We start from the raw sequence: 57,671 nt of genomic DNA, 5'->3' as shown, positions 1-57,671 counted from the left end.
CTGTTCGGTGCTTATAGGTATCCCTAAGGAATCGCGTGATATTCCGTGAAATCGAGTATAAATGTTACTTGCTATTTCATCTATTCCATATAATTGAAGTAATATCCCATTGGACGAACAAAAATCGCGCAACTCTTTGTTTCTCCCTGCAGACAAATTAGCCGAGGTATGACAATAGATAATTTCAGCAATTTCTGATACCTCTACTCCTGTTTTCTTGGGATTCAAACAGTCGCAAATATCTGCATATATTTTTTCATATACGTTTTTTTGCTGAGCAGTGTACATAACAAAAATATACTTTCCTCTTGGATCAAGAAAATATGTGTCCGGGATACCTTTTGTAGTTTTCATGGTTCCGGATTTCATCCCCAATGATAGTACATTTTCGTATCCTAATTTATATAAATATGCATCACACAAATCCTGAAATGGCCCGCCATCGAGCTGTAATATTTTTTGTTTTATATCTGTCAACTTTGACATTGTGATACCTCCCAATGTTTAAGTAAGCATTTCTCATTTCTACCAATATAATTTTTCTAAAGAACGTGTTTATCGTATAAGATAGCTGTACTACTGTCTAACTATGAAAATTGAATAGTAAAATTATACCATGAACCACAAATATTAATAATAAAAAGGGACAAGTTGTTTATAAATACCCCATAAGTTAAATGAATTCCCATAAAGGGAAGTCTTACTCTTTGTATTTTTGAGGCATTCTTATTACATGAAAAATAGCCCTCTTGCGTTTAAGAGGGCTGCGTTTATTTATCTTACTTCTCCCGATATATCCTTACCACGCACTCCACATGCCTTGTGCGTAAAAGGGATATATGTTACCGCACTCAACTCCACTCGCATTTTTTGAATGCAGGAACATAATCTCAAAAACTCTTCATCCCTTGTACATCAATGCTCCCCGTCCCGATATATCCTTACCACGCACTCCACGTGCCTTGTGCATGAAAGGAATATATATTCCCGCACTCGACCCCTGCTTAATTTATTGTATGCGGGAACATACTGTCATTGATCTCCATCCGATCTATGTCAATGCTCCCCGTCCCGATATATCCTTACCACGCACTCCACATGCGCTGTCTGCGGGAACATGTCCACCGGCTGGATCCAGTCCAGCCGATAGCCTTGCCCAAGCAGTACCTGGCAGTCCTTTGCCAGGGTGGACGGATTGCACGACACGTAGACGAGTCGTGCCGGCTTCGCCTCGGCGAGTGCGAGCAGCAGCGGGCGCTCGCAGCCGGTGCGCGGCGGGTCGACCACGACGACGTCGGGGCGGATGCCGCGCTGCACCCATTCGGGCAGCAGCTGCTCGGCGCGCCCGACGAAGAAGCGGGCGTTCGCGGCGCCGCTCGCCCGGGCATTGTCCCGGGCGTCGTCGACCGCCTCGGGGATAAGCTCGATGCCGCGCACCTCGCGGGCGTGCGGGGCGAGCCAGAGCCCAATCGTGCCGGTGCCGCAGTAGGCGTCGACGACAAGCTCTTCGCCGGTCAGCGCGGACGCTTCACGGACCGCGTCGTACAGCTTCACCGTTTGCTCCGGGTTCAACTGGAAGAAGGCGCGCGGGGAGAGGGAGAAGCGGACGTCGCCGAGTGTCTCGTCCAGCCGCTCCTTGCCCCACAGCACCGTCGTTTTCGCGCCGAAAATGAGCGGAGAAGCTTCTCGATTCAAATTTTGCGCGATAGTCGTCACCTGCGGCAGCTCGTCGCGGATGCGGCGGACGAGCCGTTCGCGGTCCGGAATGCGGTCCGCCGCGGTGATGAGCGTGAGCTGGATCTCCCCGGTTTGCCGGCCTACCCGGGCTACGATGGTTCGGACGACGCCTTGGCGGGTCCGCTCGTTGTAGACGGGGATGTCCAGCTCGCCAAGCAGCTTGGCGACCGTCTCCGTGACCCGGTTGATCGCCGGATCGTGTATCGCGCAGCCGGTAATGTCCACGAGCTTATGCGTGCCGGGGGAGTACAAGCCCGCAACGACCTGCTCGCCTGCGCGGCCGAGCTGCAGCTGCGCCTTGTTCCGGTAGCTCCAAGGGTTGTCCATGCCGAGAATCGGCCGGATCGGGGCCGTTTCCATGCCTGCATAGCGTCGGAACGCTTCCCGTACTAACTCCTCCTTGGCACGCAGCTGAGCCTCGTACGTCATATGCTGAAGCTGGCAGCCCCCGCAGCTGTCGTAGACGGGACAGGGCGGCTTTTGACGGTGCGGCGAAGCCTTTTCCACTTCCACTAGCTTGGCCGTGATATAGCTCGGTTCGACCTTCGTCACCGTCGCTTTGACGACTTCCTCCGGCAGCGTTCCGTCGATGAAAACCGCTTTGCGCTTGTAATAGCCGACGCCTTCGCCGTTAATGCCAATCCGCTTGATCGTGACCACGATCCGGTCGCCGGCTCTCAGATCCTCTGCCGTCGCGGGCCGGCTTGCCGCAGGCTTCTTCCCGCCAGGCTTACGCGCGGCTTCCGGTCTTTTTCCCTGCGGACGCGAAGAATCGCGGTTCTTTTCCCATTCAGAGCTCATTGCCGTTCTCTCCGTTTCTTGTCAAATCGATGTTCTTACTATACCATGACCGGGCCGGATTGGCGAAACGGGCTCCGTGCATAAGATTAGGCATCTCCGTCGGCCGAATGGTATACTCTAGCTGTAGCTTTTTCCAACAACGCCCCCAAAGGAGCTGAAGATGTTGCCGATGGCGGAAACGATGATTAAGGCGGACGGTTTAGTTAAACGGTACGGGGATTTTACGGCCGTAAAAGGTGTCCATTTCGAAGTATATCAAGGCGAGGTATTCGGGCTGCTCGGACCGAACGGCGCAGGCAAGACGACCACAATGGAAATGATCGAGGGGCTCCGTCGGCCGGATGGAGGGCATGCGATTGTGGCAGGCTTCGATACCCGGACGCAGCTGAATCGAGTCAAGCAGGTGATCGGCGTCCAACTGCAATCCACCTCGCTGTTCGATCTGTTGAAAGTACACGAGATCGTCCGCATGTACGCCAGCTTTTACCCGAGCTCCGTCCCGATCGAGCCGCTGCTGGAAGATATGATTTTGCAGGAAAAACGCAACGACCGCGTCAAAAACCTCTCCGGCGGGCAAAAGCAGCGTCTGGCGATTGCGCTGGCGCTTGTGAACGATCCGCAGGTGGTCTTTTTGGACGAGCCGACGACAGGTCTGGACCCGCAGGCCAGGCGGATGCTGTGGGACATCGTGCTAAGGCTCAAGGAACGCGGCAAAACGATCGTGCTCAGCACGCATTACATGGAAGAGGCGCATACTTTGTGCGACCGTATCTGCTTAATGGACAGCGGGCAGGTGATCGCGCTCGATACGCCCCGGAATCTGGTCCGCAACCTGCAGTCCGACAGCGCCATTGAATTCCGGCTGGAAGGCGCTGACGCTTGGAGCGAGGAGCGACAGACGGCTGTAACGGAAGCGCTAGGGGAAGTAAGCGAGGTGAAGCAGGTGGATCAGCGTAAAGACATTTTCGTGCTGTATACCGACCATCTGCAAACCTCGCTCGTCGATCTGATCGGCCGGGCGGAAGCGCAGGGATGGCGAGTGCAGGAGCTGCAGACCCGGACGGCCACGCTGGAGGACGTCTTCATCCACATGACGGGAAGGAGCTTGAGGGAAGCATGAACGCTTACATTCATCTGACACTTGCCCAGCTGCGGCTGTTCGCCCGCAACCGGCAGGTGCTGTTCTGGACGCTGCTTTTTCCGATCTTCTTCATGGTCATGCTGGGCTCGTTTCTCGGCAAGGGCAATCCGGTCTCCGTCTCCGGGGCCATCGTCGATGAGGACCGGACGGCCGCTTCCGAAGCGCTGGTGAAGGCGCTGCAGGACAACCCGATCCTGCGGCTGAACGCGGCCTCCGAATTAAATCCCGAGCTGGAGACGCTGAAACGCGGTGATTACCAGCTTGTGCTCGTCATTCCGAAGGGCTATGAGGAACAAACGAAGCCGGGGAGCACGGGGGCAGCCGCTGCGATCAAAGTGTATTACGACGAAACGAATGCCGCCACCTCGCAAATCGGGCTGCAGGTACTGGCTCCGGTCGTCGACGGAATCGACAAAAAGCTGTCGGGCTACACGCCGAAAATTACGATCCGGCCGGAAGGCGTGCAGTCGCTGAAGCTCAGCTATATCGACTTCCTGGTGCCGGGCATCGTCGCCATGATGATTATGTCCAACAACCTGAACGGGGTGGCGGGGCAGATCGCTTCGTGGCGGGAGCGGGGCATCCTGCGGCGGATGCAGAGCACGACGCTGAAAGCTTCGACGTTTATCGCGTCGCAGATTACGGCGCGGCTGCTGCTCAACGGCTTGCAGGCCGTCATTGTGCTGGTCGTCGGTTCGGTCTTTTTCGGCACGCAGGTGAACGGCTCCTGGCTGCTGCTGCTCGGCTTCATCGTGCTCGGGACACTGGCATTCATGTCGATCGGTTTTATCATAGCCGGTCTGGCCAAAACGCCGGAGAGCGCCGGGCCGATCGCCGGTTTCATCTCGTTTCCGATGCTGTTCCTGGGCGGTGTCTTCTTCCCGATCAAGAATATGCCGGAGTTCCTTCAGCCGATCGTCAAGCTGCTGCCGATTTCCCATTTGACGACAGCGCTGCGTCAGGTGATGAACGTAGGAGCGGGACTTTCCGTCGTCTGGACGGAAGCGGCGCTTCTAGGCGGCTGGCTCCTCGTCGCGTTTATCGTGGCAAGCTTTACGTTCCGGTGGGAATAAGCCGGCTGGGACTCCTGTCCAGGCCGCTGCTTTACAGACGACACCGGCCCTTCCGCTCGAAAATTCCACATTTTTTTCTTAAAAATGGGAAATACTATGCTCATCATGCTGCATATATAGAGAAAAGGAGAATTTTAACCTTTTGTTTATATTCTCCTAATGTTGTCTTAATGTTTACCGGGTAACATGAAGACAATAATATTCGATGCGAAGGGACGATTTTTAGATCATGATTTTGTACCAATTGGCCAAGAGACTGGCGGAGCGCAATCGATTGCAGGACAATATCGAGCGTTCCGAGGGCAATATCGAAGCATTGGTAACGCAAAAGGAGCAGGTGGAGGAGCAGTTGTTGACCCAGGCCAACATGTGGAAGGAAGAGGGGCAGGACGAATTTATGCTTGCTGCGCTGGCCCCTGAGCCGGACAGCCTGCCTGTACAAGAGTCTTTGTATTAGTTTTGGGAAAATGGGACGTCACGTTCCATTTTCTTTTTTTTGTGTTCGGTTTCGTTTCGCGGTAGAATAGGGATACTGTTCAATACGAAAATGGATAAGTAAAGAGGTACGGAATTCCCATGAAAACTATTGTCTTATCGACGTTAAACGCCAAATATATTCACACTTCGCTCGCACTCCGGTATTTGAAGGCGTTCAGCCAGCACGATTTTCCCGGCATCCAGATTGCCGAATACACGATCAAGGACCCGGCGATGAACATCGTATCCGACATTTATCAGCGCAAACCAGACGTTGTTGGATTTTCCTGTTATATCTGGAACATCGAAGAAACGATCGTCGTAGTCAGCATGCTCAAGAAGATCATGCCCGAGCTGATCGTCGTTTTGGGCGGTCCGGAGGTTTCCTACGATACGGAGTATTGGATGAACCGGCTGCCGCAAGTCAATTTCATCGTCGTCGGGGAAGGGGAGGAGACACTCCATCACCTGCTGACGGAGCTTGAAGGAGACCGCGCTCTATACAGCGTCTTCGGCCTCGCCTACCGCAACAAAGAGGGACGGGTCGTCATCAACCCGCCGCGGCCGAAGTTGGCCTTGGACGATATTCCGACGCCGCATCGCTTTGCGGAAGATGTCCCGAGCCTGGCGAACCGGGTTGTGTATTTCGAGACAAGCCGCGGCTGTCCGTTCAGCTGTCAATTTTGTCTGTCTTCCATCGAGGTAGGCGTGCGTTATTTTGATTTGGAGCGGACCAAGAGCGACCTGCTTTATCTGATCCGATCCGGAGCGAAGCTGATCAAGTTCGTGGACCGGACATTTAACATTAAGCGCGATTACGCCATGGAAATGTTCGAATTTCTAATCCAAAACCACAGCGGCTGCGTGTTCCAGTTCGAGATTACGGCGGACATTATGCGGCCGGAAGTGCTCGATTATTTGGCGGAGAACGCGCCGCCCGGCATATTCCGTTTCGAAATCGGGGTGCAGTCGACGAACGATCTGACCAACAGCCTCGTCAAGCGCCGCCAAAACTTCGCCAAGCTGACCCGTACGGTGACGAAGGTGAAGGAAAGCGGCAAAATCGACCAGCATCTCGATCTGATTGCCGGACTGCCTGAGGAAGACTACAACTCGTTCCGGAAGACGTTCAACGACGTCTTCGCCCTAGGTCCTGAGGAATTGCAGCTCGGGTTTCTGAAAATGCTTCGCGGCACCGGGATGCGCCACGATGCGGAAAAATACGGTTACCTCTACATGGACCATGCGCCGTATGAAATTCTCGGCAACAAGATTTTGCCGTTCTCGGATTTGGTACGGATCAAGAGGGTGGAGGACGTGCTGGAAAAATACTGGAACGCCCATCGGATGGACCATACGGTCCGGTATTTGATCGAGCGCGAATTTACATCGGCCTTCGACTTCTTCCAAGAGTTCGGCGATTATTGGGAGGAGCGGGGCTGGCAAAAAATCGGACACCAGCTTGAGGATTTGTTCACCCGGCTTCATGCGTTCCTGAAGCATCGCGGCACGGCCAAGCTTGACGTCATCGAAGGCTTGATGAAGCTGGATTATTTCCTGAACCACAAGTATAAGCCGCGCAAAATTTGGTGGGACTTCACCTTGGACAAGCCCCGGCAGTCCGATTATTTGCGGCTGCTTGCCGAGCAGCCTGAGTCGGTATCCGTCTCGTTCGCCGCACTGGGCATCGGGGAGAAGGAGCTGCATAAGCATGTCATGATCGAAAAGCTGCCGTTCCGGCTGGACCGTTACTTGCAGAGCGGAGAGCTGGACCGGACAAGCGAGCAACTGCTCATCGTATACTTCCCGCCGGACGCTTCGGCCAAGCCGCAGCCGTTTACGCTGGCGCTGGAGCCGACGAGCGCCTGAAGGTATAGGCTATAATGAAAGAACACCCCGTCTTTGAAAGAAAAAAAGACGAGGTGTTCTTTGTTTTTATGTCCGCTAAGGTCTACGGCAGGTAGCTGCGCAGGACCGTCATGCTGCCCTCAAGCGAATAGCTGCCAAGGCTGGCCGGCAACAGGTAACATTCGCCCGGTTTCACGTTCAGCTCGCCGTCGGCCCAACGAATCGAGCCCGTGCCTTCGCAGATGATGTGGATCACGAAGCTTTCCGCCGACGTTTGCAGCGGCCAATTACCTTCGACGCGGCCTTTTTCCGTCACGAAGAACGGGGAGCGGGCCAGAGTCAACCATTCGCCGGAGGCGTTCAAGTTCGTTTTCATATACGTAGCGCCCGAATTTTCGTAGGCGATGACGTTCAAGGAATCTTCAATGTGCAGCTCGCGCGGCTTGCCGTCCAGACCGAGACGGTCGTAATCGTACAGCCGGTAAGTGCTGTCCGAATTTTGTTGAATTTCGGCGACCAGCACGCCGGCTCCGAGCGCATGCACGGTGCCTGCGGGAATGTAGAACGAATCGCCTGCTTCGGCGGTAACTTCGTTCAAGCAGTCCAAGATGCGGTTCTGCTCGATAGCTTCAGCCAACTGCTCGCGGGTAACGCCGTCTTTCAACCCGTAGATGATTTTGGCGCCCGGCTTGGCGTCCAGAATGTACCACATTTCGGTTTTGCCTAACTCGCCTTGCGGCAGACGCTCGTAATGATCGTTCGGGTGCACTTGCACGGACAGGTCGTCCTGGCAGTCCAGCAGCTTGATGAGCAGCGGGAACCGGCCGTTTTTCTCCGAAAAGCCCTTACTGCCGAAAAACTCGCTCCCGTATTGCTCGCGGATTTGATCGAGTCCCATGCCGGCCAACTCGCCGTTCGCGACGGTAGTTGTTCCATTCGGGTGATCGCCGATCATCCATCCTTCGCCGATCTTACCTTCCGGCAGTTCGAGTCCGAACTGTTCGAGCGCACGTCCGCCCCATACTCTTTCTTTAAATTCGGGCTTGCATTGCAACGGATACGGCTTCATTACTCTCCACTTCCTTATCCTTTGTCGGTCGGGTTTACCGGAGCAAACCCGGCCTTTCATTTTTTCTATTTTGCATTATATCAATCCGCCCCGCGTTTTGCTATAGCTAAAAGCACTGAAAGCGGGGGCGCGGCACTATCTCTTCTCAATGGCGATAAGATAGGGCGGGTGGTTGATCTGATTCATAAAACGATACTGCAGCGTCTGAAAATGCTTTTGCGGCAAAGCGGCAGCCCAACGCTCGACCTCGGCCGCTTCCTCCAAGCCTCCCCGATGGCCGGTGTACAGTACGATCGTAATAATGCCGCCGCGTCGAATAAGCCGGGCGGAAGCTTCCAAGGCAGCCAGCGTCGACGCCGGCTCGGTCACGGTTTCGTGATCGGCTCCGGGCAAATAGCCAAGGTTGAACATGACGGCCCCGATGCGGCCGTGGTTTTCTTCGGAGATGGTGTCCAGCAGCGATGCATGGCTGCGCAGGTGAAGCCGGACGTCGCGGCCGGGACATTCCTGTTCAAGACGCAAGGCCGTGCGGTCCAGCGCCTGCTGCTGGATGTCAAAGGAGTGCACGGTCCCGGAAGGCCCGACAAGCCGGGCCAGAAACGCCGTATCGACTCCGCCGCCGGCCGTACCGTCGACAACGGTTTCTCCCGGCTGCACCCGTTCTTCTATTAATTTATGTGCAAAGCTGAGTATAGAAATAAAGCCCAAAGGAGCGATTCCTCCTGTTATGGATAATGAAAAATGCTAAGCTGCTTGTCGTTGTTCTACCGGATATGAAAAGCATAGATGAGAGATACCTAACTTTGGATGTTCAGGTCCAATAAAGGAACAGCAATGCGCTATAAGTCTCGTTTCAAGCCAAATTTGATGAATAAAGGAACTATGGTGCCTTAATACGACAAAAACAAGATACGCAACCCACATTCGACACGAATAACTCACTAGAGTTCCTCTATTGAATTAGGCCGCTTCAACCATGGTGCTATAACGCACTGGAAATGTCTTATTCGTCAGGTACAAAGGTTTGAAGCTATGAGCTATGTAAGTAAGCTCTCTTGAAGCATGTCCGAACCCGGCTTCGCCGTGCTCCTAATTGCTTGCCCGTCCCGGCGGCGCCAGATCTCCAGCGCCTGCCGGGCTCGTCGGCGTCTGAAACCCTGGCTTCGCCACGGCCGAGCCTGACGCCTCCGGCTCCGAGCTCGCCTTCGGCGGCTCGATCGGCCCCACCGGCGGCGTCACCGCCTTGCCGCCTTCCGGCTCCGCTCCCCCCTGCTTCGCGGGGGGTGGCAGCTTCGCCGGCGGCAGCGCTGGCGCGCTCGGCGCCTTCGGCGCCACCGGCTGCTTCGCAGCCGTATCCGGCTTCGCCGGGAGGCGCTCCGCGCCCGCCTGCGGCGCCGTGCCGCCCGCTGGCGGCGTCGGCGCTTCGCTGCCTGCGGCTTCGCTGCCGCCCCCGGCTTCGCCGCTGCCTGCGCCGCCCGGGACGGCGGAGCCGACCGCCCCGCCGGGTGCGTTCGCCTCCGCCTTCGGCGGCGGTACCTTCGCCCCGTCCTCCGTCGGGGCGGGGGCCACATTGACCGGCGGCGTCGGCGTCGCCGGATCGTCCGTGCAGCCGGCCGCGAGATATGCCGCGGCCCCGAGCATGAAGCAAACGACTCTCCGTTTGCCGTTCATCGTTCCTCACTCCTCCCGCGGGCCGCCGGGTGCCGTGCGGTCTTACCGGTCCCCGAGCCTGGCGCCTCCCCGGTTCAGGCTAATCCCGAACCGGAACCTTGTGCGCCGTGCGGCCACTTTTTTCCTTGCCACGTATCGCGTCTGCGCAGCTCTTCGTCGAAGGCGTTGAGTACCTCCCACTTTTTCAAGCTCCACATCGGTCCGATCAACAAATCCCGGGGCGCGTCCCCGGTCAGCCGGTGAACGATCATTTCCGGCGGCAGAAATTCCAACGTATCGACAACGAGCGACACGTACTCATCTTTTTCCAGAAACCGCAGCAGACCGGCCTCATACTGCTTCACCATCGGCGTTTTGCGCATCAAGTGGAGCAGATGGATCTTAATCCCCTGCACGTCCATCCGTGCGACGGCTCGGCCGGTTTCCAGCATCATCTCGTGCGTTTCCTGGGGCAGGCCGTAAATGATATGCGCGCAGACCCGGATGCCTCTGGCCCGAAGCTTCGCGACCGCATCCAGGTAACACTGCGTATCGTGCGCCCGGTTGATGAGCTCTGACGTCCGTTCGTGAATCGTCTGCAGGCCCATTTCGACCCACAAGTATGTGCGTTCGTTCAGCTCGGCCAAATAGTCGACGACATCGTCCGGCAAACAATCCGGCCTCGTGGCAATCGACAAGCCGACCACGCCGGGCTGCTGCAAAATCGCTTCATAATATTCGCGCAACTCCTCCACCGGAGCGTACGTATTGGTATAAGCTTGGAAATAGCCGATATACTGCGCTTCCGGCCATTTTTGATGCTGCAAATCGCGGATTTTGTTGAACTGTGTTACCAGATCGTCCCGGCGGCTTCCGGCAAAATCACCGGAGCCCCGTGCGCTGCAAAACGTGCAGCCTCCGGCAGCTATTGTCCCGTCGCGGTTCGGACAAGTGAATCCGGCGTCGAGCATGACTTTGAATACTTTGCCTCCGAACTGCTGCCGCATTTCGTAGTTCCATGTATGAAAACGTTTATCGCCCCATAGTGGCGGTCGGATGATTTCAGCTTGCTTCATCAGGCGAAACTCCTTTTATAAAAAATCGATAAAGCTCGAATAGACTCGAATCGGCTCTTTCGCAGAGCATTACAATATATATTGTACCGAAAAATGGCCTCAAAAGCGAACTTAGTCCTTGACAAAACCCTCCTGCCGGAGAACGGGATAAGAAAACAACGCGTGGCCTATGCTAAGGTTGCAAGGCGTTAAAAACCAATCCAGCTTGAGAAGGGAGAATTATCATACCATGAACAAGTTCGGGAAAACGGTGCTTGCGCTCGCTCTAACGGCTGCTATTGGTACGGGGGGGCAAGCCTATGCGGAAACGGTGGCCACGGGAACCGGGACTTCGTCTACGTATGGGACCACTTCGACCTATGGAACCACAGGCACGGGTACAACAACGGGCACAGGTACGACGACAGGCACAACAGGTACAACAACAGGCACGACAACAGGGACTACAGGCACTACGACGGGTACGACGACAGGAGCGACTACTGGTGCAGCAACGGGTACGACAACAGGAACTAATTATAACTACAACATGCTGGACCGGATGAATACGTACACCGGTACGACCGATCGTACGGGGTACGGATACGGCGGCAATTATAACACCTACTCGTACCGTAATGCTGCGGCGAACACGAACACTGGCTCAAACTGGGGCTGGCTTGGTCTGCTAGGCTTGCTCGGGTTGGCTGGTCTGCGCAGCCGAAATCGTGACGAAGGCGAGTTCCGCAAGTAACGTTTTTAACCAGTCTCCTGACCGGTCCCTCCGCCCTTACGGCACGGGCCGGTCTTTTCATTCCCGGTCTTCTGGAGTATAATCGATCAAGACGAAAACGCGCGGTACGATGCGCAAGCGGTTGGAGGAAGGTTGATCTATGCGGTTAAGAGGACGTAAAGGAATCAGGGAAGCGCTGGAGGCGCAGCCGGAGCTGGTCGTGCTGGAGCCGGAGCCGTACAAGGGCCGGTGGGCCGAGCTGTTCGGTAACGACCGTCCTATCCATGTGGAGCTAGGGATGGGCAAGGGGCGGTTTATTAGCGAGCTGAGCGCCCTCAATCCGCACATCAATTACATAGGCGTCGACATGTACGACGAGCTTGTCCGCCGGGCCGGAGAGAAGGCGCATGCTTCCCGCGAGGAGCATGGCGGCGACTTGTCCAATCTGCGGCTCGCGCGCTTTAACATCGAGCTGATCGAAAATATTTTCGCCGCAGGCGAGCTGGAACGCATTTATTTGAACTTCAGCGATCCTTGGCCGAAAAAAAGACATGCGCGCCGCAGGCTGACCCATGCGAACTTTGTTCATAAATATCAGTCGATTTTGAATCAGCGGGGAGAAATTCATTTCAAAACGGATTCCCGTTCGCTGTTTGAGTTTTCACTTAACTCGTTTGCCGATTTGGGGCTTCGTATGCGCAACATTTCGCTCGATCTTCATGCGGAAGAAGCGCGGACCGATTTGATCATGACGGAATACGAAACGAAGTTCTACAAGCAGGGGATGCCGATTTTCCGATTGGAGGCCGTGATTGGGCAAGAAGCGCTGGCCGCGCATCAGAAACAGCTGTCCGAACGGCAGGAGCCCGAGACAGACGCGGAAGACGCGGCGGAAGAATAGAAATCGTCAAAAAAGCCTTGTGCGCTCATTGAAGAGCCACAAGGCTTTTGCCTTTTTTAGCGTGCCAGTACTTCCATAATCGCTTGGGGGCACTGGGCGGGATTGTATGCGCCCTCTTTTCGCACCAGTCCGGCACGGGCTTGGCGCATCTCGAACACCTTGTCGGTTAGAAGCCGGAACCAATGATCTATGGTCTCTGCCGATTTGATCGGCTCTCCCAAGCCGTGCTGTGTGAAGTACTGCAGGTTTTCCTCTTCCTGTCCCGGGATCGGCTTGTAGAACAGCATCGGAATTCCTTTGGCAAGCCCTTCCGTGCAGGTCATGCCTCCCGGTTTCGTGATGAGGAGGTCGGAGACGTCCATCCATTTGTCGATTTCTTTGGTGAACCCGAGCAGACGGATGTTCGGATGCCGGAAACGCTCGTCCTCGGCCAGCTCCGCCAGCGCTTTCTCGTTGTTTCCGAGACAGACGACAAGCTGGATCCGGTCGCGCCAAGTGGTCAGATGCTGCAGGAATCCTTCGTCCTTCACCAGTCCCCAGCCGCCGCCCATAACGAGCACCGTAGGCAGGGACGACAGGCCGAAGCGGCTGCGAAGCTCTTCCCGGTTGTGCTGCTCCCAGAAGTTCGGATGAATCGGAATGCCCGTCACCTTTACCGTTTCGGACGGAATGCCGCGGCTGAGCAGCTTTTCTTTGACGTCCGGGGTCGACACCAGATACGTGTTCACTTCAGGGCTAACCCAGGTGCCATGGGCGTCGTAATCGGTGATTACGGTGCACAGCGGCACGTTCAAGCCGGAACGCTTCAAACGGGAGATCACCGCACTCGGAAACGGATGCGTGCATACGATCGTATCCGGACGCAGCTGATGGATGACCTCGGCGGCCTGCGCATAAAAGATGCGATGGAGTGCAAGCTGGGTAAAACGGTTTAACGATTTTTTGTATTGGGAACGATACATCAGCCCATAAAGCTTGGGTTGAGTCGACACGGTCTTGCGGTAAGCGGTAAGAATCCATGGAGCCAGCGTCGGATGCAGAAACGTGCCGAGCTCAAGTACGCGAGTCTGGACTTCGGGCGAGAGCATGCGAAGACTGTCGGACAGAGCGTGAGCCGCTTGCGTGTGACCGGCGCCGAAGCCTTCGGATAATAACAAGACCCTCTTTTTACGCATAGGCGCTTCACCCAACCTTGTACCAAATGGAATTTACACAAAATTAACATTAATGCTTTTAGCCCAAAATTGCAACGGCCGACAGGGCCGTTACGGTTCCGATCAGCAGCCCGGCCAAACAGTCGGACGGGTAGTGGAGTCCTAGATATATACGCGACAGACCGACGAGAGATGCAATAGGAAGCAAAATAATAGCGATCCACGAATGAACAAGCATGAGCGGCACGGTTACGGAGAATACGGCCGTCGTATGACCGGACGGGAACGAATGGTCCGTTAACGGTTTTTTGCATGTGTGCGTGCCCTTCAGCACGAGATAAGGCCGGAGCCGCGGATATTTCTTCTTAATGATCGCGACGGGCACATGGCTAACCGCCAGAGCGATACAGCTCTCGATGCCGGCTATTCTCCATACTCCCTCCGTAAACAGAGCGACGCAGAGCGCAATGATAATCATAGCCGTAGCGCCCCCCAAATGGGTGATCGCATTAAAAAAGTAATCCAGCGCAGAGTGCTGAATACGTTGGTTCACGAAGAAAAACATCCGGTGCTCATGCTTTTGCAGCCACGAAACGACACGGCTCAAGGGAACAACGCCTCCTTGCAGTGTGGGATAAGCTGTCTGGCCAGCTCATATATAAGTGTAGGGGGCAAATGTTATAGGAATATAAAAACAATATAAAAGGTAAATTTAATCTTCCATTGATGCTGCGCTAACATTGCCTCGTTACAATCACTTTTGACGACGGCCGTTCGGCTTCCCCTTCAACGATGAAATAATTTTTGAAAAATGTGCTAAAGCGAAGGTTGCATTCCATGCTCTGAAAAAGCTTCGTTTTCATACAACTAAACGCTTCCGGTACCGGTTTGGTTTCAAAAGAGACCTGTTTTGTGCGCTCGTACAGGCCGATGCTTCCGATGTCAGTTTTGTCTCCATCAACTTTTTTTTCATAGTTGCTGTTTCAACAAAGCTCTGAGGAGGTTAAACATGAGAGTAGCCCTATTTACGGATACGTTCGTACCGGACGTGAACGGGGTAGCGAAGACGCTCGGCAGGTGGGTTAAGTTTCTTGAAGCGCGCGGAGTGGCTTGCAAAGTGTTTGCGCCGCATAGTCAATCGGCAGCCGAATCCGATCAGTGGATGATAGAAAGATTTGGCAGCATCCCCTTCTTATTGTATCCGGAGTGCCGTATGGCTATCCCTAATCCGGTCAACCTGGCCAAGTCGCTGAAGGCGTTTGCTCCCGACCTGATTCATGTCGCCACGCCGTTTAATTTGGGTTGGATCGGGCTTCAGTATGCCAAGCGCCATCAGGTGCCGGTCGTAGCCTCGTACCATACCCACTTCGATCAATATCTTGCTTATTACAAGCTGCAATGGATGGAGCCGCTGCTGTGGAAATACATGCTGTGGTTTCATCAGGATTGCCGCAAAATTTATGTTCCGTCCCGTTCGACGCTTCGGCATTTGCAGGAAAAAGGACTGAAATCGCTGGAAATTTGGTCCCGCGGCGTGGAAGTAAACCGGTTTCACCCGTTTGTCAACCGGGAAGAAGTGCTGCGGACTTGCAACCTTTCCCCGTCCACATTCGTTATATTATATGTCGGGAGGTTGGCTCCCGAGAAAAGCGTCGATGTTCTTCTTCGCGCATTCGATTCGCTTCCGGGCGAGGTGCGCAGCAGGTCGCACTTGATCGTGACCGGGGACGGGCCTCTGCTGCGGCCCATGCAGGAGCTGCTTGCGGGCAGGGAAGACGTGACTTTTACGGGCTTCCGGCAAGGAAAGGAACTGAGCGACTTGTACGCCGCTGCGGATGCCTTTGTGTTTCCGTCGGCGACGGAAACGTTCGGCAATGTCGTGCTGGAAGCGATGGCTTGCGGGACGCCGGTTGTCGGGGCGGATGCCGGAGGCGTCGGGGAATCGATCGTGCACGAAGAAACCGGACTGCTCTGCAGAACGGGGAACGTGCCGGATTTCGCCGAAGCGATGCTCCGGTTGTATGAGGATCGCGGGCTGGGCGCAAGGCTCGGTCAAGCCGGACGGGCTTACAGCTTGCGGCAGTCGTGGGATGCGATTTTCCACGGGCTGTACCAGAGCTATTTCCAAGTCGTGCGCGAAGCCGGGACAATGCGGCCGAAGGAAGCCGTCTTTTCCAAATGACCGCTTTTCCGTGTGTGTTTTCAGAAAGTTTTTTCCAGCTGGCGCTTATAAAAAGTTTGAAAATCGATGAAAATAAGACGTAAAAAGATGGATAGCAAAGAGTCTTGCCGGAATTCCTGCCGTATTTCCCGGAAAAACAAAGATCCGGCCGCAGGCAGCGTCTTGTCGGTTTTGACAAATCGGACCAAAGAGAGGAAAATCATATTCGGCGACCCTCGTAATCTAATCCACACCATCGAAAAAATTTTTGAAGGCGCTAAGAGAAACAGACATAAGGGGTACATACAAAAAAAGGGGGATGTTTCATGTTGGACAGTATTCTGTTAGGCCTCCAGATTGTTTTGGCTATGATTGGAGCCTACCAGCTGGTTCTGACGTTTTTCGGTTGGTACCGCCGCAAAAATCAAATTGATCATGCGCCTCAAAAAACGTTTGCCGTTCTAGTAGCGGCTCACAATGAGGAGCAGGTTGTCGGGGCGCTTATCGAGAACTTGAAGAATCTTGACTATCCGAAAGAACTATATGATATATTCGTGATTTGCGATAACTGCACCGACAATACGGCTCAGATCGCCCGCGACATGGGCGTGCACGCCTGCGAACGCAACAATCCGAAGCTGAGAGGCAAAGGCTACGCGATCGAGTGGATGCTCAAAGAGCTGTGGAAAATGCCGCGCGAGTACGATGCCGTCGTCATGTTCGACGCCGACAACCTTGTCAGCACGGATTACCTGACGCATATGAACAATGACTTGTGCAACGGTTCCAAGGTTATTCAGGCTTATCTGGATACGAAGAATCCGCACGATTCCTGGATCACTGCCGCTTACGCGGTAACCTACTGGTACTGTAACCGTCTTTGGCAGCTGCCGCGGACCAACCTTGGTCTGGCCAACTATTTGGGCGGCACGGGAATGTGCTTCGAATCGAACCTGCTGAAGGAAATCGGCTGGGGGGCGACAAGCCTCGTCGAGGACCTGGAGTTTACGATGCGCTGCGTGATGCGCGGCGTCAACCCGACGTTCAACTATTACGCGAGAGTGTATGACGAGAAGCCGCTCACGTTCAAAGCTTCGGCGCGCCAGCGGCTCCGCTGGATGCAGGGCCATTTCAACGTGGCCAGACGCTACTTCTTCCCGCTGTTGTGGAAAGGGATCAAGGAAGGCAGCTGGGCGAAGATCGACACGGCCGTTTATGCGCTCAACGTTTACAACCTGTTCATCGGTTCGATCGTTACCGTGGTGCTGTGGGTCGATATGACGCTTCCGGGCGTTCCGAACTTTAGTTCCTTGTTCCAGATTGCGCCGAGCTTCTTTGCGATCTTCTCGGTGTTAACCTACGCCCAGTTTGTGATCGCGCTGATTTTGGAGAAAGCGCCTTGGAAATCGTATAAGTACTTGATTACGTTCCCGCTCTTCCTACTGTCCTGGTGGCCGATCACGTTCTACGCGTTCTTCACGCAAAACAACAAGCAGTGGAGCCATACCGAGCATACCCGCGTCATCCGGCTTGAGGATATGCAGAGCAAGCAGGCCAGCTAGCGCAAGCCGCTAAAAAATCAGAATTCGCTGTTGACTATAGTCAATGGCAATGGTATATTAATTTAGTGCGAAAGAAGAAGCGCCCGCTTCTCACCTGTCCGACCTTGGTTGGCTGGTTATGACTGAGAGTGACTTTGTTTGATTGATCCGTTTTCGAACGGACCAGTCACCATTGGACCTAAAACCAAACGTGGGCGTTTAACGCCCACGTATTTTTTTTGTAAAATCTTTTGGAGGTGGCAGGTTATCAGTACAGAGCACATGATTAACGATGAAATTCGGGCGAGAGAAGTTCGTTTGATTGATGCGAACGGAGAACAGCTCGGCATCAAGCCGATCCGCGAAGCGCTGCAAATTGCGCTTGATCAGAATCTGGACTTGGTGAACGTGGCGCCTACGGCGAAACCGCCGGTTTGCCGGATTATGGACTACGGTAAATTCCGCTACGAAACGCAGAAGAAAGAGAAAGAAGCCCGTAAGAATCAAAAGATTGTCGAGCTGAAAGAAATTCGTCTGAGCGCGACGATTGACGAGCACGATTTTCAAACGAAACTGCGCAACGTTGTGAAATTCCTGAACGATGGCGATAAAGTAAAGCTGTCCGTCCGTTTTCGCGGCCGAGAGATCGCTCATGCCGACATCGGTCAACGCGTTCTGGAGCGCATGGCAGCCGAAGTGGAAGAGCTGTGCATCATTGAGCGCAGGCCGAAGCTGGAAGGCCGGAGCATGATCATGATCTTGGCGCCGAAGCAGCAACAGTAAATTCTCATTCTTTAAGGAGGAACACCCCATGCCAAAAATGAAAACTCACAGCAGCTTGAAAGACCGCTTCAAAATTACAGGTACCGGTAAAGTAAAACGCTACAAAGCGTATAAAAACCACCTGCTGTCCGGCAAATCCGCTCGCCAAAAACGCGTTCTGGGCACGAATCCGGTTATGCATCCGGGCGATGTAAGACGCCTGAAGCAACAGCTCGCTAACATTAAGTAATCCCGTTCGTCTCGAATTCGCATACTTACAACATTTCTGGAGGTAGATTGTCATGGCAAGAGTGAAGGGCGGATTTATCCGTACGCGTCGTCGTAAAAAAATATTGAAACTTGCTAAAGGTTACTTTGGCTCGAAACATAGACTGTTTAAAACGGCAAAAGAGCAAGTGATGAAATCCTTGCTTTACGCATACCGCGACCGCCGTCAGAAAAAACGCGATTTCCGCAAACTGTGGATCGTGCGGATCAATGCGGCAGCGCGTCAAAACGGTCTTTCCTACAGCAAGCTTATGCACGGCCTGAAACTGGCTGGCGTAGAAGTAAACCGCAAAATGCTGGCGGATCTCGCCGTTAACGATATCAATGCGTTCAACTCTTTGGCAGAAACTGCTAAGCAAAAAGTGAATGCATAAGGCACGGTTTTCAACCGGGTCTGCCTAGTACACCCCTTGTAACGATGCGTACAACCGTATCCTTGCAAGGGGTGTTTGTTTGATATTAACGCAAGGCTAACAAATGAATCGGTTTTTATGAAATTTTGACTTCCGGCTAATATTTGCTAAATAAAATTTTAAAACGATTATGCTATTATACTAGTATTCTTAAAACACGAAACGAATTGTTTCGCACGGAAAACAGGTGAACGGATGAACATTATTTTGCTGTCCGGAGGTTCGGGAACGAGGCTGTGGCCGCTGTCGACGGAGCGGCGCTCCAAGCAATTCATACGATTGTTTCATGACGAAACGGGGCGCCCAGTCTCCATGCTGCAGCAGGTATGGAAGAGGCTCGGCAGCAGAGGGCTTCACCAATCGGCCGTTATCGCCACTTCCGCCAACCAGCGGGAGACGATTCTGAAGCAGCTCGGATGCGAAGCGGATCTGGTGCTGGAGCCGGAGAAGCGCGATACGTTTGCGGCCATCTTGCTTTCGGTTGCTTACCTGTGCTCGCATCGCGGCGTATCCCGCGACGAGCCGGTCATCGTTATGCCTGTAGACGGACGGACGGAGGATTCGTTCTACGACAGGCTGCTGCAACTGCCCGAGACGTTGACAAGCTCCGGAGCAAACCTGGCTTTGATGGGTGTCCGGCCTGATTTTCCGTCGCAGAAATACGGATATATGGTCCCGGAGGGGGACGGCGGAGCCAATGCTGTGTTGGCGATCCGCGCTTTTCACGAGAAGCCTTCGAAGTCGGACGCCGTTCGTTATATCGAACAAGGCGCGCTTTGGAACTGCGGCGTGTTCTGTTTCCGCGCGGGGTATTTATTGGACCGGCTGAAAGCTGTGGGGCTTCCGGAAGCGTATGAGGAGCTGCTTCTGGCGTATGACCGCATCGAGAGCCGAAGCTTCGACTATGCCGTCGTGGAACGGGAGGAGCGGATTGCGGCGCTTGCATACGAAGGACCGTGGAAGGACCTCGGCACGTGGTGCGCGCTTACGGAGGAAATGAATCGGCCTCTGATCGGTCCCGGATATATTGGGGAGGAATGTGACAACGTTCACGTAGTGAACGAGCTTGAGGTGCCGGCGATTGTACTTGGCTTATCCGATGTCGTCGTCGCGGCAAGCCCCGAGGGCATTTTGGTGACGCATAAGGAAAGCAGCTCTCGCTTGAAGGAAGCGCTCGATCGCATGGGGCGGGAGAGGAACAGCGATAAAAAGGCGTCCTCCGAGCGGACGGTGGATAGCTCCGCTTTCCCGGACGGGACCGCGGTAACGACGCGCCGCATTCATCTGGAAGCGGGAGAGGAGCTCGTCACCGCCCCGTCTGCCGATGTGCGGCGTATCGTCTCATGGACCGTTCTGCACGGCAGGTGCCGTCTGTTCCAAAACGACCGGGAGCTGCCGGCAGCCGTCGGAAGAAGCATTGTGCTCGGAGAGGAAGATAGCGCCAGGCTGAAAGCGCTGGACCCGCTTGATCTGATCGAGATTATTACGGAATGTCATGCATAAGGGGAGAGATTCGTGAGAGTAGACAAGGCTTTGTTCGGTTATAACGCCGATCAGGTACACCGGTACGTCTCCTCGCTTGAAGCGGAGCTGAAGCTTCTAGAGGAACGGCAGCAAGAGGAAAGCGCAGCATATGAACGGACGGAAACGGAGCTATTGGACGAAATCGCCGACTTAGAGCAGGGATTGACCGAATTGGAGCGAATGGAAGCGGGTCTGAGGAAATGGATTCAAAGAAACGGGTAAAGAGAAAGCCGTTCGGGCGCACGCTGTTTGGGCTCCGCAAGAGCGTGACCGACCGGTTCGTCGACGAGCTGGAAGCACAGGTCCGGGAAAAGGAAGAACAGCTGATTCGGGAGCGCAGCCGGAGGCAGGAGCGGATCGGCGAGCTGCAAGCACGGGCGCAGGAGCTGAAGGCTCAGATCGAGAGCAAGGATCGTACGGTGCAGCAGCTTATTGCAGCGAAGATGGAGCTTATGGAACGGCCCGGCTTCGAGCCGAAGCTGGACGATGAACCCGTGGACAAGCCCAGACTGCGTCTTGGCGACCGGCTGGTAGCCGAGGGGCTGTTGACCCCCGAGCAGCTCGAAACGGCGATGGAGCGGCAGCGGAAGTTCGGCGGTCGCTTGGGCGATATTCTCGTGGAGCTCGGCTTCACTCCGCGGGAGACCATTGCGCCTATTCTGCATCAGCAAGGAAACAAGGGGCGACTTGGCGACATGCTGGTCGAAACCGGCGCCATTACGAAAGAACAGCTGGACAGGGCGCTCGAGTTTCAACGCAAGAGCGGCGGGCTGCTCGGCGATATTTTGATGTCGATGCGCTTCATCGAGCCGGAGAAGCTGTACCGTCACATCGCTACGCAATACAATCTCGGACGAATCGGCTCGGAATATATGTTCGAGGAAGTGAACAAGCTGCCAGAGGCGATGGCCCGACAGTACGATGCCGTCGTCATTCACCAAGACGCGAACCGCTATTTGGTAGCCGTCGGCCATCCGCTGACGGACGAAGCGGTCGTTGCAATTGAGAACATGCTAGGCATGCCGGTGCAGCAGGTACTGGCGACAAGAGAAGAAATGGAATATTTCTGGAAGGAAGCGTACCAGTCCGAGCTGCTGCGTGAGAGCACCCAGAAGCTGGCGAACGAGCAGCCGCAAAACTCCGCACACATCACGTTTACGAAGCCGCAGCTGACGGTCATCGGCATCTGCACGTTCCTTGTCCTGCTCAGCTTGGGGCTCGATTGGCTGCATACGCTGATCGTCATCAACATAGCCGTACAGCTGTTTTATTTTGCAATGACGCTGTTCAAATTCATGATCATTATGTACGGAACCCGCGATTTTGCGCAAATCCGCTTCAAGCAGGAAGAGATTGATGCCATCGACGAGCGGACACTGCCCGTCTACACGATTCTCGTTCCGATGTACAAGGAGAGCGAGGTCATCCCGCACCTGCTGCACAATATCGAGCAGCTCGATTACCCGAAGGCGAAGCTGGATGTGCGGCTCCTGATCGAGCAGGACGATATCGAGGCGCAGGAGATTTTGCAGGGCATGAAGCTGCCGCCGTATTACACGACGATCGTGGTGCCGCACAGCTTGCCGAAGACGAAGCCTAAAGCCTGCAACTACGGGTTGATCCGCGCGCGTGGCGAGTATGTCGTCATCTACGATGCCGAGGATCGGCCAGATCCTGATCAGCTCAAAAAGGTGCACGCCGCTTTCATGAGAAGCCCGGAGAATACGGCATGCATTCAAGCCAAGCTCAATTATTTCAACAGCGATCAGAATCTGCTGACCCGCTGGTTTACGCACGAATACAGCATGTGGTTCGAGCTGCTGCTGCCCGGCGTGATGCAGCTTAATATTCCGATTCCACTTGGCGGGACGTCGAACCATTTTAAAATGTCGGTGCTCAAAGAGATCAACGCCTGGGACCCGTACAACGTGACGGAGGACGCGGACCTTGGCATCCGGCTGTACAAATCGGGCTACAGCACGGCGATCGTCGATTCCCGGACGTGGGAAGAGGCCAACAGCCGCGTCGGCAACTGGATCCGGCAGCGTTCCCGCTGGATCAAGGGATATATGCAGACGTGGCTTGTCCATATGCGCAACCCGGTACGGCTGTGGCGGGAGCTCGGGCCGAAAGGATTTTTGGGCTTTCAGGTGATGGTGCTCGCCACTCCGATGCTGCCGCTGCTTAATCCGTTTTACTGGATTATGCTGGTGCTGTGGTATGGCTGGAAACTCGCCTGGATTCCGCAATTTTTCCCCGGCATTATTTATTATTTGGCGGCGGCGGAGTTTCTGATCGGCAATTTCCTGTTCGTCTTCAGCAACGTTGCGGGAGTGTACTGGATCATTCACGATCTTGAGAAGCGCGGAGACCGCACGTTCTCCTACGGACTCGTCAAATACGCGCTGTTGACTCCGATCTATTGGGTGCTGATGAGCATTGCAGCCGTTAAAGCGGCTTGGCAGCTGATTACGAAGCCGTTTTATTGGGAAAAAACGACGCACGGTCTGGCGAAGCAAAACCATCCGGCTGCCCCGGGCGGCGGCGTGTCGCAGGGAGGTGGCTGACGATGGAGGTCCGCTTGCCGAAAAGCGTCTATTGGGGCTTGTTTTTGTTCATTTTCTCGCTGGAATTCGCCGCAGGTTACTATGTGAGTCACGTCATCGGTTACGTGCATTCGGATGCGATGAGCCGGGTGGCTAACGCCTTCTATGTACTCTACAGCCGGGACCCGCACCTTGCCGCCATCGGCTTCGTGTGGAACCCGCTGCCCAGCCTCGTCGAGCTGCTGTTTCTGCTGCCGTATCATTGGCTGCCGGAGCTCGCTTCGTCGGCGCTGGCCGGCGTGCTCATGAGCAGCGTGTTCGCCGGGATGACGGCGGTGCTGCTGGCGCGGGCGGCGGTCGATTTCGGGCTGTCGCGCACGTTCGCCGTGCTGCTGAGCCTGAGCTTCAGCTGCAACCCGTTCATGTTCTTGTTCGGCGCGAACGGACTTAGTGATGCGCCGTTTATTTTTTTCATCATGTACGCGGTTGTCCATCTGACGCATTGGATTTACGGGCGGCGCGTCGGCAGCCTGATCAAAGTAAGCTTTGCGCTGGCGCTCGCTTTTTGGACCCGATACGAAGCGGTGCCCCTGGGAGCGGCGGTCGCTCTGGCCATCATCCTGATCGTTCTGCGGATACCGCCAACGGATCCCCGGATCGACCTGCCGAAGCGGCAGTACGGAATACTGCACAAGCTGTTCCATATCGAGGGGACGTGGTCGATGGTCATGGCGCCGGTCGTCTTTTCCGGGCTGCTGTGGCTTTGGTTCAACTACAGCATCATGGGAGACGCGCTTTATTTCCTGCGTTCCGAGTACTCGAACGTAGCTCAGGCGCAAGGGCTGGCGACCGAGCAGACCTTTGTGGACATGATGGGCAACCCGCTGCTCGGTCTGGTGTTTGTGGCCAAGAAAACGGCCTATTTCTCGCTTCCGCTGGCGGCCGTGGTGCTGCTGCGGCTTTGGAACCGGCGCTGGTTTCTGTGGGACATGCTGGTGCTGTTGATGCTGTTCGTCTCGATCGTTGCGCTGCAGTTCCTCATGCTCATGAAAGGAACGTCCTACGGCTGGTTCCGTTACTTCATGTACGTGTTTCCGATCACCGTGGCTTGGTTGCCGTACGAGCTCGCCCGGGTGAAACGGTCCTTCGTCAATTACGGGATCGTGCTGGCCGGGATGCTCGGAGCCTGTGTCGTGCTGGGATACGCATGGACGAATCCGCAGATCGCCCCGGACGAAAACAAGTTTTTGCATGCACAGCAGTATGCGGCTTCCCAGCAGGTGGAGAAGGAGATTGCCCATTATTTGGATACGGAGCTGAGCGGCTACAACATTTTGATGGATTCGTATTCCGCTTACTCGGTCATTCTGAACAGCAGGCATCCTGATCAATTTTTGATTACCAGCGATTTCGAATTTACTCCTTCGCTGAAAGATCCGGTCGGCCGGGGCGTCGATTTTATTCTTACGGCGAAGCCGGACAAGAGCTCGGCGCTTAGTGCCGAGGAGCGGACGTATAAAGATTTCTACGAGAAGGGCACGGAATGGACGGAGCTGTATAAGGAATTCGGGGACAAATGGAGATTGTACAAGGTCATTCGTTAGCAAGAGGGAGGCGGGGAAACGTGGAACGCGCGGAGCCCGAGATTACCGTCATTATACCGGTTTATAACGAGGAAATTCATATTTACCGCTCGCTGCAGCATATTGAAGAGGAACTGAAGCGGCTGACGGCCTCTTACGAGATTATCGTCATCGACGACGGTTCGCGGGACGGCACATGGGAACAGCTGATTTTGTCCGGGCAGCGTTCGCCCCGGCTTACCGCGCTGCGGCTGAGCCGCAATTTCGGCAAGGAGCTGGCGCTCTGCGCCGGGCTGGAGCATGCGTTGGGACGGGCGGTCATTATTATGGACTCCGACCTGCAGCACCCGCCGGCGCTGCTTCCGGAGATGATCCGGCTGTGGCGCGAGGAAGGCAAGGAGATCGTAGAATGCGTCAAGCAGGACCGGGGCAAGGAGTCGCTGGATAAAACGGTCGGCTCCGCGCTGTTCTACAGCATCCTCAACCGGCTGTCCGGCTTCGATCTGCGCGGCGCGTCGGATTTCAAGCTGCTGGACCGGAAGGTCGTGCAGGCATGGCGGGAAATGCCGGAGCGGAACACGTTTTTCCGGGGGATGACGGCATGGCTCGGCTTCAACCGGGCGCAGATTTCGTTCGAGGTGCCGGAGCGGGCGGACGGTCACAGCCAATGGAGCTTTCTCGGCCTCATGAAGCTGGCGGTGAATGCCGTGGTTGCATTTTCTTCCATTCCGCTGCGGTTTGTCAGCTTGTTCGGGATCGTATTCCTGCTCGGTGCCGCCGTGCTTGGGGTGCAGACGCTGTATCAAAAAATCGTCGGCAACGCGGTGACTGGCTTCACGACGGTCATCCTGCTGCTGCTCGTCATCGGCAGTGTCATTATGATTTCGCTCGGCATCATCGGCGAGTATATCGCCTCGATTTACAACGAGGTGAAGGGGAGGCCGCGATATTTGGTCAGCCAGCGCATCTTCAGCGAAGCGTCCGCCGCGGCCGGCGAGGAAAGCTGTCGGGTGGGCGAGGTATCATGACGCTGCGGCTGCTCTTTCGGTACGGCATCGTCGGACTACTCGGGACGGCGCTTCATTTTGCGGCGCTGTTCGTGCTCGTCGAAGCGGCGAAGCTGCATCCGGTGCCGGCTTCGGCGCTCGGGTTCGTGCTTGTGCTGCTGGTATCGTATGCGCTGAATCGGCGCTGGACGTTTCAGGCTTCCGCATCGGGCTGGAAGCCGCTTGCCAAATATACGGTCGTGTCCGTCGCGGGCCTGCTGCTCAATACCGGCCTCATGTATTTGGCCGTGGACCGGCTGCACTGGCACTATGCCGTCGGCCAATGTCTCGTTGTCGTTGCCGTGCCACTATCGAACTTTTTGTTTAATTATTACTGGACGTTTCGCGAAAAAAGGTCCGGTGAATAAGAAGCCGCCGAGCGGCTTGCTCTTATTCACCGGACCTTAAAAAATATAGCCTGCCGGCTGCCTCTTACTTTTTCTGAGCTGCCGGCACGGTGAACTGCGCTTCCGGAATCCACTGCTTCCGGTAAAAATCCCTGCCCTTGATCCGGACCCGGTCCGGATACACCTCGACGTACAGCCCTTCGCTCTCATCCTTGCCCTTCAGCTTTTCCGCGCCTTTGCCGTCGCTCGTCCACGTTTCGGACACCGAGGCGGTGTTGACCATCGTGAAGCCGTCCCGTACCAGCGTATCCGGCTGATTCAGCTCCCAGTGCGAATGGCTGCTGAAATAGATGACCTGCGGATACTGCGACAAAATCGCCTTCAGTTCCTCGTACTGAATGACGGCTCGGCTGTTCGTGCAGCAAAAATGCGTTCCCGATACCGTGGCAGGCAGCGGCTGGTGCAGGAAGACGAAGACCGGCTTGTTCGAGCCGGCGTCTTTTTTCAGCGTCTGCTTCAGCCATTCCAACTGCTCGGGCGACAAATAAGCGTCCTCCGCATAAGCTTGGTCGGATTGCCGGTACCGCTCCGAGCCAAGGAAGATAAAGTGGTAGCCCTTGATGGTTTTCTCATAGTAGACTTTGTTCTCTCCGGAGAACGCGAGAAACCGGGAAATCGACTCCTGCTCCGTTTCTCCGTTCGGGAAGCCGTCCGGGTTCCAACGGGTACGGCTGCTGTACCAGGCTTTGTAAAACTCGTGGTTGCCGATATTGTACAAGACGCTCTCCGGATGCGGCGCGTTTTGCATGAGCTCCTTTAGCTTGGCGTAGTCCTCGGGCATCCCTTCGGTTAAATCCCCGTTTATCACGAGCGTGTCGGCCGACGGATTAATTTCGTTCAGGTCGTTCAATACGCGAATCAGCTTCTCGTGAGACGCATCTTCCCATGATTGAACGTGGATATCGCTGATGACGGGAAAGGTCAGCACCGGATTTCCGTCGGTTTGGGGCTGAGCGCTCCCGGCGGCCCCGTCTTGCGGCGGCTTCGTTTGCGGAGCGGAGCCGGAGAGGGCTGTCGGCGGGGCCGGCGACACCGTTTCGCCGCCTAGCAGCGGGCCGGATGCGGTGGAAGCTTGGCTTATGGCTTGTCCCATGCTGGTTGCCATCAGTTCGGAACCCATGGCAAAAGGAGCGGCTGCAGCGGTTGCAAGGGCGCCGGAGATCAAGGTGATGGACAGGACGGCGGATTGCAGCAAGTCTCGCATGAAATCACTCCTTTTTCTTAGTTGCGCTTTTTTTGCCTTTTCGGTCTTTTATATACTTCGGCGTACGGCTCCCCCGTTTTGACCCATTACGGTAAACTTTTCTACATCATGGCTAGTATTGGCCCGAAGCCGCAAGATTGAAGACGAGTTCACTTTGGTAAAAGTTTCAGTGTATCCAATTTTCGGTCGGCCATCCTGCATTACTTGGTCGCGGGGCTCCTCTTTAACATAACCAAAGTTTGTTATTACTTCGTCAAGCCGGCAAGAATTGTTTGTGAAACCAATGAGAGGCATTCACAAAATCTTTATTTGATGCGACGGAAATCGGCAACTACGAGGAGGGAAAGCCTGCAAGCGGGCTTTTCGAAAGGGTCTCAGGTCCGGCTTCGTGTAAAGAAACCGCAAACGCCGTCTCCAACTTGGGCGGGAGGGCCCGGATCAAGGGTGCTTACGCGTCCGTTTTTTCGACTGGAATGATGCTTGACTAAAAAAACGATTCGGCATATAATACAAAAAAACACATCAGATATATCGGCTATGAAGAGGACGAAGTTATAAGGGCTCTTATGTTCAGAGAGCAGTGGAGATGCTGAAACCAATGCCGTAACCCCTTATGTACGAGCTCACCTCGGAGCTGTTTTCCTGAAAGCTTGTCGCATAGCATCAGGCTTTACCGCTTGAAAGCGACAATGTTACTAGGGAAAATCGGATTGGCACACGTTACTGTGCCGAAGGTAAGAGACGCGAATTCACGGGTCGTCATCGTGCTAGCCGATGAGGATTACTGCGGCGCGCATTACCTGCTAAGGTTATTTGCCGCGAGGCATCTAACAAATTCTGGGTGGTACCACGGAAGATTAACCCCTTTCGTCCCGTCAGACGCACAAGCTGCGTTTGGGGATGAGAGGGGTTTTTTAGTCGTTTGTCGGATTATCTGAGAGGAGGCCAATATTCATGATCGTCCAAACCACACAAAAGTCAAAGGAACAGCTTCGCGAAGAGCTGCTGAAGCCGGACGTCATTACCGGTTCGGAAATGCTGCTTCGCAGCCTGCTGCTGGAGGACGTGGATTGCGTCTTCGGTTATCCCGGCGGAGCGGTGTTATATATTTACGATGCCATGCACGGCAATCCGGATTTCAACCATTTGCTGACACGGCATGAGCAAGGCGCGATTCACGCGGCCGACGGGTACGCCCGTTCGACCGGCAAGGTAGGCGTCTGTATCGCCACCTCGGGTCCGGGGGCAACGAACCTCGTTACCGGGATTGCGACGGCTTACATGGATTCGGTGCCGCTCGTGGTCATCACGGGCAACGTTGCGACATCGGTCATCGGTACGGACGCGTTCCAAGAGGCGGACATTACCGGCATCACGATGCCGATTACGAAGCACAGCTACTTGGTGCGCGACGTGAAAGATTTGCCGCGCATTATCAAAGAAGCGTTCCACATCGCTTCGACCGGCCGCAGAGGCCCGGTACTGATCGATATTCCGAAGGACGTCTCGAACGATACGGCGCCGTTCTTCTATCCGGAGAAGGTGGACATCCGCGGCTACAATCCGACGGTGCAGCCGAACAAGCTCCAAGTCGACAAGATGCTGGAGGCGATCGCCGAGAGCGAGCGTCCGGTGATCATTGCAGGCGGCGGCGTTGTCTACGCGGATGCGGCAGAGCAGCTGCTTGAGTTCGTCAACAAAACGCAGATTCCGGTCGCCACGACACTGCTTGGCTTGGGCGGCTTCCCGAGCGCGCACGAGCTGTGGCTCGGCATGCCGGGGATGCACGGGACCTACACTGCCAACAACGCGCTGCAAAACTGCGATCTGCTGATCGGCATCGGCGCCCGGTTCGACGACCGCGTTACGATGAAGGTGGACGGCTTTGCGCCGAAGGCGAAAAAAATCGTCCACATCGACGTAGATCCGGCGGAAATCGGCAAAATCGTCGAAACGGCCATCCCGGTCGTCGGCGATGTGAAGGCCGCGCTGCAGCTTGCCAACCTGAAGGCGAAGCCGTCCCGATCCGAGAAATGGATCGAATGGGTGAAGGAGACGAAGCGGAATTTCCCGCTGCGTTACAAAGATTCCGATACGGAGCTGAAGCCGCAGTACGTTATCGAGATGATCCACGAGACGACCAAGGGCGAAGCGATTGTGACGACGGACGTCGGCCAGCATCAGATGTGGGCGGCGCAGTATTACAAATTCAATCATCCGCGTTCCTGGATCACCTCGGGCGGCCTCGGCACGATGGGCTTCGGATTCCCGTCGGCGATCGGCGCGCAGAAGGCGCACCCGGACCGGCTGGTCGTCTCGATCAACGGTGACGGCGGCATGCAGATGTGCTCCCAGGAGCTGGCGGTTTGCGCGATTCACCAAATTCCGGTCAAAATCGTCGTCATCAACAACCAGGTGCTCGGCATGGTGCGCCAGTGGCAGGAGATCATTTACGACAACCGGTACAGCCACATCGACCTGGCAGGCAGCCCGGATTTCGTGAAGCTGGCGGAAGCTTACGGCGTGAAGGGTCTTCGTGCAACGAACAAAGACGAAGCCCGCCGCGCTTGGCAGGAAGCGCTTGATACCCCGGGTCCTGTGCTCGTCGAATTCGTCGTCCGGAAGCACGAGAACGTGTTCCCGATGGTAACGCAGGGCTCGACGATAGACCAAATGTTAATGGGGGATTCGGAATGACACGCAAACACACCATATCCGTTCTAGTGAACAACCAGCCCGGTGTGCTGCAGCGCGTATCCGGCCTGTTCGGCCGCCGGGGCTTCAATATCGAGAGCATTACGGTGGGCGAGTCCGAGGAAAAAGGGCTCTCCCGCATGGTTATCGTCACGACGGGAGACGACAAGACGCTGGAGCAAATTTCCAAGCAGCTCTATAAGCTGATCGATGTGATCAAAGTCGTCGACCTGAGCGCTCATCCGATGGTGGCGCGCGAGCTGGCGCTGATCAAAGTAAACGCCGAACCAAGCATGCGGCCGGAAATTCTCGGCGTCGTCGAGACGTTCCGCGCGGCTATCGTCGATATCGGCCCGAGCTCGCTGATCGTGCAGGTGGTTGGGGATTCCGAGAAAATCGAAGCCATGACCGAGCTGCTTAAGCCTTACGGCATCAAGGAGCTGTCCCGTACCGGGGTAACGGCCATGATTCGCGGTATGAACAAATAATTCATTTTTCGCTTTGCCACTAATATCAAGACGATCCTGTGAGCGGGGGCTCATGCGGATGACAGGGCCAACCCGCCCGACTGTCCGAGCTTCCTGTCCCCCGTCGTCCGTTCGAGCACCCGTTCACAGGGTTTTAATTCAAAGGAGGAGCTATTATCCATGGCAGTTACGATGTACTATGAAAAAGACGCTGATTTGAACGTATTGAGAGGGAAAACGATCGCCATCATCGGCTACGGCAGCCAAGGCCACGCCCAAGCGCAAAACCTGCGCGACAGCGGCTTGAAAGTCATCATCGGACTTCGTCAAGGCCGTTCCTTCGAGCAAGCGAAAAACGACGGATTCGAAGTTTACTCCGTAGCGGAAGCGACTAAGCTTGCCGACGTCGTACAGCTTCTGATGCCTGACGAAACCCAAGCGAGCGTATACAAAAACGAAATCGAACCGAACCTGAAGCATGGCGCAGCTATCATGTTCTCCCACGGCTTCAACGTTCATTTCGGCCAAATTCAACCGTCCGCGGACAAAGACGTATTCCTCGTCGCTCCGAAATCGCCGGGCCACATGGTTCGCCGCGTGTATGTCGAAGGCTTCGGGGTTCCCGGCCTGATTGCGGTTGAGCAAGATGCAAGCGGTCAAGCGAAAGCTATCGGCTTGGCGTATGCCAAAGGGATCGGCTGCACCCGCGCGGGCGTTATCGAAACCTCGTTCCGCGAAGAAACCGAAACCGACCTGTTCGGCGAGCAAGCCGTTCTGTGCGGCGGCGCTTCCGCGCTTGTTAAAGCAGGCTTCGAAACGTTGGTGGAAGCAGGCTACGCGCCGGAAATGGCTTACTTCGAGTGCTTGCACGAGCTGAAGCTGATCGTTGACCTGATGTACGAAGGCGGTCTTGCGACGATGAGACATTCCATCTCCAACACAGCGGAGTATGGTGACTATGTCACAGGTCCTCGCATCATTACGGAAGAAACGAAGAAAGAAATGAAACGCGTCCTGTCCGACATCCAACAAGGCAAATTCGCCCGCGACTTCATTTTGGAGAACCAATCGGGCCGTGCGTTCCTGACAGCTACCCGCCGTCTGGAAGCCGAGCATCCGATCGAGCAAGTCGGTTCCCAACTGCGCGAATTGATGCACTGGATCAAGAAGTAATTCGGCAGACGATTTCAACCTATAACGGAGAAACGGCATAAGGTCGGCTTGAAGCGGCGCAGGGAAATGGACAACAAGAGATCCGATCCCTGTCCGTTTCAGGTCGCACCTTTTTCTGTTTTAAATGCAAGTCAATTCCAAAGGAGGCGCAGCCAAGACCCATGAGAAAAATTTATATTTTCGATACGACGCTTCGTGACGGCGAACAGTCGCCGGGTGTCAACCTGAACATGCAGGAAAAAGTTGAGATTGCGCTGCAGCTTGAGAAGCTCGGCGTCGACCGGATGGAAGCCGGCTTCCCGGCGGCCTCTCCCGGAGACTTGGCGGGCGTCAGCGCCGTAGCCCGTGCCGTGAAAAATGCCTCGGTTATCGCCCTGTCGCGTTCCCGCGAACAGGACATCGAGGCGGCCCGCGAAGCGCTGAAGGATGCGCAGGACCCGTGTCTGCATTTGTTCCTCGCTACCTCGCCGATTCACCGCCAGCACAAGCTGCGGATGGAAAAGCATCAAGTGCTCGAAACGGCAGAAGCGGCGATCCGTTACGCGAAGAAATATTTCAGCAAAATCGAATTTTCGCCGGAAGATGCCGGCCGCACCGAGCTCGATTTTCTGTGCGAAGTGACGGAGATGGCGATCCGAGCCGGGGCAACGGTTGTGAATATCCCGGATACGGTCGGCTACATGACGCCTTATGAATACGGAAACATTTTCAAGACGTTGAAAGAGAACGTGCCGGGCATCGAGAAAATTCAGCTCAGCGCGCACTGTCACGACGACTTGGGCATGGCGACGGCGAATGCGCTGGCGGCGATTCTGAACGGAGCGGATCAGATCGAAGGGACGATCAACGGCATCGGCGAACGCGCGGGCAATACGTCGATCGAGGAAGTGGCGATGGCGCTTGAGACGCGTCAGGAGTTTTTCCAAGCGAAGACGACGCTCACGCTGTCCGAGATTGCCCGTACGAGCCGCTTGGTCAGCAAGCTGACCGGTATGGTCGTGCCGGGCAATAAGGCGATTGTCGGCGCCAATGCGTTTGCACACGAATCCGGTATCCATCAGGACGGCATGTTGAAGGAAAAGACGACGTACGAGATTATGTCGCCTGAGACGATCGGGCTCAAGGAGAGCAAGCTGGTGCTCGGCAAGCATTCCGGACGCCATGCGTTCCGCGAGAAGCTCGTTGACCTCGGCTACAACCTCGACGACGAGCATGTGAATGCTGCGTTCGCCAAGTTCAAAGACTTGGCTGACAAGAAGAAGAACGTCACGGACGAAGACATCGTCGCGCTGCTCGAAGAGAAGCTGATCGAGACGCCCGAGGTGTTCTCGCTGGAGACGATTCAAGTCTCGTACGGCAATCAATCGACTCCGACGGCAACCGTGCGGATCAAGCTGCTCGATGGCGGCTACCTGGAAGAAGCGGCCGTCGGCAACGGCTCCGTCGATGCGATCTACAAAGCGATCGACAAGGCGACCAAGGAAGAAGTCGAGCTCGACGACTATTCGATCCAATCGGTTACGCACGGTAAGGATGCGCTTGGCGAAGTGCACGTGGTGCTGAAGCAGGGCGATTACGCCGTGCTCGGCCGCGGCGTTAGCACGGACATCCTCGAAGCGAGCGCCCGCGCGTACGTGGACGCGATCAATCGCTTGATCGAGAAACGCAAAAGCCCGGCTCGCAGCCGCGATAATGTGACGTTGATATAACGAAATAGGCGATAGCCCCCCGGAATACCGGGGAAGGCTATCGCCTATATTTATTTAATAGTATTTACCCTTCGTTCGCTCAACGCGCCGTAGTCTGCTGCATGCGCTGCAGAGCACGGTCCAACCGGTCGAATGCACGGACCATGTCCTCGGTGTCCGTATGGGTGAAGTTCAGCCGCATCGTGTTCGTCTGCGGCTCGTTCGCGAAGAAGCTGATGCCCGGGACGAAAGCAACGCCTTCTTCGACAGCCAGCTTAAGCAGTTCCTGCGTGTTGATATGCTCCGGCATTTCCACCCAGACGAACATGCCGCCTTTCGGCTCGATCCACTGCACGCCGTCCCAGTTTTTCGCTTTCATCAGGTCGATCATCTGCCGCATCCGCGTCTCGTAAGCTGTTCGGATCTGATCGATATGGCCGTACAGATCGAAATGCTCGAACAACTGATGCAGCGCCTGCTGGTCCATCGTGCTGGAGTGCAAATCGGCCGCTTGCTTGGCGCGGGTCATGTGACGGATCACCTGCTCGTCGCCGACGACCCAGCCCGTGCGCAGTGCCGGAGCAACGATTTTCGAGAACGTGCTGGTGTAGACAACCGTGCCTACGCTGGCTTCCTGCTCCAACGAAAAAATCGACGGCATCGGCTCACCGCCGCCGAAGCGCAGCTCGCCGTACGGGTCGTCTTCCAAAATCAGCACATCGTTACTTTTACACAAGTTCAGCGTGCTTTGGCGTCGCTCCAAGCTCCACGATTTCCCCGTCGGGTTGGAGAAGGTCGGGATGACGTAAACGAGCTTCGGATGGTGCTGCTTGATTTTACGCTCCAGATCTTCGGGAATCATGCCGTCCGCGTCGCAGTCGACGGAGATGAGTTTCGCCTGGCGGGATTGGAACACTTGAATGGCGGCAAGGTAAGTCGGACGCTCGACGAGAATGACGTCGCCCGGGTCGATATAGACGCGGGTGAGCAGGTCGATCGCTTGCTGTGACCCCGTCGTCAGCAGCATGTTGTCGACACCGGCGAGGATGCCTTTGCGTTCCAGATGCTTCGAGATGTTTTCGCGCAGCGGCGTGTAGCCCTCGGTTAAGCCGTACTGCAGTACGCCCTTGCCCTGCTTGAACACGCGATCGAACGCTTCGTTGACCGCTTCTACCGGAAAAAACTGTTCGTTCGGCAAGCCGCCGGCGAGCGAAATGATCGAACGGCCCTGGGTCAATTTCAGGATCTCGCGCACGGCCGACGATTCGAAAGCTTTGGTTGTATCGGAAAAACGGTATTTCATCGGTTCAGGCTCCTTTAGCGAAAAGAAGTGAATGTTGCTTCAAGTGATAAATTTAATTGTAAACCTATCCGGGGGAGATGACAACTGCCGCCAAAAGCCGACAGCGGCCGTTCGCATGCTGCCAAGGCGTCCAAAGGATCGGTGTGGTAGACTATTCGTATCAGCACGAAGATGGAAGGAGCCGGACGATGTGGAATCTTACCTGATGTTCGAACCGACGCAGGGGGCGCGAACCCCGGATCATTACGCGGAACACAAGCCATGCTCCGCGCTTAAGGCGTATGTATCGTGCTATTGGAGCTCCTGGACGGCTGGAGCGGGAATGCGAAACGAACCTGCGGTCACCGTCGTTCCGGACGGCTGTACGGATTTGATTTTTGAATGGGAAGCCGCGGGCGGGGGAGACGTTTCTATCCGTTATTGCGGGGCGTTCGAGCTTCCCTTCAGCCCGGGGCCGAAGCGCGAAGGCGCATCGGAAACGTTTGCGGTGCGGTTTTTTCCGGGGGGAGCGTATCCTTTTATAGGAGTGCCGCTCGGCGAGTTTAAAAATGCGCTGTTTCGGGGCACGGACGTATGGGGAAAAGCGGTCGCGGAGCTCGGGGAGAAGCTGAGGCTTGCCGTAGGGTCGGCGGAACGGATCGTCTGTGTCGAAACGGCGCTGCTCCGCCTGCTGGCGGCTGCGGATAGCGGCAGGGCCGAAGCGCCGCCAGCGCTGCATGAAGCGATGGTGCGTATTTTTGCGGCCAGGGGGGCGGTCAACGTCCAGCAGTTGGCCCGGTCGGGGAATGTTAGCGCAAGGCAACTGCAGCGGCTGTTCGACGGCCGGATCGGGCTGGGGCCGAAAACATTTTGCGGCATTGTCCGGTTTCAAAATATACTTCGCGATGCGGAAAGGAATCCCAGGCTTTCTTGGCAGGAAATTGCCGGGGCTTACGGATACTGCGATCAAGCCCATTTTATTCGCGACTTCAAGCGCTTTTACGGCGAGCTTCCTTCCTCGTTGATGATGTCCTAGCAGGTAGTCCGGCCGCCATGTACGTAGCGGATCGTTCACATCCACTAATGTCCGATTTGTTCAATACATGCTGCTTAACGCCGGTTACACTGGTATACGGAAATCGAACATCAAGGAGGCGTGTGAGCGATGGAATTCAATAGAGCCGCTGCAGCGGCGGAAGAACGGGCCAAGCACTACCTGCAAACGAAAGCGCGACCGCTGGAAAAGGCGATGTATTGGTATGAGTTCGAGGGGGGACGCGCGGAGGGCGTAGTCAGGGCGCTAGAGCCTTACCAGAACGAAGACGGCGGCTTCGGGCATGGACTGGAGCCGGATATTCGCTGCGAGGCGTCCTCGGCAATCGCCACGACCGTAGCGCTGCAAACGCTGTCCCTTCTTCCCCGGGAGGCTGGCAGGGAGATGACCGGAAAAGCGCTGCGTTACTTCGCGGAAACGTACGACCCTGCGATTTCGGGCTGGGACAAGGTGCCGCCGGAGGTCGAGCAGTCCCCTCGGGCCCCGTGGTGGGATTACAGCAAGGCGAATCCGTACTGGGGCAATCCGAGCGCGGAAATCGCGGGCTACTTTATTCAGTTCCGGGAATTAGCGGAGGCGGAAGGCTGGGCGGACAAGCTGACAGAGCTTGCCGTCGGTAAGCTGTGTTCGGAATCGTCGCTGGACGAATTCCATGAGCTGTTGTGTTACCTGCGCTTGTCCGAGCGGCTTACCGGCGAGCAGCGGGCGCGGATCGCGGACCGGCTCGATACGATGATCGGCCGTTGTGTCACGGTCGATCCGGCACAGTGGAGCGGGTACGGGCTGCAGCCGGTGCAAGTGGCGACAACGCGGCAGTCTCCATACTACGAGCGGTACAAGGATATCATACCGGCCAATCTGGAGTTCATCGTCCGGGGGCAGACGGAGGAGGGGGCCTGGGAGCCGGCGTGGGCTTGGGGGCAGTACGAGGACGTTTGGCCGCTAGCGAAAGAAGCGTGGAAGAGTGTGCTGACGCTGGGCAATTTGCGGCTGCTGCGGGATTTGCGATAGAGTGGGGGGGGCGATGGTCGGAAGCAACGCAGCCACCACTCACCTCTCCGGGCGCGCGCGTTGCGATTGCGGTGCCGCACGGCGGGTGGCGGACCCCATGGTTGCAGTCTATGGAACGAATCATGGCGTAGCAGTTTATTATTCAAACAAAAGGAACCCCGCATAAGGGTTCCTTTTGTTCTATTAGCGCTAGTCTTGATTTTCGTTCTCGTCGATATATTCCATTAAATCGCCGGGCTGGCAGTTTAAAGCTTTGCACAACGCATCCAGTGTCGTAAAGCGAATGGCTTTTCCGTTTTCGTTTTTTAAGATCGACAAATTGGCCGGCGTGATGCCGACCAGTTCGGAGAGCCGGTTTAACGACATTTTACGCTCCGCCATCACGACATCCAGTTTGATTCTTATCATTTTATCGCCTACTTCGCAGTTAAATTGTTTTGCTATTTTCCTCCACTGCATGTACCGCTATTTTTAAAGCCCAAGAGATCAACAGGAGCACGATCCCGCCGGTTATCGTATCGACATAGGACAGGTTGGAAAGCGAAATTTGCGCATTGGAAACCGTTAAGGCCGCAAGCGCCTTCGATAACAGAAGGCCGTCGGTATACGTAAAGGCCGACCCCGCAACGATGATCGTCAGCCCTAATTTGAAAACAATCGACACGTTCTCATACGAAAAAAGACTGTCTTCATATATATTGTTCAGGAGCTTGCGCATAAACCATAAGAATAAGAGCATGAACAAGAGCATGCACGTCGTGGAAATGAACGATAGTTGAACAAAGGACGGATCGGTATAAAGCTCCGGCTGCTGATAAAAGTTGAGATCAATATAACTAAATAAAGGCTGGAAGTCTCCGAAGGACCGGGCGAGTTCGCTATCCGGGCTCCACAGACGTAAGGAATGTTCCCCTAACGCAAATATCCCCATCAATACAACAAAGTAAAAACAAATGAGACACAGGATTGCGCCTATTTTAAAGACGATTTTTGATTTCATGAAGGATAACTCCTTTATAGCAGAAAATATAGTAACGAATCGGGCAAAAGGCCGCTTCCGTTCATTAATCTACCATATTATTTTATCCTAAACAATAAAAAATTATCGTTTTTCGATAAAAATTTATTGATTAAGATGCTGAAAGCTGCTAAGGTTGAAATCAGAAACATGAACATGGCAGCATGGAGCTATAGGGGTGAAATTATGTTTTCTCCAATTGGCGCGCCTCAAAGACGATTGTCCGAAGACGCGGTCAAAGTATGGATCGTCAGTGAAACGATTTCGAATGTGATAGGCTTTGTCGTGCTTGGAGTTTTGCTCTATTTGGATTATCGGTACGCATGGAAAGAGTGGATCGGCTGGATTCTTATCGGTCTTGCCGTCATTTCCGTGCCGTCAGCGATCTGGTCTTTCTATAGACCGTTTTTACTTTATAACAACTGGCGCTACGATATGAATGAAGAGTTTTTGCAGCTGAAATCGGGCGCGTTAAACGAAGAGCATCGGCTCGTCCCGATGACCAAAATCCAGTCGGTCGCCATGAAGCAAGGACCGCTTCTACGAAAGTACGGCCTCTGCTCGGTCTCAATCAAAACGATGGGATCGACGCATGCCATACCTGCTCTGCCTAAAGAGGTCGCGATTGAGTTAAGAGATCAAATTGCCCATTTCGCCAAACTAAAGGAAGTGGAGTCATGACCGAAGCGAAACGGCATCATCCGCTGACGATGGTTTGGAAATTATGGAAGTTGGCCAAATTCTCGTTTGTCATCGCCATGTATTTGTTCGTGATCAAATTCGGTTCGGATTCGACTTTCCTTAAGTATGGGAGGATCGCTTTTTTTCTTTTTCTCGGGGTCGCTGTTCTCGTCATTCTATTTCAGTGGCTGACGCATAAATACAAGCTCGACGATGCTTCGTTTCATCTCTATGAAGGGGTGTTCACCAAGTCCGTACGAACGATTCCTTTTGCCAAAATTCAAAACGTCAACCGTCACACGACCTTATTCCATCGGCTGTTTAATATGACTTCCATCCGATTTGAAACAGGGCTCACCGGTGAAGAGGCTGCTGTCGAATTCGTGGTTATCTCTTTAGCGGAAGCCGACAATATTGAAAAGCATGTGGCGAGCCCGGTGCCGGGCGGGCTGATGACGGTACAGGACGGCGAAGCTGCCGCAGAGTCGCATGCCGAAGCGGTGAATCTGCGGCGGACTGTTCATTTTAAGCCGACAAGAAAGGATATTGTACGAGCTTCCTTTACATCCTTAAGCTTTCTGCTCCTTATTCCTTTGCTCGGTTCCGCCTATTCCAAAATCGATCAATTCTTTCATGTGAAGCAAGAGGCGAAAGGCTTGTTTTCCATCATTATGGACTCCTGGTGGATTGCCGCAATTCTGATCGTTGTGCTCGCCGTGGTCTCCGTCGCTTTCGGAATCGTCAGAACCTTTGTGAAGTATGGGAAATACGAGATTTCTTCCGATCCCGAGCGGATTTACATCACCAAAGGCCTGGTCGACGAAACGGTATTTTCCATAGCCAAGCAAAGGGTGCAGGCGGTTGAAATTACACAGTCTGTGCTGAAGCGCTTGCTCGGACTCGCCGAAGTGAAGCTGACCAGTGCAGGGGGCCTTGGCGATGGGGAAGACAAGCTGGAAATCAGCTCGCTGTATCCTTTTCTGCCTGTTCAACGCGCTTATGAGATGATCTCGGAAATGCTGCCGGCTTATGAAGTGACCCGCAAGATGAACCGGCTTCCTGCGAAATCGTTATGGGTACGCATGCTAAGGCCAAGCTGGCTTTGGATTCTGGCGACGGCCGCTCTATTTTATTTCAAGCCGCGGTTGCTTGGATTCGAACAGACTTGGTGGGTGTTATCCGGCGTTTTGCTGATATGGATCTTTGTATCCAGATGGCTTGATTACGCCAATACGCGGTACGTCTTGAAGGATAACTTCATTCAGTTCCAAACGGGAAGTCTGACAACGGCATTATTCGTATCGAAGCGGGAGAAGATTATTGAAGTGAACGTGACCCGCAGTCTATTTCAAAAATGGCTGGGGCTCGCGTCCGTCGGGACCATGAACCGGGCCAAGCCGGTACGTCGCGCCGGGATCGACGATGCGCCGGCCGAGCTGGCCGAGTCGTTCGTCAAGTGGTATATGGGACGCCGCAAAGAGGTCAAAATGGAATAGAAGGGCGCCGGCGTGCCCGATTCGGAGCGCGTCCCGCCTTCCAGCTCTGGAGAAGTCCGGGAGGCCGGTTATCGGTACGGTGATGGTTATAGGTTTTGTCTATTAAAATTATTCGATTTATGTCTTGGCGCAAAGACGGACAAATGTGCTACAAAAGAGATAATGAATTTATTTAGGAGTGAAACCAATGGCAGACGTGAAGAAAATTGCCGTTATCGCCGGGGACGGCATCGGTCCCGAGGTTGTAGCGGAAGCGATTAAAGTCATGAAAAAAACCGAGGACGTGTTCGGGTACCGTTTTGAGTTCGAGCACGGCTTGTTCGGCGGTATCGCCATTGACGAGAAAGGAACGCCGCTGCCGGAGGATACGCTGGCAATTTGTAAGAAAGCGGACGCCGTGCTGCTCGGAGCCGTCGGCGGCCCGAAATGGGACAACAATCCGAAGGAGCTGCGTCCGGAAACGGGATTGCTCGGCATCCGCAAGGCGCTCGGCTTGTTCTCCAACATTCGTCCGGCTAACGTATTCGACTGCTTGAAGGAAGCTTCCACGCTGAAGCCGGAAGTGCTTGAAGGCACGGACCTGATCGTCGTCCGCGAGCTGACCGGGGGGATTTACTTCGGAGAGAAATTCCGCCGCGAAGGTGCGAACGGAGAAGAAGCGGTCGATACGTGCGTATACAACGTCACGGAAGTGGAACGCATCGTCCGCCAAGCGTTCGAGATCGCCCGCACCCGCCGCAAGAAGCTGGCGTCCGTCGATAAAGCGAACGTACTGGAAACGTCCCGCCTGTGGAGAGAAACGGTCAACCGGATCGCGCCGGATTATCCGGATGTCGAGCTGGAGCACGTGCTCGTGGACAACTGCGCGATGCAGCTTCTGCGCCGTCCGTCCAGCTTCGACGTCATCGTGACGGAGAACATGTTCGGCGACATTCTGAGCGACGAAGCGGCGATGCTGACAGGATCGATCGGCATGCTGTCCTCCGCCTCCCTGGGCGAAGGGGCGTTCGGCCTCTACGAGCCGGTGCACGGCTCCGCGCCGGATATTGCGGGCCAAGGCATCGCAAATCCGATCGCGACGATCTTGTCCGTAGCGCTGATGTACCGTCTGACGTTCGGCTACCATGACGCCGCCGAAGCGATCGAGCGCGCTGTGAAGGAAGTGCTGGACGCGGGTCACCGCACCGGCGACATTGCCGTCGACAAGAGCAAGGCCATCGGCACGACCGCCATGGGCGAGCTGATCGTTAACGCGATCCGCAAATAAGGCTCGAACCGAATAGCAAGACCGGAAAGTAGGAAAAACTCTTGAGGAATAATTCCGATTTCTTAAGAGTTTTTTCTTTTTTTCTACAGCGCAATTGTGTGTCTGGGTTGTCTTAGATTAGAATTATTATAAAAAAATAATTAGTTTAATCTTGACTTGGGTGGGCTCCAAATGATACGATTTATATCGTGAAAAACCGTGATCAATTAACCAATTTAAGGGAGGATTTTTGGAACATGGCAGAGCGTTTGGTAGGTAAACAAGCACCCGATTTTACAATGGACACCGCCCTTGGGAACGGACAAGAGTTCGGCAAAGTTTCCTTGTCCGACTATAAAGGCAAGTGGCTCGTATTGTTCTTCTATCCGCTGGACTTCACTTTCGTGTGCCCGACGGAAATTACGGCAATCAGCGAAGCCGCTTCGCAATTTAAAGCGATCAATGCCGAAATCCTCGGCGTTTCCATCGATAGCATTCATTCCCACCGCGCTTGGATCAACACGCCGGTAGATCAAAACGGCCTTGGCCAATTGAACTTCCCGCTGGCTGCCGATATTACGAAACAAGTATCGCGCGACTACGGCGTTCTGATCGAAGAAGAAGGCATCGCGCTGCGCGGCCTGTTCATCATCAGCCCGGAAGGCGAACTGCAATACCAAGTCGTTCATCACAACAATGTCGGCCGCAGCGTCGAAGAAACGCTCCGCGTTCTCGAAGCTCTGCAATCCGGCGGTCTGTGCCCGATCGGCTGGAAAAAAGGCGACAAGCATCTGGTGGCGAAATAATCGTCTTTATACGCTTCGCATATCCCCCTCGGTTTGTCTTGCGGCAGGCTAGGGGGTTTTTCACTACTTGGAGTAAAGGGGCTCGGAACCGACGTTATGGAAGTAATCAAAGGGCTCAAATACAGCGAAAATCATGAATGGGTGCGGGTGGAAAACGGCAGAGCCGTGATCGGACTCACCGATTTTGCCCAAGAGGAATTCGGGATCATCGTCTTTGTGGAGCTCCCCGAAGAGGGAGACGTCCTTCAGGCCGGCGAGCCGTTCGGCAGCATGGAATCGGTCAAGACAGTGACGGAGCTGTATGCTCCGGTATCCGGTAAAGTCGTTAGCGTCAATCCGAAGCTGACGGAAAACCCGGGCGTCATCAACCTGTCCCCATATGGCCAAGGCTGGATGATCGTCGTCGAAATGAGCGATCCTACCGAGCTTGACCGGCTGTGGGAAGCGGACAAATACGAACAAACCTACGTGCATGAATAAGTACGGCAGCCTGACTTCGGTCAGGTTTTTTTGCGTCAACCGCGTGTGCGGCTTATCGCCCCGATAAAAAAACGGAAATGTACTTTCCGGCCTCGTTCCCGTAAGATGGTGTTGTACCCATTTCACGGAAAGGGAGGATCATGATGAACCAACCGTTTCAACTTGGCGACGAATTTTTGAAAGAATCGATTTCGGCTTTTGAAAGCATGAAGAAGCTGGCCGACGGAACGATGAGCCAACTGGAGGACGCGCACTTTTACGAAACGATCGATCCGGAATCTAACTCGCTGGAAATACTGATCAAGCATATGCATGGAAATATGATTTCGCGCTGGACCGATTTTTTAACGACGGACGACGAGAAGCCGGACCGCAACCGGGATAGGGAATTCGAAGTCAGCCGGCTCCCCCGCGCGGAGCTGCTGTGTCTGTGGGAGGAAGGCTGGGAGCGGTTGTTTCAGACGCTGCGCTCGCTGACGCCGGAGGATGTGCTGCGCACCGTCTATATCCGCGGCGAAGCGCATACGGTGCTGAAGGCGATTCAGCGCCAGGTTTCCCATTACGGGTACCATGTCGGGCAGATCGTCTTTTTGGGCAAGCACCTGAAAAGCGAACATTGGCAGACGCTTAGCATTCCCCGCAAGCGGTAGCAGAGGCTGTGCAGAACAAAAAACATGCCGGAAGGACGGACATGAGCCGTCTTGCCGACATGTTTTTTTATTATGAAAACGGCCGGCTTTACGCTTTGCTTGCGGCCAGCAGCTTTTTATATTTCTCAGTATACTTGACGACGGCCAGCACATAGGTGGCGTGCGACCAGGTGAGCGGAGCGACCGATACCGGCCCGCCGTCGAACGGGTCGAGCTGCTCCGGCAAAATGCCGCTTTCCATCGCGTGTTTGACGACCCATTCGAGCGTACGCCGCGGCGATTCGAGGTCTTCTAGCGTCTTGGCGCACTCGATCTCCCATTCCGCGATCCACAGTGTGCAGATGATCCACGGATTGCCCGGAACGTTATCGATGTCCGACGAACGCTGGAAGTAATAGTCGTGATGGTAACGGGCGACGCCGCCGATGTCCGTTTTGATCGTGAGTCCGTCCCGGTTGGCCTTCATCGTGCTGACGACGCGCGGGTCGTCGGCCGGGAGAACGCCGAATTCGAAAATGCCGTAGACGCTGCTCTCCAGCGTTTTGTCCTTCACCCAGACTCCGTCGTCCAGCACGAGTCCCCGCACGAAACGCTGCTCCTCTTCGTCCCACAGATGCTTGAGGATGCCGGACTTGATTTTCTCGGCCGTATGCCGGTAGCGGCTGGACCGCTCTTCGTCCCCGAACAGGCTGCAGAAGTTGGCGGCTGCGATGAGACCGCCGTAGACGGCCGAGGTGGTGAAGGTGAAGATGCCGTAACGCTCCTCCCACAGGTCGTAGCTCGGCTTCGGGAGGCTCAGCTCTTGCTCGATATAGCCGGACATAAAGCGCGCCGCGCGGCGGATCAGCGTCCGGTACAGCGATTGCGGCAGCTCAATGATGCCGTGACGGACGTAGTCCTCCCACAGCGCGAACAGGACGAGCCCGGTCTCGTCCTCTTGAATCGGCAGCTGCATGTTGCCGCCGTTGAGGTACGGATGCCAGCTGGAGCCGACCGTCCCGTCGGGATTGTATTTGTGATGCAGGTAGCCGTCCGGCGAGAGCGCCTCCGCGCAAAAGTTGAAGAACGGCGTAATCATACCCTGATAGCCGGCCATCGTCATCGCGTAAGCGATCAACGCGCCGTCCCGGGGCCACATATAGCTGTAATGGTCCCGGTTGGACTGCATAATGTCGGAGTCGTTCGCCGCGATGATCGCGCCGTTCACGTCGGTCTGCGTCCGGACGATCAGCAGGCTGTGCTTGTACATCCGCACACAAGCCTCGCTCAGGTTGCCGTAATCGCGTTCCTCCGGCTTGTTGACCCAGCGCTGCCAATAAATTTCCACCCGGTCCAGCAGCTTGCCCGGATGGCTTTCTTTGACGTAGTTGTCGAGCTTCTTCACTTCTTCGAGATTTTTGCCCGCGCTCATCCAGTAATAGAGCGTCTCGTCGCCGTTCGGCGGCACATGCAGCCGGAAGCTGACGGTGCTGTCGACCGAGCCCTGCGCGATCGCATTGCCCATCAAATGGCCGTCCTCCGCATCGCGCCACGTGCCCTCGGCGTTATAGAACCGTTTGACGCCCGTCGTATACTGATAAATGCCGTCGGTGCCGGCCAGCCCGTTGAACATGAAGTAGCGGTCTTTTTTATAATGAAAGACGGTATTGTTCTGAGGATAATATGCGGCGGTATCGCCCACTTCGGTCTCGTTGATCACGAGGTCCTGATTGAAAAACATGCGCACCTCGCGCACGGTATCCCAATGATTGTGGACGCGCACACGCTTCAGATACACATCCTCGCGCTGATGTACGCCGTCGTTCATAAGCAAAGTAATCCCGAGATGGTAATGGGAGGCGCGAACTTCGGTGACCAGAGAGTCTTCGATATACGAAAGCTCGAACTTCCATTCCGGGTCGGCCAGCCAAGTAAAAGCGCCGTCCACCCAAAGGCCGATGCGGCATTGATAGCCTCCGACATGGTTGAGCTGCCCGACGTAAGGATAATACAAGTCGCGCATGTACGTATTACGGTCCAGGTTGATCAAAAACTTGCCGTTTCCGATGACTAAGTGCCTAGGCAATCCACCCACACCCTTCTCGTTCCAGAATGCTTGCTTTCTCTTAAGATACCTTTTTATGCCATGCCGGTCAATCCGTGAAAATGGGTGAAAACGGCTGCCGGCAGCGTGTTTGCTTCAATATTGTCGGCTCTGGGACCGGAGCGGAGGAAGAGGCAAAGCCCGGCTGCCTCAGGCTTGCGGGGGGCACCAGGCTTTGTCGGATGTCATTTGCATGAGCAAATCGTATGGATTGGGAGACTGGAGCAGCCGTTGGTAATGCTCGGGCAGGACGTCGCAGCACGTATGGGTATGACCCGTATGGTATTGAATGTGCATCTGCGAAGCTTGGTCGTCATACCGGATAAAAGCGATCTGCTTCGAGCCGATGGGAATGAGCTTCATACGATCATCCTTTCCTTTGGAAGGTCCGGTGAAGCCGGACTCATCAATTGGGCATTATCTTATGGTTATGCTCACTGCATCAGGTTTAGAATTTGCTCGCGGTATTCGTGAACGAGCGACAGCGCGTGCTCGTCGTGAAGCCCTTGGGCGACGACGCTGAAGGCCGGATCGTCCGAATCGGGAAGCAGCAGCACCCAACCGCCGTCGTGGTGCACCTTGATGCCGTCGATGAGCTCCACCGGTCGTCCCTTCGTTTCCTGCAGCATCCGGCGCATGATTTCGCCTTTGCGGTCCCACGGGCAGTCGATCCGCTCGCGCCGGACGTAAACGCTCGGCAGGAGCCGTAGCAACTCGTCAAGCGGCAAGCCGCTGCGGTGCATATTGCGAACGATGAGCCCGGTTGCGAACAGGCCGTCAAATAGCGGATGCAGCGCAAGGTTTGCGGAAACCTCCATGATGCTGCGGATCTGCTGCTTCGTGCGTACGATCCTAGCGCCGAGTCCTTCCGCCAAGCTTTCGAGCAGGTGAGGCGCGCTCACGGGGGCGCCGATGACGGCGGATTTGAAGCTGTGGAAAAACGACACGTACTGCAGCAGCATCAGCCGGTCGCCGGTCACCGTCTCGCCTCCGGACGTGACGAGCGACATGCCGCGGGCGTCGTCGTCGAGCCACAGGCCCAGGTCGGCGGACAGCGCGCGGACATGGTCGGCCAGTCGCCCGCGCTGCGCTGCGGCGGGCAAATGCACGGCCTCGCAGCCGAGCGCATCGAGCAGCGGCTGCAGCAGCGCGAAGACGGCCGGGTGCGTGCAGACGACGGCGCGCAGCGGCAGGGCGCTTTCGCCCTCCATTGCCGTGAAGGCGAGCAGGGCCCCGAGATACGACGCCGTCATCTTCTCGTCCGTCCGATAGCTTCCGGGCGATTCCGCCGGGGCCCGGCCGTAATCCTCCTGACGGAAGCCGTTCTCGACCTTGCGCTCCGCCGCTTTGTCGATCGGCAGGCCCTGCCCGTCGTAGCATTCGAGGCAGCCGAGACCGTCGGCGCCAAGCTGCACATGGATGCCCCCGGCGCTTTGCAGCTCGCGGACGGCGAAGCGGGCCACCGGCAGCAGCACGTCGCCGAGATCGACCACGTCGACGCCGACCGATTGCAGGCCGGCGGCTACGGTGCGCTTGATCAGCCGCGCGAATTCATGGGGCGCAGAGCTGACGGCGAGCCGCTTGCCGGTAGCGAGCGCGGAGCCGTAGGCTGTAGCGAAGCGGGCGGCGAACTCCGGCGTCAGGTCGAGGTTGGGCGTGCCGGCAACGCCGTAAGCGCTGTACAGCGGCTTGCCCAAGTGTTCGCCCCAAATGAACGAGGAGGTCAGCCGCGTATTTTCGCGTATTTGCTTCTTCGGCCATATTTTCACATGCGGCTCGACAACAGCTTTTGGGCCGATGACGCAGTGGCTCCCGACGACGCTTCCGTCGGCGAAGCGCGCGCTTTCCTTGCAGAAGATCCGGCTTCCCAGCGTCGAGCCGAGCAGCTCGTTCCGTTCGGCGATATGGTTATGATCCCATAGGATCGTCCGGCCCAACACGCTGCCTGCGGACAGCACGTTGCCTTGTCCGACGATGCTGTACTCGCCGATCTCCACGCTGTCCCCGATCCGGCAGCCGTCGCCGATAAACGCCGGCCCGATCCACTTGACATCCGGAGCGGCGGTGACATTCTCGCCGACGTAAATGCCGGGCCGCAGCTCGGTGCCGCGGATGCGCACGTTCGCCTTGTGGTCGAGCATGTCGAACTGCGTCTGCCGGTACTGTTCCAGCGTGCCGATATCCGACCAGTAGCCGTCCGCGACATAGCCGTACAGCGGCTTTCCGTCGGAGAGAAGGCCCGGGAACAACTGCTGGCTGAAATCGTACGCGATGCCCGGCTCGAAGCGATCCAGCACTTCGGGTTCGAGAATATAGATGCCCGTATTGACCGTGTCGCTGAACACCTCGCTCCAGCTCGGCTTTTCGAGGAAGCGGACGATGCGCCCGCCGTCGTCGGTCATTACGACGCCGTATTCGAGCGGATGCTTGGCCCGGGTGAGCACAAGCGTGGCGAGCGAACGCTTCTCTTGATGAAACCGGATCGCCTGGGTCAGATCAAAATCGGTCAGCGCATCGCCGCTGATGACGACGAACGGCTCGTCCAGAAACGGGGCGGCGTGCTTGACGCTGCCGGCGGTGCCGAGCGGCACCGTTTCTTCGAAATAATGCAGGCGGACGCCATGCCGGCTTCCGTCCCCGAAATAATCGCGTATAACGTCCGGCAAATATTGGATCGTGACGGCAATGTCCGTAATTCCGTGCGCCTCCAGCAGCTCGATGATGTACTCCATGCAGGGGCGGCCGGCAAGCGGAACCATCGGCTTCGGGAGATGGCAGGTTAACGGGCGAAGCCTCGTCCCTTTGCCTCCGGCCATAATGACGGCTTTCATACACATCCCTCCTTGCGGCGAACTGTCGTGCTGCGAATCTCCGGAGGGCAAGCCTCTGTCACGAGCCGACGCCGGATGCCGGAGGCTTGCGCTAGCGAATCCGCTCCTCATACTGCTCCGCTACGGCGCCTGCAATGCGTTCCAGCGCATAGTGCCGTTCCAGCTTGAGCCGCGCCCGCTCCGCCATGCTTCGCCCGAGCTCCGGCTGCCGCAGCAGGTCGCCGACATGCCAGGCGAGCGACTCGACATGGCCGGGCAGCGCTTTGTACCCGTCGACGCCGTGTTCCACGAGCTCGGCGAGCCCGCCGGTATCGGACAAGACGACGGGGCATCCGTGCTTCATCGCCTCCAGGGCGACGATGCCGAATGGCTCGTACAGGCTCGGGATGACGCACACGTCGGCCGCACGGTACAGCGCCGCCTTTGTCCCGTCGTCAATGAACCCGGTGAAGCGCACGCGGTCGCCGAGATGGGCAGCCTGCCGCTTCAGCTCGTCCTCCATCGGCCCGGAGCCGCCGATGAACAGCACCGTGTCAGGCGCGCCCGACAAAATGTCCGGCATCGCGTGGAGCAGCGTCTGCACGCCCTTCTCGAAGACGAGCCTGCCGACGAAAACAAGCACGCGCCGCCCTTGAACGTTGAACCAGCGTTTGGCGTCTTCCTGCGAATCAACCGGGCCATCGAACGGCTCCTCCAGCTTCACCCCGTTCGGGAAAACGAGCATTTTGCCGTCCGCTTGCCGGAACAAGTCCTGCACTTCCCGTTTCATCGCATGGCTGCAGACGAAGACGCGTTCCGAATCGTAGGTGAGCCGCCATTCGAGCCGGTGAATCCGGTTCGACAGGTCGGTACTCAGCCGTCCGTGATTCCGCCCCCATTCGGTGGCATGAATCGTGCAGACGAGCGGAAGGCCGTAGCTCATTTTCAGCTCGCGGGCCGTATGGTACACCATCCAATCGTGGGCATGCAGCAGATCGATGCGCCCGCCGTTTTCTTTATAACGGACAAGATGATCCGTGAAGGCGAGATTCATCTCGAAGGTCCAATCGTAAAAGTCCGTATCGCCGGAATGCAGCACCGGAACGCGGTGCACGTACACGCCGCCGCGCTTCTCGAAATACGGCGCGCCGTCGTGCGCGCTCGTCACCACGTGAACGATCTGTCCCTGCGCGGCCAGCGCCTCCGATAAATCGGCTACGGCGCGGGACAGCCCGCCGACCGTTTTGGGCGGGTACTCCCAAGCGAGCATGAACACGTTCGGGCTATGCTTCGTTTCCTCCAGGATTTGTCGGAAATGCTCCGCATCCGGCAGCAAAGGAACCGGCGACGCCCGGTGAATGGAAACGTAATCCCGATAGTCAATCCCGGGAAAGCAGTTGTCCTTCGCTTCCAGCTCCGCGACGAACGATTCGTTGACCACCTCTGCCTCGATTTGTTCGCACAGCAGCCGGAAGCAGCCGAGGTGGTCCTTCGTCCGGCGGCAGGCGTAATCGACGACCGTCTGCGAATCCATAATGAATGCCCAGTCGCTGCTTTGCGCAAGCATCAGCTCGCGGGCCGCTTGATTCAGCGCACGCTTCAGGAGTCTCTTACCTTCCTCCAAATGCTCGTGCTTCGTGGCAAGCCGGATCATCCGCAGCTCCGCTTCGTGCAGGTGGCGGTAAATCCAATCGTTGTTCCCCTGCAGCCATACTTCCGCCGAAGCCATGCGGCCCCAGCTGGATTCGTTCACTTTGCCCGTATCAGCGACGGGGTACTCCCGCAAATATTCCGAAGGCGTCACCATCCGCAGCTCATACGGATCGTAAAACAGCTTGCGGCACAGCATCTCGATCCACAGCGGCCCTTCGTACCACCAATGGCCGAACAGCTCGGCGTCGTAGGGTGAGACGATGATCGGCTTGCGGTCCAAATGATGGTGCCAATGCTCGGCCTGCTTTTGCCGGTTGAACAGAAAGTTGCCCGCATGCTCGGCGGCCTTGCTTCTTGCCCATTCCGGGTTGTACGGCTCGCGGTGTCCGTCTTTGCCGGTGATGCGATAATATTTGATGCCCGTATTGACCCGTTCGTGCGTAGGCAATACGTATGGGCGAATATGCTCCCATTCCGCCAAATCGTGCCAGCCGAGGTCCCAGCCGATATCCCGGTAATATTCCCGGTAGTCGTAGTCGCCCGGATATCCGTTCTCGGCGCTCCATACCTGCTGCGACGATTCGGGATCGCGCGGGAATGCCGTGACGCCGTAGGGCGTCATGAGCGGGGCGTACAGCTCGCGGTTCGGGCGCGGCGTGGCATAGGCGACAGCCGTAGCGTCCGCAAAAAAATAATCGATGCCGCACGATTTCAGCACCCGGTCCACCCCGGGGGTGAAGCCGCATTCGGGCAGCCAGATGCCGCGCGACGGGCGGCCGAAATGCCGTTCGTAATCGCGGACGGCCGTGAGAATCTGGGCGCGGATCGCCTCTTCGGTCCGCATCAGCGGCAAGAAGCCGTGGGTTGCGGCGCATGTGACGATTTCGAGCATGCCGAGATCTTGGTAATGCTTAAAGCGGGTCACGATATCGCGTCCGCAAGACTCGTAAAGCCGGCTTAGCTCGCGGAACCGCTTGGCATACATGCGGGCCAGCGGCTCGAAGCGCTCGTCGCTCCGAAGCCGGACGATTTCCTGATCCGCCAGCCGGATCAGCTTGGCCAGATGGACCGCGTAGCGTTCTTGCATCAGCGGGTCCGTGCACAGCGCCAGCAGCGTAGGCGTCATGGAGAAGGTGAGCCTGAATTCGATGCCTTCCGCCGCCAACCGGCCGAACAGGTCGACGAAGGGAAGGTACGTTTCCGTCATCGCCTCGTAAAACCAGCGCTCCTCCATATAGTCGTCGCGATCGTAGTGTCGGATATAGGGCAAATGGGCATGAAGAACCAAAGCCAGATAGCCCTTCGGGTCCGGCTTCGGCTGGCCTCGGTTGAGCATAAACGAAGAACCTCATTTCATCCAGCTGTGGTAAGCGCTGAAATTCTCAAAATCGTATGGTTGTATACGCGCGGGAGTTTTGCCGGGCTCCCGTGCCTCCGGTACGGTCGGCTGCAGCGGAGCGCCCCATGGAGCGATGCTGTCCCGCGGCGTGCGAACGGCGCCAGACCGCAGCAGCGGAACGAACTGCCGACGGATCGTATAAACTCCGTAATCGACGGTCCATACGGTATCGGCCGAAGCCCCGTGAATGTACCAGCGGTCCGCCTCCGGCGTCGTCTCGATATCGAAATGACGGTGCGCGTTGTTCCCGTTAAAGTACACGCCGGTAACGTCGTATACCCGCAGCACCTTCGGCAGCACGCCCCAGTCGCACTCAAAATGCTGCGAGCACAGCCAGCGCTTGCGGTTGCCGACTTCCCAATAAACGAACAGCGTATGGGCATCCCGGACCATCAGATGCAGCAGATCCTTCTCATAGCGATCCGGCAGCTCGAAGCCGGACGTCGGAATAGACCGCACGGCAAAGTCCTCCTTGGAAACAAACTTTATCTTTTAACAGAATTTGCAAATCACAGCCGATTTATGCACGCAGGAAGCGGGGAGGCAACCTGCCGTTTCCAAGAAGGAAACATTTAACTAAGCATCCGCGGGGCGAAAAAAGAGGATTTTTGGCGCTCTTGGTCGAATAGTTTTAGGGATAGCGGCATGGGTCTTTTTTTTTGTTGATAAGAATGGATAAGCTTTTTGCAGCCTACAGCTACGCATGAACGATCGACAATTCGCTAACGTCAATATAAAGCAAGGAGACCATGCGGCTTGGGACGCGCAAGCATCGAGAAACCTTTTACAGGAAAATAACGTCAATATAGTTGGAATCGTCCTGGGAAATCCCATGAGCCGATTCAACTAACGGTTTTTCCTGTGCGAAACGCTTTCCGATCAGTTTGCAATCATAGCCGTCATAAGATTCAAAGTGGAAACAGGGGGACGAGGACGATGAGTTTTTGCTGCGGAGCCAGCATGTTGGGGACCAAAGGGACGCTAAGACATATCCGGACGCAAATTCATAACGTGCCGTTATTGTTCTGCCCGGTATGCCACCGTGTGGAAGTGCACCATCAGGTGGAAAACGAGTACGAGATCCTTGCCGAATACGCGCATGGAGACGGCGCACCGGAAGTGGATTTCCAAGAGTACGTCGAGCATCGGGACGTTCAGGAGATGTTCGAGAACTGCGTCAATCACGAGAACGAAGAGCCGCTTGAGGTCGTTCGAAGCCAGATTGACATGGCGCTTGACCTGTTGATGGTGGCCAAAGAGATCGGCGACGCCGAATGGGAGCAGCAGCTCAAAAAAAGGCTGAACGTGCTCAGCCAGCGCCGTCACAAGCTGAAAAATAAAAAGACCATGCGTGGCCTGTCTTAAAAGTACCAAGCTTTTGCAAAAACGTCCCTTCTTCGCCAAGCTTCTTTGCAGGCAAAGACAGCGCCGGCAGCGGCGCCGTATGCCCATGTGAGCGTGGCGCTGCAGCCGCATGGCGATGCGGTCCGGCGCCCGGGCAAGCCTGCCGCGGCTGCGGCTTGGATAGGGACGTTTTTTGCGGCTGGCCCAGTTGGAAAACCCGTCCTGACACGCAAAAAAATTCCTTAAGAAATATAGGCGTCCAGCCTTCGAAATGACCCCCGTAATCGTATAAGCGACAGCGAAATTTTTAAGCAGAGAGGTGGAACGATTGCTGCTGGTTTTATTTAAGAAATTTCTCGGAAAACGCCAGGCACACCACTCGGATTCCGCGGATGCGCAAACGCCGGAACAAATCGTAATTTTGATTCAAGAAGGTGATCTACGCCTCCGCAATCAATTCATCACCGATTATCAACCTTATGTTGCGAAGGTAACGAGCAGATTTTGCAAAAGATATGTGGACCCGGCCCGGGACGATGAGTTCAGCATCGCGCTCGGCGCCTTCAACGAAGCGATCAATCAATTTTCGCCGCAGGCCGGAAGGTCGTTTCTCGGCTTCTCCGAGCAGGTCATCCGCCGTCGGCTCATTGATTATGTCCGCAAGGAACAACGCTTCTCGCAGCAAATTCCGTACAGCACGTTCGAGGTGGAGGACGAGGAGGACAACATCGTCAACCCGGTCGAAATCCATCAGGCCGTCGAACAGTACGAGAAGCAGAAAGGAATGGAGGAGCGGCGCAGCGAGATTATCGATCTGAACCGCTGTCTGTCCGAATTCGGTATCCGCTTTGGAGATTTGGTCGATGCTTCCCCTAAGCACGACGACTCGCGTCAGGCGCTCTTCGGTATTGCCAAGACGCTCTCGAATGACGGCGAGCTGATGCGGCTCATGATATCCAAGCGAATGCTTCCGATTAAGGAGCTGCTGGCTCAAGTGAAGGTTTCGCGCAAGACGCTGGAACGAAACCGCAAATTTATTATTGCTGTTGCTCTGATATATCAAGGACCTTATCCGTATCTCAGAGATTATTTACATATCAGAGAGGATCATGAAAAAGGGGAAGATGTCCGTGAATAAAGGGGTCGTGATGGAAATCACGGAAAAAAGCATCGTTGTGATGCGTCCGGACGGCAAGTTCGAGCGGGTGCCCCGCAAGAAGCGGACTTGCGAAATCGGCGAAGAAATCGTCTATGCCGATAGCGGCATTAATTGGAGAAGTCCTTCCGTCGCCGGCCGTTCGGCGATTGCGGCCGCCGTCGTCTTTGGTCTGGTATTGTTTGCCAGCTTCAATGGGAAGCTGGGCAGTCCCGAGGTGGTAGCCTACGTCTCGATGGACATTAACCCGAGCATCGAGATGGGCATTGACGCCAAAGAGAACGTGCTTGAGCTGCGGGGGCTTAACGATGATGGAGCGGTACTGGCGCAGGCGATCGACTTCAAGGGGAAAACGCTGGAGGCCGTTACCTCGAAGCTGTTGGACAAGGCCGAGCAGGGCCCGCTTGCCAAGCAAGAGGCGGAGATCGTCATTGTCAGCACCGTCGTCGAGCCTAAGAGCCAGGTGAGCGATGCAGGCATTGCCGAGAAGCTGCGCAAGCAGGTGACCAAGCACATCCAAGAGGCGCACCCGACCAAAGTGGAAGCTTACCAAGTCGCCGCGTTCGCCGCGCCGCAGGAGGTGCGGGAGGCTGCCTCCCAGAACGGTGTGTCCATGGGCAAGTACACCGTATATTTGAATGCCAAAAGCAATGGAGAGAGCGTAACTCTCGACGAATTGAAGCGAGAATCGGTCCTGCAGATCTCCAAGCAGAAGCCGGAAGTGGCCAAGCTCATTCAACCGGATAAGCTTCCGACGAAAGCGGACATCAAGAAGATGGTGGAGGAAGAGAAGAACGGAGAGCTGGACAAGAAGCTGGAGGAGCATCAGAAAGACCGCAAGCAAGACAACGGCAAGAACGGGAAAAATGGAAAGAACGATTCGAAAAACGACTCGAAAAACGACCCCAAGAACAACAACTCCAAGAACGACTCGAGAAACGATTCGAAGAACGATCCGAAAAAGCCCGGAAGTACGACCGGAAACGGCGGAAAAGACAAAAGCAAGGACGACGATAAAAACGACGACAAGAACGGCAATAAGCGGGGCAGCGATAAAGACGACAAATCCGCAGACCAAGGAAAGACGACGCCGGGCAATACAAGGCCGGGCAATACGCTTCCTGCGGGCACGAAGCCGGGAACGACAAATCCCGGCACGTCGCGTCCCGGTGACAAGAACGACGACAAGAAGGATGACGACCGGAAAAAAGAGGACGATCGCCAAAAGAACGACCGTTCCGGTTCGAATTCGAAGGACCGGGAGGACGACCGGAAGAAGGAAGAGTCCACCAAATCGAACGATGAGCGCCGGCGCGAAGATGCAGACCGGCGCGTTGACGAATCTAATAAGAAAGAGCAAGACCAACAGAAGGAACAGGATAAAAAGAAGGAATCCGACAGCAAGAAATCGGACGATAACAGTAAAAAGCCGTCGGGAGATTCGAAGAAGAAAGACGATAACAAGCCGGACGATCCCCGTAAGAAAGAGGATCATCCGGGGGATGACCGGAAGAAGGATTAATAGTTAGATGCCAGTATATTGCTCTCTGTCCAAAAACCGTTACCGAAGCGGACTTGCCGCCCGGGAAACGGTTTTTTGGGGTTTATTTCACATAAATAAAACCAAACGGCCCACCGATAAAATGTAAGAGTGGCGCTTGGCAATAAGGGGGGGCGCACCTAAGAGTTTAATCACAGTAGCCAAGGAAGGTGTACAGATGCTAAGGAAAGCAATCACAGCAGTATCTATCGCAAGTCTCATGTTCGGTTCCTCACTTTCCAGTATCGCGGCAGCGGACAATCAAGTTCCGGCTTTTGACGATCTGAAAGATCACTGGTCGAAGAGCGAAGTGGAGTATCTCGTACAGAAAGGGATCGTCGACGGGGTCATACAGAATGGACAGCCTGTAATCCTGCCGGACAAAAGCATTACAAGAGCGGAGTACATCAAGCTGCTTGTCTCTGCCCGCCAAGTGAAGCTGGCCGAACCGGCTCAGAGCTCGTTTCAAGACATCGCTTCCTCCCATTGGGCGCTGAAGTATATCGAAGCGGCCAAAGCGAACGGATGGACCGACGGGTATGAGGACGGGACTTTTAAGCCCGATAACAAAGTAAGCCGAGCGGAAATTGCAGCCCTGATGGTCCGCAGCTACAATTTAAGGATGCAGGAAGGCAATACGGTCGTATTCGAGGATACGGCAGGCCACTGGGCGAACCATTACGTAAACGTCGCCGCTTCGAACAAAATCGTCGAAGGCGATACGGTGGGCGGCAAGCATTATTTTTATCCGGGAAAAGCGGCAACCCGCGCCGAAGGGATGGCAATGCTGACCCGGTATTTGAAAACAACGGAAACCGGCGCCAAAGATCCGAAGAAAGAGACGCCGACTCCTGCGCCGTCAACGACCCCGGCTGCGGGTACATCCGGTACGGTCAGCGGAGGAAGTTCCAGCTCCGGCTCCGATTCGAGCTCGGATTCCGGCACGCAGAGGGTCACGCTGGATAAAGAGGCGATCCAAAATACGCTTGGCGGCGGCAACCCGGTGGAAGGGACCGACGACTTGAACAACAGGATCGCTTTAGTCGGTCTGGACCTGAGCTCTTTTGGCGGAAGCCTTAGCGACATTTCGGTCAAATTGGAGAAGCCGAATACGGTATTCAGCCAGCTGTCCGTTCCCGGTTTGACGGGGCCTGTGGTCGAGTTTTCCACTAACGGGAAGTCGTTTGCGTCCGGCACGCTGACGTTCGATGTGGCTGCGCTGTCCAATAAACACAATTTGGCAGCGGCGTATTATAACGAAACGACGAAGCGTTTCGAATTTTTGCCTACCGCGTACAATGCGGATCTAGGAACGCTGAGCTTTACGACGACGCACAACAGCAAATACGTGCTGATCGATAAAACGTCCTGGGAGCAAACGTTCCGGGCGCATCTCTCAACTGTCGTAGACGGTACCTACAAGCCGTATATCGATTTTGCCTTCATCATCGACAGCTCCGGCAGCATGAACAGCACGGACCCTAAAAATTTGCGCAAAACGGCAGTTACGAGCCTGGTTTACGGCTTGAAGCACGATCCGGAGAGTCCGCTGAAGACGGAAACGGTGACGGTGGCCAAGTCGGTATACGAGGATGGGAAAGGATATCACTTCGAGTACCCGACCGTGACGAATCAGGTCTATTCCTTGAGCGACCGGGCGGCGATTATCGATTTTGACACCGGAGTGCGGACGTACGCGACATTCTCGGCCCACAGTCAGACCGTAGCCGACGCGGTGTACCATATCGACAGCAACGGCGGAACGAATATTTTCGCAGGGGTTCGCGAAGCGGTGAAGCTGTTCGATACGTATGGAGACAACGGACAGCGGAAAATCGCCCTGCTGCTGACCGACGGACAAAACAACTTTGCGACGACCCAAGACGATCTGAACATGCTGAAAGAGGCGTTCGAAAAAGGCATCACGATCATCACGATGGGACTGAGTCAGGATGCGGACCTCAGCCTGCTGAAGCAAATTGCCGAGTATACCGGCGGGATGTACTTCCAGGTGCAGACGGCCGACGATCTTGAGGCGTACTTCAAGTCGGCACTGGGGAACAGCTATCACGAAGACAAAGATCAGGACGGTTTGGATGACTTCTACGAGAAGACGGCCGGGATGATGCTGGAGAACGGCATGATCATCCGGACGAGCACCGACCCGCTCACCGGCAAAGATACGGACGGGGACGGGTTCACCGATCTGGAAGAAATGGGCCAGCCGGAGGACATGGTCATTACGGCGGATATGGTGCCGGAAGGCAGCGCGCTGGTAGGCAAAACGGTGAAGGTGTTCAAAAACTTCAAAAGCTTGCCAACCGACAAAAACGACGTGCCGAAACCATAAGTGCGCATTGGGAGTCATGAGATACAAAGAGCGGGTCTTGCCCTTCGGGGCGGCCCGTTTTTTGCCGTTTCAGGACTGAGAAGAGAGGGAGTCCGCGAGGCGAGGCGTGTTCCGCAGACTGTTATTTTGGTGCCGGTTGCTCTATAATTAATCAAGGGAGAACATGTAATTTTTCCATGAGGGAGAGACTTGGACATGCGTTACACGACGTTCGGAAGCACGGGATACCGCGTCTCTTCGCTCGGCTTCGGGGCGATGAACTTGCCCAATGTACCGCTCGAACAGGCCCGGGCGGCGCTGAATTACGCGCTTGACGAAGGGATCAACTACATCGATACGGCCGCAGCCTACCGCAACAGCGAAGAAATTATCGGCGAATGCATTTCGCACCGCCGTTCGGAATATTTTTTGGCGACGAAGACGGGGAAACGGGATTACAAGTCGGCCATGGAAGAAATGGAACGCAGCCTGGACCG

The 57,671-nt window shown here is 55.6% G+C and carries 52 protein-coding genes and 1 other annotated feature (2 of these 53 only partly in view); of the genes, 35 read left to right on the top strand and 17 right to left on the bottom strand.

What is annotated here, in order from left to right:
• Together QMG93_RS11310 and rlmD are read right to left on the bottom strand one after the other, a co-directional pair.
• Positions 1–486 carry the start of a hypothetical protein gene (locus QMG93_RS11310; protein ID WP_281936362.1) on the bottom strand. 3,273 nt of this gene lie to the left of the window's left edge, so the window shows 486 of its 3,759 coding nt (coding positions 1–486); the start codon lies at positions 484–486; its stop codon lies beyond the left edge, outside the window.
• 570 nt (positions 487–1,056) lie between these two features.
• A complete protein-coding gene (gene rlmD / locus QMG93_RS11305; RefSeq protein ID WP_281936360.1) occupies positions 1,057–2,538 on the bottom strand; it encodes a 23S rRNA (uracil(1939)-C(5))-methyltransferase RlmD in 1,482 nt (493 codons plus the stop codon).
• A gap of 169 nt (positions 2,539–2,707) precedes the next feature.
• On the opposite strand from rlmD, the gene QMG93_RS11300 reads away from it, so the two are divergent.
• The 4 genes from QMG93_RS11300 (at position 2,708) to QMG93_RS11285 (ending at position 7,098) form a co-directional block, all read left to right on the top strand.
• Positions 2,708–3,658, top strand: a complete 951-nt coding sequence (locus QMG93_RS11300) for an ABC transporter ATP-binding protein (RefSeq protein WP_281936391.1) — start codon at positions 2,708–2,710, stop codon at positions 3,656–3,658.
• A complete protein-coding gene (locus QMG93_RS11295) occupies positions 3,655–4,752 on the top strand; it encodes an ABC transporter permease (protein WP_281936359.1) in 1,098 nt (365 codons plus the stop codon). Before QMG93_RS11300 ends, QMG93_RS11295 begins: the two co-directional genes overlap by 4 nt.
• 229 nt (positions 4,753–4,981) lie before the next feature.
• Positions 4,982–5,209 (top strand): hypothetical protein, encoded by a 228-nt coding sequence (locus QMG93_RS11290; RefSeq protein ID WP_216798354.1) that lies wholly within the window; start codon positions 4,982–4,984, stop codon positions 5,207–5,209.
• 119 nt (positions 5,210–5,328) lie between these two features.
• On the top strand, positions 5,329–7,098 hold the full coding sequence (locus QMG93_RS11285) for a B12-binding domain-containing radical SAM protein (RefSeq protein ID WP_281936357.1): 1,770 nt from the start codon (positions 5,329–5,331) through the stop codon (positions 7,096–7,098).
• Positions 7,099–7,180: 82 nt separating this feature from the next.
• Here QMG93_RS11285 and QMG93_RS11280 read toward each other — a convergent pair whose 3' ends face one another.
• From QMG93_RS11280 to QMG93_RS11270, 3 genes are all read right to left on the bottom strand, one after another.
• Positions 7,181–8,146, bottom strand: coding sequence for a type I phosphomannose isomerase catalytic subunit (locus tag QMG93_RS11280; RefSeq protein WP_281936355.1), 966 nt, complete (start codon positions 8,144–8,146; stop codon positions 7,181–7,183).
• A gap of 135 nt (positions 8,147–8,281) precedes the next feature.
• A complete protein-coding gene (locus QMG93_RS11275; protein WP_281936354.1) occupies positions 8,282–8,854 on the bottom strand; it encodes a class I SAM-dependent methyltransferase in 573 nt (190 codons plus the stop codon).
• Positions 8,855–9,235: 381 nt separating this feature from the next.
• Entirely contained in the window at positions 9,236–9,385 is a 150-nt protein-coding gene (locus QMG93_RS11270) for a hypothetical protein (RefSeq protein ID WP_281936353.1), read from the bottom strand.
• 157 nt (positions 9,386–9,542) lie between these two features.
• Here QMG93_RS11270 and QMG93_RS11265 point away from each other — a divergent pair, with 157 nt between their 5' ends.
• On the top strand, positions 9,543–9,986 hold the full coding sequence (locus QMG93_RS11265; RefSeq protein WP_281936351.1) for a hypothetical protein: 444 nt from the start codon (positions 9,543–9,545) through the stop codon (positions 9,984–9,986).
• Here the strand turns inward: QMG93_RS11265 and QMG93_RS11260 are convergent.
• Complete coding sequence (locus QMG93_RS11260) at positions 9,892–10,872, bottom strand: TIGR01212 family radical SAM protein (protein ID WP_281936349.1); 981 nt, start codon at positions 10,870–10,872, stop codon at positions 9,892–9,894. The genes QMG93_RS11265 and QMG93_RS11260 overlap by 95 nt on opposite strands.
• A gap of 229 nt (positions 10,873–11,101) precedes the next feature.
• Between QMG93_RS11260 and QMG93_RS11255 the strand changes: the two genes are divergently transcribed.
• Together QMG93_RS11255 and trmB are read left to right on the top strand one after the other, a co-directional pair.
• A complete protein-coding gene (locus QMG93_RS11255; RefSeq protein ID WP_281936347.1) occupies positions 11,102–11,605 on the top strand; it encodes a WGxxGxxG-CTERM domain-containing protein in 504 nt (167 codons plus the stop codon).
• Between the two features lie 139 nt (positions 11,606–11,744).
• Positions 11,745–12,485 (top strand): tRNA (guanosine(46)-N7)-methyltransferase TrmB, encoded by a 741-nt coding sequence (gene trmB, locus QMG93_RS11250; RefSeq protein ID WP_281936345.1) that lies wholly within the window; start codon positions 11,745–11,747, stop codon positions 12,483–12,485.
• Positions 12,486–12,541: 56 nt separating this feature from the next.
• Here trmB and QMG93_RS11245 read toward each other — a convergent pair whose 3' ends face one another.
• On the bottom strand, positions 12,542–13,660 hold the full coding sequence (locus tag QMG93_RS11245; protein WP_281936343.1) for an MGDG synthase family glycosyltransferase: 1,119 nt from the start codon (positions 13,658–13,660) through the stop codon (positions 12,542–12,544).
• A gap of 58 nt (positions 13,661–13,718) precedes the next feature.
• Complete coding sequence (locus QMG93_RS11240; protein WP_010499535.1) at positions 13,719–14,246, bottom strand: phosphatase PAP2 family protein; 528 nt, start codon at positions 14,244–14,246, stop codon at positions 13,719–13,721.
• 402 nt (positions 14,247–14,648) lie between these two features.
• On the opposite strand from QMG93_RS11240, the gene QMG93_RS11235 reads away from it, so the two are divergent.
• The 11 genes from QMG93_RS11235 to QMG93_RS11185 all read left to right on the top strand — a co-directional run bounded on the left by QMG93_RS11235 (position 14,649) and on the right by QMG93_RS11185 (position 25,871).
• The gene (locus tag QMG93_RS11235) at positions 14,649–15,821 is read left to right on the top strand and encodes a glycosyltransferase family 4 protein (RefSeq protein ID WP_281936340.1); all 1,173 of its coding nucleotides are present in this window, start codon (positions 14,649–14,651) and stop codon (positions 15,819–15,821) included.
• A gap of 305 nt (positions 15,822–16,126) precedes the next feature.
• Positions 16,127–17,362, top strand: a complete 1,236-nt coding sequence (locus tag QMG93_RS11230) for a glycosyltransferase family 2 protein (protein WP_163859759.1) — start codon at positions 16,127–16,129, stop codon at positions 17,360–17,362.
• 65 nt (positions 17,363–17,427) lie between these two features.
• Positions 17,428–17,585: a sequence feature (ribosomal protein L20 leader region), on the top strand.
• A 38-nt stretch (positions 17,586–17,623) separates the two neighbouring features.
• On the top strand, positions 17,624–18,124 hold the full coding sequence (infC, locus tag QMG93_RS11225) for a translation initiation factor IF-3 (protein WP_281936336.1): 501 nt from the start codon (positions 17,624–17,626) through the stop codon (positions 18,122–18,124).
• Between the two features lie 28 nt (positions 18,125–18,152).
• Positions 18,153–18,353: a 50S ribosomal protein L35 gene (gene rpmI, locus QMG93_RS11220; RefSeq protein WP_025849277.1), complete on the top strand. Its 201-nt coding sequence runs from the start codon at positions 18,153–18,155 to the stop codon at positions 18,351–18,353.
• A gap of 52 nt (positions 18,354–18,405) precedes the next feature.
• Positions 18,406–18,765: a 50S ribosomal protein L20 gene (rplT, locus tag QMG93_RS11215; RefSeq protein WP_025849278.1), complete on the top strand. Its 360-nt coding sequence runs from the start codon at positions 18,406–18,408 to the stop codon at positions 18,763–18,765.
• 234 nt (positions 18,766–18,999) lie between these two features.
• A complete protein-coding gene (locus QMG93_RS11210; protein WP_281936332.1) occupies positions 19,000–20,307 on the top strand; it encodes a sugar phosphate nucleotidyltransferase in 1,308 nt (435 codons plus the stop codon).
• 12 nt (positions 20,308–20,319) lie between these two features.
• Positions 20,320–20,550: a hypothetical protein gene (locus QMG93_RS11205; RefSeq protein WP_281936330.1), complete on the top strand. Its 231-nt coding sequence runs from the start codon at positions 20,320–20,322 to the stop codon at positions 20,548–20,550.
• Complete coding sequence (locus QMG93_RS11200; protein WP_281936328.1) at positions 20,529–22,895, top strand: glycosyltransferase family 2 protein; 2,367 nt, start codon at positions 20,529–20,531, stop codon at positions 22,893–22,895. Before QMG93_RS11205 ends, QMG93_RS11200 begins: the two co-directional genes overlap by 22 nt.
• 2 nt (positions 22,896–22,897) lie before the next feature.
• Positions 22,898–24,478 carry an ArnT family glycosyltransferase gene (locus QMG93_RS11195; protein WP_281936326.1) on the top strand — a complete coding sequence of 527 codons (1,581 nt, stop codon included), beginning with the start codon at positions 22,898–22,900 and terminating at the stop codon, positions 24,476–24,478.
• Positions 24,479–24,498: 20 nt separating this feature from the next.
• Positions 24,499–25,485, top strand: a complete 987-nt coding sequence (locus QMG93_RS11190) for a glycosyltransferase family 2 protein (RefSeq protein ID WP_281936324.1) — start codon at positions 24,499–24,501, stop codon at positions 25,483–25,485.
• A complete protein-coding gene (locus QMG93_RS11185; RefSeq protein WP_054972777.1) occupies positions 25,482–25,871 on the top strand; it encodes a GtrA family protein in 390 nt (129 codons plus the stop codon). The genes QMG93_RS11190 and QMG93_RS11185 overlap by 4 nt, the downstream gene beginning before the upstream one ends.
• Before the next feature lie 64 nt (positions 25,872–25,935).
• Here the strand turns inward: QMG93_RS11185 and QMG93_RS11180 are convergent, their stop codons facing one another.
• The gene (locus tag QMG93_RS11180) at positions 25,936–27,114 is read right to left on the bottom strand and encodes a metallophosphoesterase family protein (protein ID WP_281936322.1); all 1,179 of its coding nucleotides are present in this window, start codon (positions 27,112–27,114) and stop codon (positions 25,936–25,938) included.
• A gap of 954 nt (positions 27,115–28,068) precedes the next feature.
• On the opposite strand from QMG93_RS11180, the gene ilvB reads away from it, so the two are divergent.
• The 4 genes from ilvB (at position 28,069) to QMG93_RS11160 (ending at position 33,157) form a co-directional block, all read left to right on the top strand.
• Positions 28,069–29,811 carry a biosynthetic-type acetolactate synthase large subunit gene (gene ilvB, locus QMG93_RS11175; RefSeq protein ID WP_281936320.1) on the top strand — a complete coding sequence of 581 codons (1,743 nt, stop codon included), beginning with the start codon at positions 28,069–28,071 and terminating at the stop codon, positions 29,809–29,811.
• A complete protein-coding gene (ilvN, locus tag QMG93_RS11170) occupies positions 29,808–30,296 on the top strand; it encodes an acetolactate synthase small subunit (RefSeq protein WP_090675879.1) in 489 nt (162 codons plus the stop codon). Before ilvB ends, ilvN begins: the two co-directional genes overlap by 4 nt.
• 159 nt (positions 30,297–30,455) lie before the next feature.
• The gene (ilvC, locus tag QMG93_RS11165; protein ID WP_063185729.1) at positions 30,456–31,448 is read left to right on the top strand and encodes a ketol-acid reductoisomerase; all 993 of its coding nucleotides are present in this window, start codon (positions 30,456–30,458) and stop codon (positions 31,446–31,448) included.
• Between the two features lie 161 nt (positions 31,449–31,609).
• Positions 31,610–33,157, top strand: a complete 1,548-nt coding sequence (locus QMG93_RS11160; RefSeq protein ID WP_281936314.1) for a 2-isopropylmalate synthase — start codon at positions 31,610–31,612, stop codon at positions 33,155–33,157.
• Between the two features lie 79 nt (positions 33,158–33,236).
• On the opposite strand, the gene QMG93_RS11155 is transcribed toward QMG93_RS11160, so the two are convergent.
• A complete protein-coding gene (locus QMG93_RS11155) occupies positions 33,237–34,439 on the bottom strand; it encodes a PLP-dependent aminotransferase family protein (protein ID WP_281936312.1) in 1,203 nt (400 codons plus the stop codon).
• Between the two features lie 190 nt (positions 34,440–34,629).
• Between QMG93_RS11155 and QMG93_RS11150 the strand changes: the two genes are divergently transcribed.
• Together QMG93_RS11150 and QMG93_RS11145 are read left to right on the top strand one after the other, a co-directional pair.
• Positions 34,630–35,454, top strand: a complete 825-nt coding sequence (locus tag QMG93_RS11150) for a helix-turn-helix domain-containing protein (RefSeq protein ID WP_281936311.1) — start codon at positions 34,630–34,632, stop codon at positions 35,452–35,454.
• 129 nt (positions 35,455–35,583) lie between these two features.
• A complete protein-coding gene (locus tag QMG93_RS11145; RefSeq protein WP_281936310.1) occupies positions 35,584–36,483 on the top strand; it encodes a hypothetical protein in 900 nt (299 codons plus the stop codon).
• A gap of 189 nt (positions 36,484–36,672) precedes the next feature.
• Here the strand turns inward: QMG93_RS11145 and QMG93_RS11140 are convergent, their stop codons facing one another.
• Both QMG93_RS11140 and QMG93_RS11135 read right to left on the bottom strand, forming a co-directional pair.
• On the bottom strand, positions 36,673–36,891 hold the full coding sequence (locus tag QMG93_RS11140) for a helix-turn-helix domain-containing protein (protein ID WP_010499559.1): 219 nt from the start codon (positions 36,889–36,891) through the stop codon (positions 36,673–36,675).
• A 19-nt stretch (positions 36,892–36,910) separates the two neighbouring features.
• Positions 36,911–37,483, bottom strand: a complete 573-nt coding sequence (locus tag QMG93_RS11135) for a DUF2975 domain-containing protein (RefSeq protein ID WP_281936309.1) — start codon at positions 37,481–37,483, stop codon at positions 36,911–36,913.
• A 204-nt stretch (positions 37,484–37,687) separates the two neighbouring features.
• Between QMG93_RS11135 and QMG93_RS11130 the strand changes: the two genes are divergently transcribed.
• From QMG93_RS11130 to QMG93_RS11105, 6 genes are all read left to right on the top strand, one after another.
• Complete coding sequence (locus tag QMG93_RS11130) at positions 37,688–38,182, top strand: PH domain-containing protein (protein WP_281936308.1); 495 nt, start codon at positions 37,688–37,690, stop codon at positions 38,180–38,182.
• Complete coding sequence (locus QMG93_RS11125; protein ID WP_281936307.1) at positions 38,179–39,678, top strand: PH domain-containing protein; 1,500 nt, start codon at positions 38,179–38,181, stop codon at positions 39,676–39,678. Before QMG93_RS11130 ends, QMG93_RS11125 begins: the two co-directional genes overlap by 4 nt.
• Before the next feature lie 187 nt (positions 39,679–39,865).
• Positions 39,866–40,945: a 3-isopropylmalate dehydrogenase gene (gene leuB / locus QMG93_RS11120; RefSeq protein WP_054972762.1), complete on the top strand. Its 1,080-nt coding sequence runs from the start codon at positions 39,866–39,868 to the stop codon at positions 40,943–40,945.
• 236 nt (positions 40,946–41,181) lie between these two features.
• On the top strand, positions 41,182–41,730 hold the full coding sequence (locus tag QMG93_RS11115; protein WP_281936306.1) for a peroxiredoxin: 549 nt from the start codon (positions 41,182–41,184) through the stop codon (positions 41,728–41,730).
• Between the two features lie 96 nt (positions 41,731–41,826).
• Positions 41,827–42,210: a glycine cleavage system protein GcvH gene (gcvH, locus tag QMG93_RS11110; RefSeq protein WP_281936305.1), complete on the top strand. Its 384-nt coding sequence runs from the start codon at positions 41,827–41,829 to the stop codon at positions 42,208–42,210.
• A gap of 143 nt (positions 42,211–42,353) precedes the next feature.
• A complete protein-coding gene (locus tag QMG93_RS11105) occupies positions 42,354–42,860 on the top strand; it encodes a DUF1572 family protein (RefSeq protein WP_281936389.1) in 507 nt (168 codons plus the stop codon).
• Positions 42,861–42,948: 88 nt separating this feature from the next.
• Here the strand turns inward: QMG93_RS11105 and QMG93_RS11100 are convergent, their stop codons facing one another.
• The 5 genes from QMG93_RS11100 to QMG93_RS11080 all read right to left on the bottom strand — a co-directional run bounded on the left by QMG93_RS11100 (position 42,949) and on the right by QMG93_RS11080 (position 51,264).
• A complete protein-coding gene (locus tag QMG93_RS11100) occupies positions 42,949–44,925 on the bottom strand; it encodes a glycoside hydrolase family 15 protein (RefSeq protein WP_281936303.1) in 1,977 nt (658 codons plus the stop codon).
• Between the two features lie 168 nt (positions 44,926–45,093).
• Complete coding sequence (locus QMG93_RS11095) at positions 45,094–45,306, bottom strand: KTSC domain-containing protein (protein ID WP_281936301.1); 213 nt, start codon at positions 45,304–45,306, stop codon at positions 45,094–45,096.
• A gap of 71 nt (positions 45,307–45,377) precedes the next feature.
• A complete protein-coding gene (locus QMG93_RS11090; protein ID WP_281936299.1) occupies positions 45,378–47,774 on the bottom strand; it encodes a sugar phosphate nucleotidyltransferase in 2,397 nt (798 codons plus the stop codon).
• Positions 47,775–47,865: 91 nt separating this feature from the next.
• On the bottom strand, positions 47,866–50,742 hold the full coding sequence (locus tag QMG93_RS11085) for a 1,4-alpha-glucan branching protein domain-containing protein (RefSeq protein ID WP_281936297.1): 2,877 nt from the start codon (positions 50,740–50,742) through the stop codon (positions 47,866–47,868).
• Positions 50,743–50,754: 12 nt separating this feature from the next.
• Entirely contained in the window at positions 50,755–51,264 is a 510-nt protein-coding gene (locus tag QMG93_RS11080; RefSeq protein ID WP_281936295.1) for a DUF4912 domain-containing protein, read from the bottom strand.
• Positions 51,265–51,741: 477 nt separating this feature from the next.
• Between QMG93_RS11080 and QMG93_RS11075 the strand changes: the two genes are divergently transcribed.
• The 5 genes from QMG93_RS11075 to QMG93_RS11055 form a co-directional block, all read left to right on the top strand.
• On the top strand, positions 51,742–52,170 hold the full coding sequence (locus tag QMG93_RS11075; protein ID WP_063185754.1) for a hypothetical protein: 429 nt from the start codon (positions 51,742–51,744) through the stop codon (positions 52,168–52,170).
• Between the two features lie 307 nt (positions 52,171–52,477).
• Entirely contained in the window at positions 52,478–53,287 is an 810-nt protein-coding gene (sigI, locus tag QMG93_RS11070; RefSeq protein ID WP_253410320.1) for an RNA polymerase sigma factor SigI, read from the top strand.
• Entirely contained in the window at positions 53,280–54,827 is a 1,548-nt protein-coding gene (locus QMG93_RS11065) for an anti-sigma factor domain-containing protein (protein WP_281936288.1), read from the top strand. The genes sigI and QMG93_RS11065 overlap by 8 nt, the downstream gene beginning before the upstream one ends.
• 196 nt (positions 54,828–55,023) lie before the next feature.
• Positions 55,024–57,195, top strand: coding sequence for an S-layer homology domain-containing protein (locus tag QMG93_RS11060; RefSeq protein ID WP_281936287.1), 2,172 nt, complete (start codon positions 55,024–55,026; stop codon positions 57,193–57,195).
• A 195-nt stretch (positions 57,196–57,390) separates the two neighbouring features.
• Positions 57,391–57,671, top strand: partial view of an aldo/keto reductase gene (locus QMG93_RS11055; RefSeq protein WP_281936284.1) — the 5' end (the start) only. The gene runs 736 nt beyond the window's last position; the window shows 281 of its 1,017 coding nt (coding positions 1–281); its start codon is at positions 57,391–57,393; the stop codon falls past the right edge of the window.

Origin of the sequence: Paenibacillus tyrphae (assembly GCF_027925525.1) — a bacterium.
Lineage (GTDB): Bacteria > Bacillota > Bacilli > Paenibacillales > NBRC-103111 > Paenibacillus_G > Paenibacillus_G tyrfis_B.
This window is presented reverse-complemented; position numbering and strand designations above follow the sequence as displayed.

Bases quoted from the DNA above. Each gene is read 5' to 3' on its own strand.
- QMG93_RS11105 (WP_281936389.1), top strand. From the start codon at position 42,354: ATGAACCAACCGTTTCAACTTGGCGACGAATTTTTGAAAGAATCGATT.
- rpmI (WP_025849277.1), top strand. From the start codon at position 18,153: ATGCCAAAAATGAAAACTCACAGCAGCTTGAAAGACCGCTTCAAAATT.
- QMG93_RS11300 (WP_281936391.1), top strand. From the start codon at position 2,708: ATGGCGGAAACGATGATTAAGGCGGACGGTTTAGTTAAACGGTACGGG.
- QMG93_RS11180 (WP_281936322.1), bottom strand. From the start codon at position 27,114: ATGCGAGACTTGCTGCAATCCGCCGTCCTGTCCATCACCTTGATCTCC.
- QMG93_RS11125 (WP_281936307.1), top strand. From the start codon at position 38,179: ATGACCGAAGCGAAACGGCATCATCCGCTGACGATGGTTTGGAAATTA.
- QMG93_RS11235 (WP_281936340.1), top strand. From the start codon at position 14,649: ATGAGAGTAGCCCTATTTACGGATACGTTCGTACCGGACGTGAACGGG.
- QMG93_RS11140 (WP_010499559.1), bottom strand. From the start codon at position 36,891: ATGATAAGAATCAAACTGGATGTCGTGATGGCGGAGCGTAAAATGTCG.
- QMG93_RS11245 (WP_281936343.1), bottom strand. From the start codon at position 13,660: ATGCGTAAAAAGAGGGTCTTGTTATTATCCGAAGGCTTCGGCGCCGGT.
- QMG93_RS11285 (WP_281936357.1), top strand. From the start codon at position 5,329: ATGAAAACTATTGTCTTATCGACGTTAAACGCCAAATATATTCACACT.
- QMG93_RS11185 (WP_054972777.1), top strand. From the start codon at position 25,482: ATGACGCTGCGGCTGCTCTTTCGGTACGGCATCGTCGGACTACTCGGG.
- QMG93_RS11155 (WP_281936312.1), bottom strand. From the start codon at position 34,439: ATGAAATACCGTTTTTCCGATACAACCAAAGCTTTCGAATCGTCGGCC.
- trmB (WP_281936345.1), top strand. From the start codon at position 11,745: ATGCGGTTAAGAGGACGTAAAGGAATCAGGGAAGCGCTGGAGGCGCAG.
- QMG93_RS11130 (WP_281936308.1), top strand. From the start codon at position 37,688: ATGTTTTCTCCAATTGGCGCGCCTCAAAGACGATTGTCCGAAGACGCG.
- QMG93_RS11290 (WP_216798354.1), top strand. From the start codon at position 4,982: ATGATTTTGTACCAATTGGCCAAGAGACTGGCGGAGCGCAATCGATTG.
- QMG93_RS11115 (WP_281936306.1), top strand. From the start codon at position 41,182: ATGGCAGAGCGTTTGGTAGGTAAACAAGCACCCGATTTTACAATGGAC.
- QMG93_RS11060 (WP_281936287.1), top strand. From the start codon at position 55,024: ATGCTAAGGAAAGCAATCACAGCAGTATCTATCGCAAGTCTCATGTTC.
- QMG93_RS11295 (WP_281936359.1), top strand. From the start codon at position 3,655: ATGAACGCTTACATTCATCTGACACTTGCCCAGCTGCGGCTGTTCGCC.
- QMG93_RS11195 (WP_281936326.1), top strand. From the start codon at position 22,898: ATGGAGGTCCGCTTGCCGAAAAGCGTCTATTGGGGCTTGTTTTTGTTC.
- QMG93_RS11230 (WP_163859759.1), top strand. From the start codon at position 16,127: ATGTTGGACAGTATTCTGTTAGGCCTCCAGATTGTTTTGGCTATGATT.
- QMG93_RS11280 (WP_281936355.1), bottom strand. From the start codon at position 8,146: ATGAAGCCGTATCCGTTGCAATGCAAGCCCGAATTTAAAGAAAGAGTA.
- QMG93_RS11085 (WP_281936297.1), bottom strand. From the start codon at position 50,742: ATGCTCAACCGAGGCCAGCCGAAGCCGGACCCGAAGGGCTATCTGGCT.
- ilvN (WP_090675879.1), top strand. From the start codon at position 29,808: ATGACACGCAAACACACCATATCCGTTCTAGTGAACAACCAGCCCGGT.
- QMG93_RS11260 (WP_281936349.1), bottom strand. From the start codon at position 10,872: ATGAAGCAAGCTGAAATCATCCGACCGCCACTATGGGGCGATAAACGT.
- QMG93_RS11255 (WP_281936347.1), top strand. From the start codon at position 11,102: ATGAACAAGTTCGGGAAAACGGTGCTTGCGCTCGCTCTAACGGCTGCT.
- QMG93_RS11090 (WP_281936299.1), bottom strand. From the start codon at position 47,774: ATGAAAGCCGTCATTATGGCCGGAGGCAAAGGGACGAGGCTTCGCCCG.
- QMG93_RS11200 (WP_281936328.1), top strand. From the start codon at position 20,529: ATGGATTCAAAGAAACGGGTAAAGAGAAAGCCGTTCGGGCGCACGCTG.
- ilvB (WP_281936320.1), top strand. From the start codon at position 28,069: ATGATCGTCCAAACCACACAAAAGTCAAAGGAACAGCTTCGCGAAGAG.
- rlmD (WP_281936360.1), bottom strand. From the start codon at position 2,538: ATGAGCTCTGAATGGGAAAAGAACCGCGATTCTTCGCGTCCGCAGGGA.
- QMG93_RS11075 (WP_063185754.1), top strand. From the start codon at position 51,742: ATGAGTTTTTGCTGCGGAGCCAGCATGTTGGGGACCAAAGGGACGCTA.
- ilvC (WP_063185729.1), top strand. From the start codon at position 30,456: ATGGCAGTTACGATGTACTATGAAAAAGACGCTGATTTGAACGTATTG.
- QMG93_RS11145 (WP_281936310.1), top strand. From the start codon at position 35,584: ATGGAATTCAATAGAGCCGCTGCAGCGGCGGAAGAACGGGCCAAGCAC.
- QMG93_RS11210 (WP_281936332.1), top strand. From the start codon at position 19,000: ATGAACATTATTTTGCTGTCCGGAGGTTCGGGAACGAGGCTGTGGCCG.
- gcvH (WP_281936305.1), top strand. From the start codon at position 41,827: ATGGAAGTAATCAAAGGGCTCAAATACAGCGAAAATCATGAATGGGTG.
- QMG93_RS11160 (WP_281936314.1), top strand. From the start codon at position 31,610: ATGAGAAAAATTTATATTTTCGATACGACGCTTCGTGACGGCGAACAG.
- leuB (WP_054972762.1), top strand. From the start codon at position 39,866: ATGGCAGACGTGAAGAAAATTGCCGTTATCGCCGGGGACGGCATCGGT.
- QMG93_RS11095 (WP_281936301.1), bottom strand. From the start codon at position 45,306: ATGAAGCTCATTCCCATCGGCTCGAAGCAGATCGCTTTTATCCGGTAT.
- infC (WP_281936336.1), top strand. From the start codon at position 17,624: ATGATTAACGATGAAATTCGGGCGAGAGAAGTTCGTTTGATTGATGCG.
- QMG93_RS11135 (WP_281936309.1), bottom strand. From the start codon at position 37,483: ATGAAATCAAAAATCGTCTTTAAAATAGGCGCAATCCTGTGTCTCATT.
- rplT (WP_025849278.1), top strand. From the start codon at position 18,406: ATGGCAAGAGTGAAGGGCGGATTTATCCGTACGCGTCGTCGTAAAAAA.